The sequence below is a fragment of the Paraburkholderia sediminicola genome (genome assembly GCF_046026855.1).
In the GTDB taxonomy this organism is placed as follows: domain Bacteria; phylum Pseudomonadota; class Gammaproteobacteria; order Burkholderiales; family Burkholderiaceae; genus Paraburkholderia; species Paraburkholderia sediminicola_A.
Map to the genome: position 1 here is coordinate 1 of NZ_JAQQET010000026.1, position 57,671 is coordinate 57,671.

Consider the following 57,671-nt stretch of genomic DNA (forward strand, 5'->3'; position numbering starts at 1 on the left):
GGGTTCGTCGGATTCACTGGTTTGTATTTGGTTCATGACTGGTATACCAGCATGACAAAAAACATACCGCAAGAGTTTTCCACTCTCAGGCGACCCGGGTGGATCATGGCCGTGCCTAGGAAGGGAAAGAGATCCTTGCCATGCGGGCACTTGTATAGTGCAGCGACCAGGATCCCGGCAAAGCATCGGAACAAAAGTACGACCCGCCGCGATTCCGGCAGTAACTAGTGGAGTTGCAATACATTTTGCCCCTCTATCCGAAGCGGAACCGTTCACGTCGTATGAGTCAATGTTTCCTCTGTGACAACATCGTTGAGCTCTTGCGGAATGTGGTGCTGATCGATGAACTCTCTCGCATTCCGCCATTTGACCCAGGACCGACGGAGCGACCTCTGCGCGAGCTTCTTAAAGACGCTTGCGTGAGGGGGCCCTTTTCAGCCGTTGTAAACTCATTGGCCAACCCTCGCCCATCGGCCATCAAATCACCGACGATCGCAACCGGTTTGATCTTCAGACTTTGCGCTGCGCGTCGCGCCAGTGCGGGACTTTGTTGCGCGTCGATGGCAACCATCTCCAGTACGCTGTCGTGAATCCTCCTTCTGCGTACAAGCCGGATTGGGCGCAGGTGAGAGATCTCTACGATGGCACGCAATGACTTGAGGGCGCTATGTATGATACTGGCGCCCCGCGCCATACCTATCCGTGAACTGCCGCGCTCCCGACGGCGTAGCGTCGTGTAATCGCGCTGACAACGAACATCGCGATCACGTTGAGTAGCAGCGCCGCAATCCCCATGTTGACGTCAGCAAGCCAGGTGGTTCCAGGCACGAGCTTCGAAAGGTTAAAGCCCGTCAAGACTGAGTACGCGACCGTGCCAGCGCCTAGTAAGATGCCGACGAAGGCACCCCATTTGTTGACAGGGTTTTCGCGGCGGAAACTCATAAAGAGCGATGGGACGATCTGCACGACGAGCGTATAGCCCATCACCAGAAGCGCGAAGATGCTCTCTACGTTATGGACCGCGAGGAACACGGCGATAAGGGCGAATGCAACTGTCGCAATCTTCGCCACTTTTGCCTGTTCCCGACTCGAACTGCCTGGCCGGGCAAGGCCGTAGACATTCCGGCTGAAGACGCTCGACGCCGAGATCAGCATGATTGAGCTCGGGACCAGCGCCGTGAGCAGACCCGCAGCGCCGATTACTCCAATAAACCACGGCGAGAATGTCTTCAGGGACAGCTGGAGCAGCGCAAGGTCAGCGTGGCTACCCTTAAGCCCCGGAATCTGAAGAACGGCGGCTACCCCAACGAGCATTGGGAACAGTTGCATAAGCGTGTACAGAGGCATGACCACCGCGTTTCGCTTCAGATGGTTCGCAGATCTCGCCGTGTATGCCGAGCTGAACGTGTGCGGCCACATGAAGACAGCCAGGCTGCTCACGAAAACAGTAGAGAGATACCAGGTCAGGCTTTTTCCCGTGGTGGACAGTGCGAAGAAGCCGGGCCTGGCGATTGAAAGCTCCTTGAACATTGGCGCCAGACCGCCGTAATAATGAAACGGCAGGTATAGTCCAAGGAACACGCAGACAACAAGGATCATCACGTCCTTGATGATGGCTGTAGTCGCCGACCCGTGCATTCCCGATGCGACCACATACGCCGCCATTGCAATCGCACCGACGAGAATCGCCCATTCAGGCGCGATTCGTCCGTAAGAACACATCTGAACCAGGATACCGAGTCCTTTCAATTGCAGGACGAGGTATGGAAACAGAGCCAGTAGCGACATCACCGCGACCAACAGCGCGAGAGTGGGGCTGTTATATTTCGCAGCGAAGAAGTCCGGCTGGGTGATAAGCCCTTTCTTGCTTGCAAATTTCCACACTGCCGGCAGAAGCCAGTAGGAAAGCATGAAAGCCTGTGTCAGGAAGATAACGATCGAAAAGGCAGCGCCACCCGAGTTGTACGCGAGACCGCTTGCGCCAAGCAGCGCGGAAGTCGTGAAGACCTCACCCGCCATCAACACGAAAACCAGAAAAGGCGAGAATCCGCGTCCACCGATACTCCACTGCTCGAGATTCATGCTGACGCCTCGACGCGAGAGGATTGCCGACCCAAATGCGACGGCAAGGGCTGCCAGAATGATAATGAGCGGCACGTTCATTTTTCGACCTCCATCGACGGATGCGCGGCCCGGCTATCGACGACATGGATGACGTACAGTATCGCGGAGGTGAAGAGCACCCCAGCGATAACCCAGAGAAGCATGGCGGGTATACCGCCAACGAAAACTTCGACCTTCGTCGAAAACACTGCGCCAAGCACATTCAGCAAAATTGGAAGCAGTCCAAGCAGGTAGATTTTTTTCATGCCGCAGCTTTCCTGTGTCTCAAGATTGTTTTGTCGCGGCTCACGTTCAATCACACACACGTGGCCGTTGTGTGTTCTGTCATTCGATCGCGCGATAATTGCGCAAAACCTACGGCCGCAGACGGGTGGACGGCAGAATGTGCTTCCATCGGTAATCACCTGGATCGACCGCTTTGGGTCCAGGCGATTTCGCTATAAGGATGTCGGTCTCGACGTCACGCACAAGCCTGCTGAAATCTGCCCGAAAGTGATTTGCACTCTTGATCACAATCACTTTGAGTTCTTCGGGTACGAGCCCCATCATTCGGATCTGCGCGCGGTCGAGAACCTGCATCTTCCCGCTTGCAACGATGACGTAGACGCCATCGGTCTCGAGCAGCGCGCACTGGCCCAGTTGCGTGATGAAGCCGGTCATCATTGGGCCTTCCAGCGCTATCCGCCCGTCGCTAAGCGATACCACGCTGAACCGCGCCCTGACGGGCGGCTCACTTGGCTCTCCCGTAAAGGTTCGCACCGAGGCACCAACGTCCAGTTCAATCGTTGCGCCCACGCCGGCCCTGGCAGCAGCCTCTGCGGCTTTCGGATCGTAGATCATGCCGACCGCTACTTTTTTGGGATATCGCTCACCCGCTTTGTTGCGCAACAGCGCGTGCAGCATTCCCGTTGTGTTGCCGTCCGCACCACCGCTCGGATTGTCTTGAGTGTCCGCGACCACAACCGGCCGGCCAGATGTTTCTGCCAGCGTCAATGCCCGATCGACGGCATCATCGGGCAGATAGACGTGCTGTAGTCGCCATTGGTCGGGTTCAGAGACCGCCCGGTACAGCTCATCGAGTGCGAATTCCGCGCGATCGCCGTACGACATCACCATCGGCGCGCACTCGGGGAAATCGGCGGCTGCAAATCCCATGAGAAAGCTGGAAACCGTTCCGTACTTCCGGTCCAGTTCGACCAACAACTCGAAATGAGCTTTTGCCGGCGACATCAGCGTGCTCTGCGAGTTGGTGGAGATCAGGAATGGGAGACGTCGGTAAGCCATTTTCTCGCGAATGCCTTTCGCCCTGCGCCGTTCGAGCAGTTCCGCCGCCAAAGCGCCTGTCTTCGCCATATCCACATGGGGGTATGTGCGAAACCCGACCATCGCGTCGGCCTGCGTCAGCATCTCCGCGGTCACGTTCGCGTGAAGATCCAGACTGGCGACGATCGGTATGTCATAGCCGATTTCTCGCCGCAGCCGGACTAGGACCTCTCCTTCGACGTCGTTGATGTGCTCTGCGACACCGGCACCGTGGAAATCCATGTAGATCGCGTCGAATTCGCTTCGTTGTGCCCGCTCCACTATCGCGGCACTGATGCGCTCGAACGCATCCTCAGTGATGTGAGCAGACGGCGTCGCACCACACCAAAGGCTGGGCACCAGTTCCCAACCTTTCTGGCGCGCGGCGTCAATAAAACCTCCCACCGGGAGGTTGACGCCCTCCATGCTGTCCAGCATGGCCTGCCCCTCTATAAACGCGGGAAAACTGTCTCCTCTGTTAAACGCCGCCCAATCTGCTTTGCTGACCGCAAACGTATTGGTTTCATGCTCAAACCCGCAAACTAGAACGCGCATCATTTCCTTACCACCCCTCGTAATTCCGCGACGACAATCACGGTTGCCGAACCGATTCGAAACAGCCACTCCGGCCTTGTGAACTGCCCGCTATGCCGCTGCACGCCGGCAAAAGAAGCCTTTCCTTTGTCGCGGTCGCAAATTTCCGGCCACCTAGTGATTTATGCGAGTTCACTGTATCACTACAAATTTTTCGACCATGTTGATATTATCGCTAGAATGTAGTGTACTAGGACAGTTAGGCAAGTTGCCGCATACCAATCGGAGCGCAGTGAATGGCTGAGGGAAATCGGAAGGCGGGGCGGAAAGCTCTCGACCTCGGCGCTGACGAAGCCGATATGGCTGAAGGCTGGCGCCACGGCTTGGCCGAAGGACTCACGAAGTACGAGTCGATGGTCGAGGCCATTGCGCATGGGATCCAAACAGGTGAGCTGAAACCGGGCGCACGGTTGCCCCCGCAACGCGTCCTGGCCCGACAGTTCGGCGTGACGGTCGCTACGGTTACGAAGGCGATCGAACACGCGTCGCGTCGCGGTCTGATCGTGACGAAGACGGGCAGCGGAACATTCGTGTGCAACAAGTCAGATGCGGATGCCCCCGAACATGAAGACTTCGTAGACCTGTCGTTGAACACGTCGCCGACGATCATCGCCGCCTCAGTGCTGCAGCATAGCCTTCGCGCCCTCGCAACTTCGGGAGAGCCCCAGAAACTCTTCGGTCACTCGCCCATACAGGGAGCGCCACGGAACCGGCGGGCTGGAGCTGCATGGTTCGCGTTACGTGGACTCGCGATCCCGCCAGACCAAGTGTTGATTACCCAGGGCGCACACGAGGGCCTACTCTGCACACTGCTGGCTCTCGCATCCCCAGGGGACTCCATCCTTTGTGAACGACTCAATTACGTTGGCCTTAAGCGCATTGCGAAGCTGTTGCAACTCCGCTTGATTCCAGTTGAAGTGGACCATGAAGGTCTGGATAGCACGGCACTCGCGCGCTTTCGCCGCGACAAATCCGTCAAGGCCGTTGTCTGCACCCCCGTTACGCACAACCCCACAACGGCTAACCTCAGCCGCGCTAGGCGCGTGGCGCTGCTGCGCTTCGCGCGGGAAGCTGCAATTCCAGTCATTGAAGATGACGTTTACGGAATGCTCGCTGGCGCGGACGCTCCGCCGCTGGCAACCGAATGGCCCGAGGGTGTTGTAATCATCAGCAGTCTGTCTAAGTCCGTTTCCCCCGGGATCAGGGTGGGCTACATCGCCGCGCCCGCGCCGCTTGTTTCGCGCATAAGGGATGCCATGTTCATGCTCGGCTGGACGGAGCCTTCGACACAAGCTGCCATTGCCAGTCAACTGATTCATTCCGGCGACGCTTTCCAGAGCACACTCCTCCACAGGACGGAAGCCATTAGGCGAGTTGAGATTGCGGCGCGCGCGCTAGGGCCATGTATGGTGACGTCCGCCAGCACCATCTCATATCACGTCTGGGTAAGCACGGGCTCAATGCCACCTGACACTGCAGCCTCTGAACTGGCCAGAATGGGGGTTCTGGTGTCCACATCTACACAATTTCTGGTAGGCGATGGTCCGCCCGACCATGCCCTGAGAATCAGTCTCGGCGCGGTCCCGTCCATTAATGAACTCACACCGGCACTCGACGCCGTTGCGCGCGTTCTGTCAACTCGAAAGCCGCAGCATTCTGCCTGACTTGCGTTAGCGATCGCCGAAGCGTAAGACTCATCCGTTTCACCTGTACCAGTACACATCTTGATCGTGCCCTGTGGTTTTCCCGGATACGCGGGGTCCCACTGCCGATCATTTTCCACGCTGAATTGCCCCAAAATCAGCGTAAACACAGGCCTCTCAAGCTAGTCGCCACATAAAAGGCCGTATGGCCACACTGAAGCGACGGCACTAATTACTCCCCTTGCAATCAATTTTGAACTAGTCCACTATTCGATCGAATTCGATATGTACTGGTCTGGTTCGCACCTTACCGGACGCCCGGGCGTCGAGCCCCACTAACTTGGAGCAAGTCATGAAGCTGAGATTCAAGCATTGGGGCATGGCCCTCACATTTGCCGGGGCGGCGTCATGCCTAGGGACATCGGCCCGCGGTGAAGAATTGACGGGCACGCTTCAAAAAATCAAGGAATCGGGAACAGTCACACTTGGTGTTCGTGAATCTTCCGTGCCCTTCTCCTATCTTGACGACAAGCAGGCGTACCGAGGCTACTCCATCGACGCATGCATGAAGATCGTCGACGCGATCAAGTCCAAGGTCGGTCTGCCAAAGCTGTCCGTGAAGTATCAGGCGATCACATCGGCAACCCGAATCCCGTTGATGCTGAATCAGACGATTGACCTTACATGCGGCTCGGACGCGAACACGCTCGATCGTCAACGGCAGGTGGCTTTTTCCTACACCACCTATGTCGGAAACGAAGTGGCCGCCTCGCTGAAAAGCTCCAACATCAGAACACTTGATGATTTACGCGGAAAAACCGTCGTCACTTCTTCGGGCACAACGGACATCGCACACATCAACGAACTGAACCAGCAAGACCATCTTGGGATGAAGTTGACAGTCGCGGCCGATCACTCAGCTTCGTTCATGACGATGAGCAGCGGTCGTGCCAGCGTGTTCATCATCACAGACATTATTGCTGGGTCTCAGATCGCCAACGCAAAGAATCCCGACGAATTTTTGATGTGGAACATCGAAAAGATGCCCGTGGAACCCTGGGCGCTAATGATGCGGCGCGATGACCCGCAATTCACCGCCCTGGTCAACGGCGTGCTGGCGGGAATGTTCAAGTCCGGGGAAATGAATGCGCTCTATCGGAAATGGTTTGAGTCGCCCTTGCCGTCCCTCGGTATCAATCTGCGCATCCCGATGAGCGACAAGCTCCGCCGGGCCATGGCGGTCCCCACCGATTCGGGCGATCCGAAGGACTACAAATAAGCCCGCGCCGGGAGAGGTTTGCACATGAACTATCACTGGGACTGGCGGATTTTCAGCCAGCCATCGCCTGATGGAAGTGGCACGTACCTGGAAACCATTGCCAATGGGCTCTGCTGGACGCTGGCCACAGCTGGCGGTGCGTGGGCTGTCGCGCTCATCTTCGGCTCGCTTGTCGGCGCGCTCTGTACCTTGAAGGGCCGCTGGGTGTCGCGGCTAGCGCATGCGTACATCGAGATGTTTCGCAACATACCGCTGCTCGTTCAGATGTTTCTTTTCTACTTCGTGCTGCCAGAACTTCTTCCGCGCGCTGCCGGAGCGTGGCTGAAGGCGTATGAATACTCGTCGTACCTGACGGCAGTCGTCTCCCTCGGGTTCTACACGTCGGCGCGCGTAGCAGTTCAGGTCGCGGCAGGAATCAGAAGTCTTTCACGTGGCCAGGAGATGGCAGCGCTCGCAACTGGGATGACGTTATGGCAGTCCTACCGGTACGTGCTGTTGCCTCAGGCCGTCCGCGTAGTTATCTTGCCGCTCACAGGCGAGTTCGTTGGCGTGATGAAGAACAGCGCCGTTGCGCTGACCATCGGCCTCATGGAGTTGACGGCTCGCACGCGTGCTGTGACCGAACTCTCTTTTCAGACGTTTGAGCCATTCATCGTGGCAACGGCGCTGTACGCGTTGATCAACCTCACGGTTATTTACGTGATGCGGAGGGTCGACACCAGATTCTCCGCTCCCCGCGGGTAGAGGTGATTTTATGTTTGAGAGTTTTGACACAGGGGTAATCTCGCGCTCGCTGAACTATCTGTTCATCGACGGCATGACTTTCACGGTCAAGCTCACGTTCATGGCCATGATCGGCGGGCTTGTCATTGGCACCGGGCTCGCATTGATGCGATTGTCCGGCAATCCGGTTACGAGAAACATCGCAGCGGCCTACGTAAACCTTGTTCGCGCGGTGCCTCTCGTTCTGGTGATCTTCTGGTTCTATTTCCTTGTGCCATATATCGGCGCATGGCTCACGGGGTCTCCGAACCCGATCCGGGTGGGAGCGTTCGCGTCATCACTTACGACCTTCGTAATGTTCGAGGCGGCCTACTATTGCGAGATCATGCGCGCGGGAATTCTATCTGTACCGCGAGGCCAGTTCTACGCTGCCAGGGCGCTCGGAATGCGCGAGAGCCAGATGATGGGCCTGATTGTGATTCCCCAAGCCGTTCGAAACATGTTACCGGTCCTGCTCACCCAGACCATCATCCTGTTCCAGGATGTATCGCTCGTGTACGTGATCTCAATTACCGATTTCGTGGGTGCGGCGTCCAACGTGGCCCAGCGCGATGGGCGCCCTATCGAGATGTACGTCTTCGTCGCAGCGGTATATTTCATTATCAGCTTTGGTCTTTCACGCCTGGTGGGCCGGCTCCAGCGCCGCATCCAGATTGTCCGTTAATGACCGCGCACTGCCTGGATTGATTACCATGATCGAAATCAAAAACGTCTCCAAACACTATGGCGCCTTCAAAGTTCTGCATGACTGCTCCGCGACCGTCGATCGCGGCGACGTCGTCGTGGTGTGCGGACCTTCGGGCTCAGGGAAATCCACCCTCATCAAAACTGTCAATGGCCTGGAGCCAGTTCAGGCCGGCGAGATCCGTGTTGACGGCACGCTTGTCAGCGGCAAGCGTACGTCACTCCCCGCGCTGCGCGCGCGCATCGGCATGGTCTTCCAAGGGTTTGAACTGTTTCCACACCTATCAGTTCGCGACAACCTGACTCTTGCGCAGGTGAAGGTTTTGCGCCGCTCACCAGATGAAGCTATCGCCAAGGGCCTGCAGTATCTCGAAAGAGTGGGACTGCTCGCGCAACAACATAAGTTCCCGGCGCAACTTTCAGGTGGTCAACAGCAACGCGTCGCAATCGCACGTGCCCTTGCGATGGATCCGATCGTGATGTTGTTCGACGAGCCTACGTCCGCACTCGACCCCGAAATGGTCAACGAAGTACTGGATGTGATGAGCAGCCTTGCAAACGACGGAATGACGATGATGGTGGTCACGCACGAAATGGGTTTTGCACGACGCGTAGCCAACCGCGTGCTGTTTATGGACCAAGGCCGCATCGTCGAGGATCGCAGCAAGGAGGAGTTCTTTGGGGCTCCCGTGTCGGACCGTGCCAAAGATTTTCTTGGCAAAATTTTGCACTGAACTGTGCTACTGCCGCGTGTATACTAGTTCGCATGAGCGCCCTGCTATGCAGGCGCACCCGCCAACCTCGTGCACATGCGACTGTATGAACAACAAGTGGATTCCCGAGACGCGGGACCCGAACACACCGAAATATCAAGCGCTGGTTTCGTCCATCGAGGTCGCGATCACGACCGGGGGGTTGCGTCCGGGCGAAAAACTGCCATCGAATCGCGAGATCAGCGAGCAGTTTGGTGTCACCGTTGCCACAGTCTCACGTGCCATGGGAGAGGCGGTCCGCCGCGGGCTTGTTGAGACACGTGTTGGCAGTGGAACCTTCGTGTGCGATGCCGCCGACCCCGCGCCACAGTTCGACAACGTAGTAGCGGACCTTTCGCTTAATACGTTACCTACCGGCGTGGTGAACAGCATCCTGGCGAAAGCCATGAACAGGCTTCCGGCAAACGCATTGCAGGAAAGCCTGTTCTCTTACCACTCCTATGTCCCATCCCAGAACCATCGTCAACTTGCAGCCGGATGGCTAATGACGCCGTCGGGGACGGCATCGTCAAGTCGCCTCCTCTGCACTGCCGGCGTTCATCAAGGCCTGTTGGCGGCCTTCAAGACCCTCTTGCGGCCGGGTGACAGCGCCGTTTGCGAGGCGCTTACCTATACGGGAATCAAGCGGATTGCTGAGTATTCCAACGTCGATCTGACAGCTGCTCAATGCGATGAGGGCGGAGTTATACCCGAATCAGTCGACGAGGTGCTAAAACGCACGAAGGCGAAGGTGATTGTGCTCACTCCAACGATGCACAATCCAACGACGGCGACCCTCTCTCTATCTCGGCGCGAGGCGCTGGTGAAGGTCATCCGGTCAAACGAGGCGGTCCTCATCGAAGACGGTGTGAACGTTCCGCTCGCAAACGACGGGTTGCCCACGCTGACTTCGTTGATGCCAGACCGCTCCGTCTATCTGACAGGGCTCTCCAAGTGCGTGGCTTCGGGCTTCAGACTCGGTTATGCGCTTGTTCCGGAAATCTACTTTCACCCGTTCCACGAAGCACTCGTCAGCACACAGTGGATCGGACCTGGAGTGTATAGCGCGCTTGCCGAATCCATCCTTGGCGACGGCTCACTGACTGAGTGCATCGAGCTGCATCGGAAAGAGGCGCGGGAACGTGTAAGCCTTGCACGACGATTCATTTCCGGTGTCCGCGAGACAGAATCAACCGCTTATCACGTCTGGGTGCCGGTAGCGACCGTGGCGCAGGTGAACGACTTTTGCACGCGAGCCCAGCAGGCTGGCGTTCGCGTTTCTCCTGGTCCGCATTTCGCGGTCGCAGCTGATACTACGCAGGTCGGCTACCGGATCAGTCTGGGAACAGTCGGCGCGAGAGACGACATCGAACGAGCGCTTCGAGTGCTCGCTCGCGTAAACGACGTGCCCAATACCTCATTCGCCACGCTTATCTGAACGAATGGATTCGTCATTCGCAGAAATTCGCGAGGCTCACAACTTGTGCTGAGCTGGAAGCAGTGACATGCTCCCAGCTCAGTAGTTTGAAGCGAATGCCGGTTACCTAGGCGCTGTCGTCTCGCGCACTGCAATCGGCGCTCACAGCAGACTCGCAGTTGGAGGACTCGGATTTCCCTGTCTAGAAAACGGGTTGAAAGACGGGTCCCGGCAGCCAGCCGCCGCTCTGAAATTCGCACCGCGGACCCTGCGCCGAGGCGACATTTTGCTTTCCCACAGTCAGCTTTTTCATGCCGCCTGGCAAAACCTCTCCGTCAGCGTCAAGACGTCATTAACCTTCGCCTTTCGCGGTGCGGGCAATTCGCCACCGCAGGATCGCGCCCATATCGGCTCGGTTTTATAGAGCTGGGAACAGACGGCAGCGGCGCTCGCGAGTTCTGCCTTCCCCGACGGTAACGACGGCTGCGCTTCAACCGGCCGCACCACAACTATCCCCCTGCTCAACGGAAGCCGAAGCGACGCACTCCAAGCAAAGCTTGTAACGGCTGCATTTCCTATCTGCTCGCGCGTCCACTTCTTATCTCCTGAGAACCGCAAAGTTTGTCCTCTTTGTGCGGGCGATATGTACTTGCCTGGACCAGTCGTCATAGCCATCGCAGCCGCATATCAGCGAACGACGTTCGTTCATAGCCCACGCCTGCCGGAACGCAGATTGTGCGATTGAACTAGTACGATTAGAACACTTCTCGATTTTAAATCAAGTATTCTAGTACACACTAATCAATGTGGTGACCAATCAGGAGCGTAGTCATGTCAGTGCAAGCAAGTTCGTCCGCCCTCGTCAATGGCGAAATTTATGTGCCAGGCCTTTCCGCCGAGCACGTTTCGAAGCAGTACGGCGTTCCCCTCGAAGACGTCGCGAAACTGGCTAGCGCGGAGAATCCGCATGGCGCCTCGCCCGCGGCCGAAGCCGCCGTGAAAGATGCCTGGGGCCGCCTTTCGATCTACCCCGATTGGACCGCTAAGGCGCTGCGAGAAGCGATCGCCGAGAAGTATGGGTTTGCACCGGAATGCGTGGTTTGTGGCTCCGGCGAGACCGAGGTGATTTCGATGGTAATCCGCGCGTTCGCTGGAGTGGATCAGCCCGTGTTGATGCACAACCCGTGCTTCCCGCTGTACCGCATCTATTCGAACTGTGAAGGTCGACGCCCGGTCTTCACCCCGATGGGCGAAGACTTCGAGCCCTTGGTTGACGAGTACATCGCCAACATGAAGAAGTCGAAACCGCGCATCGCGTTCATGACGAACCCGCACAATCCCAGCGGGCGCCTCCTGAGCGAAGCAGAAGTTCGCCGTATCTGTGATGCCGCAGACAAGGACACGTTGCTGGTGCTCGACGAAGCGTACGTCCACTACAGTTCGGCAACCTTTGGCATGTCGCTGCTGCACGAATACGACAATTTGATCGTGCTGCGCACGTTCTCGAAAGCGTTTGGGCTGGCGGGCCTGCGCATCGGCTTCGGTATCGCGAAGAACCCAAATCTGATCACGCCTCTGCGCAACATCAAGCCAACGTGGAACATGGGGCAACTGCAGATCGCCGGCGGCATCGCCGGAATTAACGATGATGCGCACGTCGCACGTGCCGTCAAAACTGTCGGCGAGATGCGGCCGTATGTGATGAACGGCCTAAACAAGATCGAAGGATATCGCTCGGTTCCGGGTTCTGAAGCAAATTTCTTCCTGGCCGAAATTCTGAACAAGGACCAGGATTCGACGTTCGTGTTCAACGAACTGCTGAAACGCGGCGTGATCGTTAAGGACGGCACTGACATCCCCGGGCTCGGCGCGCGATACCTGCGCGTTGACGTGAACCTGCAACGCCACATGGACCGTTTCCTTTGGGCCATGGGCGACATCGGCACACAGGGAAAATCAAGGTAATTCGCTTCAGCCGTCTGGGCGGGCCGGTTCGGTGCGACCTGCCCGCTCAGGTTTTTCGATAGGCGAGATCAGAAGCCCGGCACAGGTAGGAAATCATTCGGGCCACGGGGATTCGCGACCTCGCTGGTTACGGCGCAAGAGCTCTCTCTGTCCATTACATACGAAGAGCATCATACGAGTTCTCACAGCGCTTGATTCGCTACTACTTTGTGTAACGCAAGATTGCTATAAATCGATCGACGCCCTTCGGGGAATATCCGACACCGTGCAGATTCTATTTTTCAAAGCGGTCATCACACCGCTGCTGCTGGTAGCCGCGTCGCTCGTCGTTCGTCGTTGGGGTGAAACTGTCGGCGGGCTGCTGTTGGGATTACCACTTACATCCGGGCCAATTTCGATTTTCCTGACACTGGACCATGGTGCCGCCTTTGCCACACAAGCGACAGCAGGCTCCCTTGCCGCGACCGTTGCGCAAGTCGTTTTTTCGGTTGCTTATTGTAGGCTCGCCTACAAGGGGTGGGGCATTTCTCTGGTGAGTGCCTGCGCCGCATTCATCGGGGTCGCGGCCATTTTGCAGTATTGCCGAATGAGTAACGGTTTGCTGTTTTTCCTGGTGATTGTGGGCGTGATGGTCGCGCTCAAGATCATTCCATCCAAGGCAGGCCGCACCAATTCACTTCCGCTGCCGTGGTGGGACTTGCCACTACGCGCCGTGATCATCGCCAGTCTTGTGGTTTGTGTGACGCTGTACGCGGGACAGTTGGGTCCAGCCATGAGTGGCGTGCTTGCTTCAATCCCATTTATGGCGATTATCATCACCGTTTTCGCACACAGGATGTCCGGCGATGTGGCGGTAACACAGTTGCTAAAGTCAATGGTTAAGGGGCTGTTGGGTTTCGGTACCTTTTTCTATGTGCTCAGCGCTACGTTGACGCGGTGGGAGCCGGTGTTGAGCTATGGCACTGCGATCGCCTGCCTCATCGTTACGCAGGCGCTTACCCTCTTCTTGCAGCATTCTTCCGCTGATTAGCAAGCAAATCTGCGGAGAACTGGTCGCTAATCCGGTCTGTCCCTTCTCCCCGATCACAACATCGAGAACGCCCTGCTTCTCCGGCATCATCCATAAATTTTGTATCATCTAGGACAACAGATTTATATTCATCGACATAACAATCTCAAAACTCCACGAGACTAGGGGCGCCTCTCGATCCACATGTAACCAGGATGTTCGTCGAGGTCGACCACCGTCGGATCTACCTCGAGGTAGTATCCACTGATCAAGCAGGGAATATTGGCGGAAAGTCAAACCAGAGTGATCAGAGATTCGCTTCGGTCTACAGTGGGTAGCGAACTCTTCGCCCGCCCCATTGTCAGAAAAAGCGACGCAAAGTTTGCGCAAATATTCGGATCAAAGCATTCACCTTAGCACCCACCTCGGGCCACTACCGCACCTTGCGCGGTATCCTTGGACGCTCTAACCCTGTTGGCGCACTTTTAGTTTTCTTTGCGGACACAATGGTAAGCCTGTGCGGGGCGCCGGTGAGTTTGACGGTGGCAACCTTGTTCTCAATTGCCTCTGAGATGTGCCGGCGTAGCATACTTGCTGCCTAGATTGTATCGCCCTGTTCAATGGCATCGAGGATCTTGAGGTGATCGTGCGTCATATGGACTTGTCGCGGCTGCGCTTGCTTCTCTTGACGGTACTCTGCTATTCGGCGCATCTGATACAAGTTTCTCAGTATCTCCAGAGCAAGCCGGTTGTGCGACCACGGCATGATGGTCTCATGGAATCGTGCACTTGACTCAAGCCGATCGGATGGGGAGAGCACACTGTGGCTGTGCTTCAAAACCGCCTCCTGCTCCTCTTACAGAGACATTCGACTGCGGTGAACACATTGAGAATGACCAGTTCCATCTCAGAAGGTTTTCGGGAACCCAATTCCTTGAAGGCGCGAAGCACTTATGTCTCGCAAGAGACGACACTGTGATCATCCAGTTCCGCAGAAAAAATGCGCGCAACCTTGAAGTTATTGCGAGCCTCGTCGAATGTGATGGAATGGCAGCTAGACGATTTGCATGCGCACTCGAGCGCCCGAGCCTGACGCATGTTCGTCGCTGCATCACTCGACCAGCGTAGCTGGGTCCGGTCCACTATGGTTGACGCGTTCACAGATGGTGCCTAAGGTCTGCGATCACTGATAACGTCAGCGGCGCCTTGCATCGCGCCGCAGATTCTCGACCGGTTCGACATCGGCATGGAGCTTCACGCCGTGCGCGTCGGCACTCTGCGTATACACATTTCGCCTACTCCATCGCCCCATTTTGATGGTGACGGCGGCGCTTCGAGCGGCTATTAAATCGCGTGCGCGGCAACCTATGGCATGGCCAAGACGACGTGGCAATCGCGATGCTGCGCACGCTCTTCCCTTCGCGTAACCTCGAAATCGGATCTATGGCGAAGTTCCACGATCTTTCCGCAGGAACGGCGTCTAGCGCAGACGCTAGATTGTTGACCTTCCTCGTCAACAATCGTTGCGACATATCGAAAATCAACGGGCCTTCACGACCGGTCATCGGGTATCGTCTGCTGCGGCTGAATCGGTCATGAATCATTTGATAAATCGACAATTCCCTGAACCTCAACAAATTCATTGATCAATTAGGAATACTATTTATCTTCCGAAAACGCAGGTAGAGCTAATTGACGAGTGACTAGGGACGTGCGTCGCCAAGCAACGCTCCCAGTTTAGATCGCCTGAGTTCGCTCGATAGTGAACGTCTATCCCCGTTTCTCATCCAAGCCCAGAATTAACGAGCATCAGCGGTTGACGTTGAATTACGGCTCATCTGAGGGCGCAGGATTTGGATGACCCGGCATCGCTGCGCGATCCCGGGTCATCGTCAATTCGCCAAGCGTCGCGTTTCCGCGTCGGCGTAGCCTGACGGAAGCGGCGGCAGTTCGAGATTCGAGCGCAGATCGTCACCGCGGTAGTCTGTATCTATCAGACCGCGCCGACGCAACTCAGGCAACAATCCGTTCAGCAGCAGATCCTCCTGGTCCGGCTGGCCGAGCCCGTGCAGCGACACGATATCGACGATCCCCGCGCGATACCGCTCCTCGATTGCATCGGCAAGCTGCCTCGGCGTACCGGCGACAGACCAGTGGCCAGTGTCCTGCGCGCGAATGATCAGCTCGCGCAAGGTGAGGCCCTGCAATGCATAACGGCGGAAAATCGCGACGCGCCCGCGCCGCCGGTTAACGCTGTCGACCGTTGGCAGCCGCGCCTCGGGCAGTGGCCGGTCGAGCGGCAGCTCGCTCAGGTCGATACCGCCACCCAACATATCTGCGAGCTTCAACCTCCCCTGTTCGTAGTCGATCCGCTCGTGCTTGTCGCGCAGCCGCCGCGCGACATCCGCGTCGGACTCGCCAATCATCGAGTGGAACGAGTTCATCACGAACGGTAATCGGTTCGCGCGGCCAAAGCCGACCGCCTGCCGGTGCAATTCGGTGACAAACGCGCGTGCCTCGTCGAGCGTAGGCTGCGACGTGTAGACGACTTCCGCGTAACGCGCGCCGAGAGTCACACCGCTCGCCGACTGCCCAGCCTGGAACAGCACCGGCCGCTTTTGCGGCGGCGGCGGCACGTTGAGTGGCCCCTGCACCTGGAAATGCTCGCCGCGATAGTCGATCGTGCCGAGCTTGCGCGGGTCCACGGACACCGAGCCTGACGACGCGCGCCGCGAGGCTGCGGGATCGTTCGCATCGAACAATGCGTTGACGATCTCGACGAATTCCGTCGCGCGCGCATACCGGCGCTCCGGATCGGGCAGCGTGCCGTCACCGAAGTTCTGCTCGCCGACCGACGACGTGACCGCGTTCCACGCGGCCCGGCCGCCGCTCACGTGATCGAGCGTACCGATCAGCCGTGCGATGTTGTAAGGATGGTGATAGGTCGTCGACACGGTCGCGACGAGCCCGATATGCGATGTGGCCTGACTCAGCGCGGCAAGCGCGACGATCGGCTCCTGACTGCCGGTGCTGCCCGCCAGTCCGGCAGGGTCCGCCTGCAGCAGATCGGCCGTAAAAAGGCCCGTGATCTTTTCCACCTCCGCAGTGCGCGCGAGCGCCGCCGCGCGGCGAATGCCCTGCGAGAGGTCCGCGTCTCCGTTCGCATAGAGGACGTTGCCTGCGCCAACGAGCGTCTTCAACCGTCTACGCACGACGCTCATGCTGCGCTCCTGTCGTTGAAACGGCACTGGGCAGCAAAGGTCGATATCACGATATGGGGGCTGCCGCGTCCCGGCCGCCGCTCGTTCCGGTCATACATAAGGATTCCTTGTCGATTCACGCGAGGTTGCCAACCATACCCCAACGCCCCCTATCGGCCGGAACAAATATTTTCCGCTTTCCATATTCCTCTTGATTGTTTGACCGGCGGGTACGCTGCACAAAATAATCACGGATACGGAATCCAATCACCAACTTCGATTTATTCGTTCTATTTTCGATATCGATGCAATGACATATCAAGACCGCCTTCCCGCTCGCGACTCCGCGACCCCCGCTTTCAGATTGAGCCTGCTTGACAAGAGTCCAATCGCGTTTGGCGAAAGTACCGCCGATGCGCTCGCGCGCAGCGTCGAACTTGCCCGCGCCGCTGAAACATGGGGCTATCACCGCTACTGGTTCGCCGAGCACCACAACTCAATCAGGCTCGCCTGTCCAACGCCGGAAATCCTGATCGCGCACGTGCTCGCGCACACGCACCGGATCCGGATAGGCTCAGGCGGTGTGATGCTTCAGCATTACAGTCCGTATAAGATCGCAGAAAATTTCAATCTGCTCGCCGCCCTGGCTCCTGGCCGCGTCGATATGGGCATCGGCAAGGCGCCTGGCGGATTGCCGCTGTCGACACGTGCGCTGCAAGGAACGAGCGACTCGTCACAGCCGCGCGATTTCGCGAAACTGGTATCCGCGTTAAACCAGTATATGCGTGCGAATGATCCACCCGCAGCCGACGGCGAAGACAATGAGGCGGTGCTGCGCGCGACACCGCTGCCGCCTGAATCAGCAAGTCCATTTCTGCTGGGCGCGAGCGTCGAGAGCGCGACGCTCGCCGCGCAGCTTGGCTGGGATTTCGTCTACGCCGCGCACATCAACGCGGCACCCGCGGACATCGAGCGCGCGTTCGACCGCTACCGGTCCACGTCCGGCGGACGCGCACCGTTGCTCGCGATTTCAGTCGTCGTTGCCGAGACACGCGCCGAAGCCGCCCGGCTCGCCGACGGCTTCCGGCGCTTTCGCGTGCAGGTGGGCGAGGCTCAGGCCGTCAACGTCGGGAGTCTCGAGCAGGCCCACGCATTTGTGCGCCAGTCGGGTGGCGGCGCGCATCGAATCGAAGAACGCGAGAGCCATATCGTCCACGGCACGCGCGACGACGCGCTGCGTGAGCTCGGCGAGCTGCAACGCCGCTATGGCATCGCCGAATTCATTATCGATACGCCGGTCGCCGAAGCCGCGCCGCGCATCGCATCGATCCGCCTGCTTGCCGGCACCCACGACCACACGCAAACCGCGACGCGCGCAAACCCGGTCCGCACCCATCATTCCCTGGCTGTGACCGGAAAATGACCGACACCATTCGCATTGCTGGCGAAGACGACGTGCCGGCCCTATACGACCTGCTTCAACAAGCCTATGCGCCGCTCGCTCGCGAGGGCGTCCACTTCACGATCACCCGCTCGCCGATCGAACGGGTTCAGCGCACGGTAGCGAGCCACACCACTTTCGTGCTCGAACGCGAGTCAGCGACCGACAGTGGCAAGACGCTTGCCGCGACGCTAACGGTCCGTTTCCCGTGGACATCGGAAGACCGGCATCTGACGCCGCATCCGTCCATCCACTGGTTCGCGGTTGCGCCGGACTACAAGCGACAAGGGCTCGGCAACACGCTGCTCGAACACGTCGAGGAAATGTTCCTGAAGGCGCAAGTCAAGGCGCCGGCGGCGTACCTCGGGACGGCCGTCGAGCACCCATGGCTGAGGCCGTACTACGAGCGGCACGGATACGTGCCGTTCCATCGATCGACGAACGCCCTCGGCACGCCGATTGTCTGGTTGCGCAAGATTCTGATCCCAACGCTCTATCAGGACACGTCGGCGGTGTAAGTCACAACGGTCCTCAACAAGCCGCAACAGCCGCCCGCGTCCACGGGACCGCGTCATCCCAGGGCCGCGACGCGACACCGTCTTTTATTCCCTGCTCCTCTCCTGAAGGTATTCGATCCATGACATTTCCGTTTCCGGCGCTGCAGTCTGCCCATCGGGCATCGCGACGCGCCGCATCGGCCGCCGTCCTGCTCGTGCTCGCGCTGGTCCATCTCACGGTCGCGCACGGCACGCCCGTGTCTGGCGGCACGCTAACCTGGGGCGTCGAAACCGAACCGCGCACGCTTAATCCGCAACTGAACGGCCAGGACAAGGTCGAGTTGCTGCTGCGTAATGCGTATGAGAGCCTGCTCGCCCGGAAACCCGACGGCAGCTTCGTCCCATGGCTCGCGACCGCCTACAAGGTGTCCGCCGACGACAAGACCTATATCTTCACGTTGCGCGACGGCGTCAAGTTCACCGACGGCGCACCGTTCGATGCGCAGGCTGTCGCCCGTAACTTTCTCAATGCGCAGAACCTCGCGTACTCGGCTGGCAGCAACCTGTCGCGGTTGATCTCACACGTGAGCGGCGTGAAAACACCGGACGCGCATACCGTCGAGATCACGCTCGACGCGCCCTACGCGCCGTTTCTCACGTTCGCCGCACGCCTGCCGTTGCTGTCGCCCAACGCATTCGACCGGCCTGGCCTCAAGTCGGGCGGCCCGGATATCGCCGGTACCGGACCGTTCATCCTGCGCAAGTATGTGAAAGGTCAGGATATCGAGTTCGTCAAGAATCCTGACTACCGTTGGGCGCCATCGACGGCCGGCCACCAGGGCCCTGCGTACCTGGACGGCGTCATCTACCGGTTCCTGCCCGAATCGTCGGTGCGCACCGGCGCACTGCTGTCTGGGCAGGTCGACGTGATCGAGGGCGTGTCGGGTAACGACGCCACGCTGATCCGCAGGAATCCGGAGGTCAGCTATCAACACGCGCTAAACACCGGCACGCCGTATTCGCTGTTCCTGAACGTCACGTACGGCCCGACGCAGGACGTGACGGTGCGCCGCGCGCTGCTCGAAGGGCTCGACGTGACGGGCATCGTCCAGTCGATCTACCGCGGCGAACGCACTCGCGCGTGGGGCATCACGTCGCCGATCGATCCGCTGTATGACGGCAGCGTCGAGCGCACCTACGGTAACAATCCGAAGCTCGCGAATGCGCTGCTCGACGAAGCCGGCTGGAGCGCACGCGATTCGGGCGGCTACCGGACAAAGCAAGGCGAACGGCTGACGATTACCGTGATCCAGGCTCAGGCTACCGTGCGCGACCAGCGCGACGTGCTGTTGCAGGCATTGCAGGCGCAGGCGCGTCAGCGGCTCGGCGTCGATCTGAAGATCCAGTACGTCGACGACGGCACCTATGTCGATAGCCGCAAGAGCGGCAAGTACGGAGCAATTGCGAACTCGAACACGCCGCCCGACGGAATCGACATCGAAGGCCACTACCTGCCGCTCGATCGCGGCGGCGCGCTCAACTACAGCCGCGCGCCGGCGCCTGAGTTGAGCCGTTGGCTGCAGGCAGCGGCGCAGACGCAGAACCTCGCGGAACGCAAGAAGCTGTACGGCGAACTGCAGCGCTTCGCGATCAACCAGCAGGCGTACGCGGTACCGCTGTACGAGCCGGAAGATCAGATCGCCGCCGCAAAGGCCGTGCAGGGCATCCGTTTCCGCTCGTTCGCGCAAATGCCCGAGAACCCCTACGACATCTGGCTGAAGAAATAAACCGTGACCCTGCCCGTCATCGAGAACCGAACCCCGGCCGCGCGCCTGTTGCGCCATGCGCTTGCAGCCGGCGTGCTCGCGGCAGCAACGGCAGCGGGCACCGGCGGTGCATTCGCCGCGCCGCCGTCCGGCGGCACGCTGACGTGGGGCGTCGAGACCGAGCCGACGACCTTCAATCCGCAACTGAACGGCCAGGCGAAGGCCGAGCTGATTCTGCGCGCAAGCTTCGAATCGCTGCTCGCGCGCAAGCCCGACGGCAGTTATGTGCCGTGGCTCGCGACCGGCTACCAGGTGTCCGCCGACGGCAAGACCTACACGTTCTCGTTGCGCGACGGCGTCAAATTCACGGACGGTAAAGCTTTCGACGCGGCTGCCGTCGTGAAGAACTTCGAGCAGGTCCGCGACCCGTCGTACTGCGCGGGATCGAGCATCTTCGGAATCGCAACCCGCCTCGCCGAGGCGCGCGCGATCGATCCACATACGGTGCAACTGACGCTAAGGGAGCCGTATGCGTCGTTCCTGTCGTTCGCGGCGGCGCTGAAGCTGATCTCACCGGCCGCGTATGCGTCGCCGCAGCTGAAAGCGGGCGGTCATGACGTCGCGGGCACCGGGCCGTTCATTCTCGAGTCCTACCGCAAGGGACAGGAAGCCGATTTCGTTCGCAATCCGGATTATCGCTGGGCGCCCGCGACGGCCGGTCATCAGGGTCCCGCCCATCTGGATCGCGTCGTCTACCGTTTCCTGCCCGAATCGTCGGTCCGTACGGGCGCGCTGCTGTCCGGGCAGGTCGACGTAATCGAAGGCATCTCGGGCAACGATGCCGGCCTGATTGAGAAGCAGCCGACCCTGCGCTACCTCCACTCGCTCAACACCGGTTCGCCGTATTCGCTCTATCTGAATGTCACGCAGCCGCCGACGAGCGATCCGCTCGTGCGCCGCGCACTACTACAGGCGCTCGACCTCGACGCGCTGGTCGCCGCGATCTATCGCGGCAAGCGCACGCGCGCGTGGGGCATCACGTCACCCGTCGATCCCTTGTATGACCGCGGCATCGAACACCGCCACGGCAACGATCCGGCGCTCGCGAACCGGCTGCTCGACCAGACCGGCTGGCAAACGCGCGACAGCGCCGGCTACCGGACGAAGAACGGACAGCGGCTGTCGATCGACGTCGTCCAGGCGCTCGCCACCGTGCGCGACCAGCGCGACGTGCTGCTGCAGGGCGTGCAGGCGCAGGCACGGCAGCGGCTCGGCGTCGAGTTGAAGATCCGCTACGTCGATGCCGGCACCTACGTGGATGTACGCAACAGCGGGCGCTTCGGCGCGATCCCGAATTCGAACACCGACACCGACGGCATCGACACCGAGAACCACTATCTGCCGGTCGAGCGCAGCGGCGCGATCAATTACAGCCGCACTGCCGATCCGCGCCTCACCGACTGGCTGCACGCGGCGGCACGCACGCGCGACGATGCCGCCCGCGCACGCCTGTACAGCCAGTTGCAGCAGACAGTGATCGTCGACGAAGCGTATGCGGTGCCGCTGTATCAGCCCGAGGACCAGATCGCGGCAAGCATGCGGGCACACGGGCTGTCGTTCCGAAGTTTCAAGCAGATGCCGGAAATACCGTACGACGTGTGGCTCGACCCGCACTGACGCCGGCCGCCTGGCATCGCAAGCACGAGGTAATCCGACCATGACGCATCCGACTACCCTTCCCGACCACGGCACCGGCACGCCGCCCGCGCCGCCCGCCTCGCTCATCGCCTCGCCAGTTGCCGCGCGTGCGTCACGCAGGACCTGGCTGCGCTCGCCCGTCGCGACGCGCCTCGTCACCGGAGTGCTGGTGTTGTGGGCGGCCGTCACGCTGTCCTTCGTCGCCGTGCAGATCGCGCCTGGCGACATCGTCAGTCTGTTGATCGGCGAGCAACTGAGCACGCCCGCGATCCAGGCGGCGATCCGCCAGGAGTGGGGGCTCGACGAGCCGCTCTACCTGCAGTATCTGCACTACCTGTGGCGCATCCTGCACGGCGATTTCGGCCGCTCGTACATCCTCAACACCGAGGTCGCGCCGCTCGTGATCGGCCAACTGTGGCCGACGCTGAAGCTGACGGGCGCCGCGCTCGTCGTGACGATCGTGTTCGCGGTCGGACTCGCGGTGCTGAGCGCCGGCCGCCGCTGGAGCAGCCGCGCTGCGTCCGGTCTCGAACTGCTGCTCGCGTCGACGCCGTCGTTCTGGCTCGGGATCATGCTGCTGTTCGTCTTCAGCTTCACGCTGAAGCTGTTCCCCGTGGCCGGCGATCGCGGCTTTGCGTCGATCGTACTGCCGGCGCTGTCGCTCGGACTCGCGCAGGGCGCCGTGATCGGCCGCGTGCTGCGCAAAGGCATCGAACGCGCGCTCGACGAACCGTTCGCGCTGACCGTGCGCTCGTGGGGCGTCGGCGAGTTCACGCTGCGCGTGCGGCATGCGCTGCGGCACGCGGCGCTGCCGGCCGTCACGCTCGCCGGCTGGCTGGTCGGTGGGCTCCTGAGCGGCGCCGTCATCACGGAGCAGGTGTTCGGCCGGCCGGGTCTCGGCAAGATCACCGTCGACGCCGTGCTCGCGAGGGACATGCCCGTGATCCTCGCGATTGCAATCCTGTCCGCGGCGATCTATGTCGTGCTCAGCACGGCGGTCGACCTCCTCTATTTACTGATTGATCCGCGCCTGCGCGAGCGGCGCACGCGCCGCTGAACCGGAGATCCATTATGTCCGTTCCTCTCGAATTGCCGTACCGGACGCGCGCGGGCTGGCGCGCCGCCGGCTGGATGTGGCGCCATCCCGGCCTCGCGCTGGCCGCGGTGTACCTGATCCTCAACGTCGTCGCGGTGTGCGCGCCCGAGTGGCTGACCCGCTACGATCCGCTCGCGGCGGACCCGGTGTCCGCGCAATTGGGCAGCAGCGCCGAGCACTGGCTCGGCACCGACCAGCTCGGCCGCGACATTTTTGCGCGAGTGGTCTATGGCGCGCGCTACTCGCTGTCGATCAGCGCAGCGGCGATTGCCGTCGCGACGTTCGCGGGCACCCTGCTCGGCCTGATTGCCGGGCTCGCGCGAGGCTGGCTCGACGAACTGACCACCCGTTTCCTCGACGTCGTATCGGCGTTCCCGGACCTGCTGCTCGCGCTCATGCTGATCTCGTTTACCGGTCCCGGTGCGGTCAACCTGCTGTTCGCGCTCGGTGTCGCGTCGGTGCCGCGTTTCGCGCGGGTCGTGCGCGCGCAGACCTTCGTGGTCGCCGACTCAGGCTACGTCGAGCAGGCGAAGACATTCGGCCTCGCATCATGGGTGCTCGTCTGTCGGCACGTGCTGCCGCATGCGATCGCCCAGGTACCGGTCCTCGCGACGATCGGACTCGGCACCGCGATCATCGGCACATCCGGGCTCAGCTTCCTCGGCATGGGACCGCAACCGCCGACCGCCGAATGGGGCTTGATGCTCGCCGAGGGCCGCAATTATCTATACAACGCGTGGTGGATCGCCGTATGGCCGGGTGTCGCGATCACGCTCGCGGTGGTCGCCGTGAACGTGCTAGGCGGCTACTGGCAAGCGCGCTTCGAACGCCGGGAGGCCGCATGAGCTCCGCCGTCATTTCCAAACTTCCCGCGGCTTCCGTGCGGGCAGCCGCCAAGGTCCACCCGCGCGGCGAGCCGGTCGTCCGCATCGAAAATCTGACCATCGGTTTCCGCGGCCGGCATGCAACGCAACCCGTTGTCGGCCCGCTCGACTTGAGCGTGCATGCGGGCGAATGCGTCGCTCTCGTCGGTGAATCCGGCTCCGGCAAGTCTGTTACCGCGCGCAGCTTGGTCGGCCTGAACGGTGCGAACGCCGAATGGCACGCCGAGCGCTTCGAGATCGCCGGCAAGGACACGCGCCGTTATCGCGAACGCGACTGGCGCGCCATCCGCGGCCGCCAGATCGGCTACGTGCTACAGGACGCGCTTGTGTCGCTTGATCCGCTTTGGCGGGTTCGCGATCTCGTGGCCGAAGCGCAACGCGGCGTACCGGCGCGCGACGTCCGCGAGCGCAGCGCCGATCTCCTGCGCTCGGTCGGTATCGACGATCCGACGCGCCGATTGCCGCAATATCCGCATCAACTGTCGGGCGGCTTGCGGCAACGCGTGCTGATCGGCACCGCCATCGCCGGCGGCGCATCGCTCCTGATCGCCGACGAACCGACGACGGCGCTCGACATGACAGTCCAGCGACAGATTCTGGCGCTGCTGCGCGCACGCCGCGATGCGGGTGACGCGCTACTGCTGATCAGTCACGACCTCGCGGTCGTCGCCGATATTGCTGACCGCGTGCTCGTGATGCGTGCGGGCCGCGTGGTCGAAGAGGGACCGACGCGCGAGATTCTGAGCGCGCCCAGGCATCCGTACACACGGCAGTTGCTGGCTGCGATTCCGGGACCCGCGTCGCGCGGTTTCCGGCTCGCCCCCGGCGCGCGCTCCACGGACAATCCGGCAGGCGCCGAGCGCATCCCGCTGCCGCACAAACGAATCGCCAGGGAGGCCTGGGTGCTCTCAGTCGACGCGGTGACGAAGCGCTACGGCGCGCAGCCCGACACCCCCGCCGCAGTCGACGAGGTGTCATTCACCCTCGCGAGGGGCGAGACGCTCGGCATCGTCGGTGAATCCGGTTCAGGTAAGTCGACCGTCGCGCGAATCGTGCTCGGTCTCATCCCACCGGACAGCGGACAGGTCACGCTCGACGGCCAACCGTGGAGCAGTTTGCCCGAGTCCGCGCGCCGGCGTCGCCGCGCCGGTCTCCAGTTGATCGCACAGGATCCCTACAGTTCATTCGATCCGCGCTACACGGTCGGCCAGATCATCGGCGAGAGTCTCGACGCCACCGGCGTGCGTGGCGACGCCCGCCGCCGCCGCGTGCTGCAACTGCTCGACGAGGTCCGCCTCGGCTCCGGCTGTTACGACCGCTATCCGCGCGAACTGTCTGGCGGCCAGCGGCAGCGCGTCGCGATCGCGCGCGCGTTCGCGCCGAATCCGGCGCTGCTGGTCGCCGACGAACCGGTCAGCGCGCTCGACGTGTCGATCCAGGCGCAGGTGCTCGATCTGCTGGCGGACCTACAGGCCGAACACGGCACCGCGATGCTGTTCATCTCGCACGATCTCGGCGTGGTCCACCATATCGCCGACCGGATCATCGTGATGCGGCACGGCCGCGTGGTCGAAACGGGGCCGGTCGAGCGCGTGTTCAACGCGCCCACGCATCCGTACACCGCAGCGCTGCTCGATGCGCTGCCTAGCCTTCCCGAGCGGGCGCCGCACGCGGCGCTCGCATGACGCCCACACCATTTTCCACATGAGTCCATCATGAGCCAGTTCTCCATCACCGCGTCGGCGCGCCGGATTCATCTCGGCGCGATCATCCAGGGGCCGTCGGGCAACATGTCGGCGTGGCGGCATCCAGACGCCGTCGCCGATGCAAGTATCAACGTGCGCTTCGTCCAGCAACTCGCGCGCGAGGCGGAAGCCGCGAAGTTCGATCTGCTGTTCGTCGCGGACGGACTGCACATCACTGCGAAATCGATCCCGCACTTTCTGAACCGCTTCGAACCGCTGACGCTACTGTCGGCGCTCGCGTCGATCACCGGACGGATCGGCCTCGTCGGCACACTGTCGACGTCGTACAGCGATCCGTTCACAGTCGCCCGCCAATTTTCGAGCCTCGATCATCTGAGCGACGGCCACGCGGGCTGGAACGTCGTCACGTCGCCACTCGGGGGATCCGCGAAGAATTTCTCGCGCGACAACCATCCGGAGCACACCTTGCGCTACCGGATCGCGTCGGAATTCCTGAGCGTAACGAAGGGGCTATGGGACTCGTGGGAGGATGACGCGTTCGTACGAGACAAGGCACGCGGCGTGTTCTTCGACCCTGACAAGCTCCACGCGCTGAACCACAGCGGCGAGTTCTTCTCGCTCGCGCGACCGCTCAATATCGGCCCTTCAGGGCATATGCTGCATCCAATTGTCAACGGGAGGCCAGCATGCAATTTCTGCAGTTCAAGTTAAACATTGACGAGCTTATCGCGATGCACGCGGATGTTGAAAAAGCGCTTGGCAAGCAGATAGGCCGGCCGGTGCAGCTAACGACCAACAATGATCCTTGGCATATCTACGGCTACGAGCTTCCAGAAGACTTCTTGGACAACCATCCGCGGTGGAAGCTCAAGCAAGAAAGGTGAAGGACGTCTTTGTGGCCCCGGCGGAGGCTTTCAGCTTCGGGGGTGCGCCGCTGGCTGCAGTGTCGATCGCAGCGAGCTGCTCGTTGCGGGACCGAGCAACCGCAGCTCATCTTTCAGAGCAAGCCAGCCCAACATTGATGCTTTGTGGTCAATCGAGGGCCGTTCGACCGTGCGGCGCGACCATGTCCAGTTTTCACGTTGCGCAACGGCGCAAGGGACTGTGGCCAAAGCTTCCTTTGAAAGCCTCACTGGCGAATCCGAGTATTCAAACATTCGTCAGGAATCTTTCACAGTGGCCCAAAGAGCCGCTCCAGCACGGAGTCCGATGATGCGACCCGCGCGAATGCGCGGCGAGGAATGTTTCTCTGTCCGGGGCGCTCCGTCTTGACACCAGTGGCATTGGCTTTCGTGTGACTTGCGGTTTTCATCTCTCGGATATCCGGCAATGATTCTCCCGGATCATTCCCGTACCAAAGGAAGGAGCGAAACTCCAAATCGTCGGCGACTAGGATCCAAACGATACAGCCGCTCGGCTTTTCCATCAGCTTCAGGCTTGCGGTTACGCTGGCTCTCTTTCCGCCTTCGACCGAAACCTTCAATTGAACGTGCCGCACGATCGCGCAATAACTCATGACAAGATCATAGCCGCCGGCGCCTCACGCCGGCCGAACCTCCACGAATTCGATGATTTGCCGCCCCGACAGCGTAATTGCGTGGCCATTGTCGGGAAGATCCAATGCCCAGGCGTAGAACGCATTAAAGATGTCACCGTTGCGACTATAAAGTCGTCAACTGGGGACTTCGGAGCGCCCCGATAGCGTGGTGAGCCACACTCAGCATGGGTTTGCTGGTCGCGAAATAAAGTAGTCACGTCGCTCTTGAGACGCGGCCTTCGACGCACAGCCGACGGCACTCGAGGAATATTGCGGCCGACGTATGGCGACCGCATCGGGCAGCACGAGGCCATCAAGGGACGATCGACATATGTCGAGCAATCGCCGACAATCCCTCGGCCCCTAAATTCTCAAGTAGGTTAGGCCCGCACACCGGTGACCGTTCGTTTCGCGTTTAAGGTCTACGTATGAATGCAAATGTGGACAACTATGACCGGGTGGAGGTTCATGAATGACCAGATCCTTTGGCGGCAGCGTATTAGATCCAAATTGTCAAAACGCGTTTTCTTCACAGCATGTTAGCTCGATATAAGAGTTCAAACCTGTGACCATCAGTGGATATCTATGGCAACAAGATTCGATGCTAAAAGGTTGCGTCCGTTCAGTATTGCCGTAGGTTGCGGAGGGTTACTGACGATTGCGCAATGGTCGCTACCGATCGTACCCATGCCGCCCGCTAGACTGAGTGACGTGTGCAATGTCAACACCTCTGGAAAAGCGGTGCCGAACCGAACGATAGTTGGTCACCTGTCTCAAATCGACGATTCGTGTTTTGCGCAAGATGATCGCGGCAACACCGTTCTGGTTTCCAGGCGCCTCAAGGGAAGTTGTGCGCCTTTTGCCCGGAACCTCGTCCAAGGGCACGTTGGTGAACCAGTACAAGCCGAATTTTGCGGCAGACATCCAGCTCGCTTACTGATTTCTGGTGTGGAAGCTTATCGGCTAACGCAGCAGGTAATTGACGAGAATATTGCCGGTATCCGGCACACTCAGTCGATAATGCGTCGCTTCGGGGCTATCTGGTTTGGTGCGTGACTACTATTTCAAGTCGGCATTGAATGGCTTGGACGGCGGAGAGCCGAAGCAAGCGTCAAGAACACATGACCTATGGTTTCAAGCACGGTGCACGCTCCAGTTAACCTGCTACGTTGATCTGTTTGGCAACTGCAGTGTCGTTTCGATCAGATTGAACGTCCGCTATCGCTTGAGCCGACTGTCGCCTTCGGGTCCAGAGTGTGTGGAAACTCCATTTTTGCAGCTGAGCGCGCGATTGCCGGTCAGGCCGATCGAGTTTGATACGGCGAGTTTGCACTAGTCAAACATCGCGAGCACAACAAAGCCCCTCGGGGCCTTAGCTTCTAACCATCTTCATGGCCTTCAACGTCCCCGCAACGCCAAGTATGTTCATGACCCGCTTCAGGTTGTAGGCCAACACCTGAAGGCTCATCTCCGTACTCACCCGCCCAAGCGTCCTGGTCAGGAAGTGTGCAGGACCCATCCAGTGCTTGAGCGTACCGAAGACATGCTCGACAGTACTTCGGCGGATGGTCATTGCATCGGGCTTCCGGTCGAGCCGGCGCTGCATGGCTTCCATGTGTGCTCTCGTGCTCCCACCGTCGGATGCGACGATAGTCGCTCGGTGAACATCGTTCCTTGAGATGGCAACGCGGGCAGGCGCTGGACCAGTAGACCCGCAGATTCATATCATGCTCAACGGTCGTGAATCGAAGGATGGCTCGCTCGCCAGCAGGGCATCGATACACATCGCTTTTTGCCACATAGACAAAGTCGGCCTTGGTGAACAGACCTTTCTTCCGCGATGCGGAGGTGAGCGGCTTGGGAACGTACGCGGTGATGTCGTTCAGATCGCATGCCCGTATCTCCGGGCCGCTGAAGTAACTCCGATCAGCAACCACCTTCAGCTTCGATCTGCCCATCGCGTCCTTCGCAGATACCGCCATTCTGCTGAGTTGGCCGTGATCGTTTCCAACGTTCGTTACTTCGTGCTCAACGATCAGGTGATGCTTCGTGTCTACGGCGGCCTGAACGTTGTAGCCCACTATGCCGGAGCCTCTTCCGCTTGTTGCCATGGAACGTGCGTCGGGATCCGTCATCGACAGCTGTTTGTCCGGTTGCTTATCTAACTGCTTCCTGACCTGTGCGAGCTCACGCATCTGCTGGCGCAAGCGGGCGATCTTCTCGTACAGGCGAACGGTCTTCACATCGAAACCCGTTGGACGGGTCCGGTCTGTGGTCTCAATCAGGTCAAGATATCGCTGCACACTTTCCTCAATCTGCTGCTGACGCTTGTCGATCTTGCTAGCCGTGTAGTTCCTGTCGCGGCTGTTTGACGCCTTGAACTTGCTACCGTCGATGGCCACCATGTCACTGGATAGCAGCTTCAGTCCGCGACACAGTTCGACGAAACGCCGGCATACATTGCGAATGGCTGCGCCGCTGTCGCGGCGAAAGTCGGCGATCGTCTTGAAGTCCGGAGCCAGACGTCCCGTTAGCCACATCAACTCGACGTTGCGCTGACATTCACGCTCGAGACGCCGGCTCGAAGGAATCCGGTTCAGGTAGCCGTAGATATAGATCTTGAGCATCACACCTGGATGGTAGGACGGGCGGCCCGTGATCGCTGGCGTGGTACCGTTGAAACCAAGATCTGCAAGGTCCAACTCGTCAACGAAGGCGTCTATGACCCTGACCGGGTTGTCCTGTCCGATGTAGTCATCGACACATTCGGGAAGTAGTGCGACCTGCTTGCGGTCATCGCCTTCAACGAATCGCTTCATGAGTCACCCAGTCTCAGTGCGTTGATTCAGTTTAGGCGATCAATGCGTTTTCACACACTCTGGACCCGCTACCGCCGCCCATCGTAAAGGATCAACGAGCCGGAGTCCGCGCAAAAGCTGACGCGTAGCTGCGTGGACGATTATGGCCAGGGTCCGAATGAATTGATCAATCCCGGCGCATTGTAAGGAGGTCTGCCACCCCGGCACGGGCGGCGATTTCCCAGATATATCCGCGAGAATAATTAACGCCTACCCGTTGATGAAGCACGGTGCGCAAACGCGCGTTCGTCCAGTGATCAGCCGCTATGCCATGTGCTCGAGGCGACTGCCTGAGCGCCGCGGCAATCCATGCCAGCGTTTCATCATTGATCGGGGAACGTCCCTCCTCTGTGCGCCGTTTCGGCGATCGCATCCGGTGGTCCATTCCAATCTTCCCGACGACGGTTCTCACGTGCCCACTGGAATGATAAATGCCGAATCTCTCCTGGATCAGCGTTTGAATATCCCCATTTCGCCAGAGTTCGGTTTCATGGCCGTGGGCCATTGGGCTGCCTTCCAACGTCGCTCGTAACCACTCAAGAGCTTCGGGGCCAAGCGTAGCCTTGCGCCCCGATGACTTGATCTGTTCAACAGCCTTAACCCCATCAGCAACTACCATTGATCTGTATTTTGTAATGGTGCGCACGCTGATGTTGAGCGCTTTCGAGACGCGCTCGACACTGTCCCCATCCAGCAACATTTTCGCAGCAATTTTTCGACGCGCGGCATAGACGTCGCTCTGCGATTTCTGCGCGGTAGTAGCCGACGCCTTTTCTGAAGTTGAATAGGTGAGTCGGTATGCGAGGCCGTAACCCCGAACAAGGTAGCCAACATGCGAGGCTGAAAACTGGACTCCGAAACGCCGAAAGATCAATTCGCGCAGTTGGCTTATCGTCCACGTCGGCCCTGGATAGCCGTGAAGGCCAGGTGAGTGCTTGATGGCGCTAACGAGCCAGCTTTCCGAAGCATCGTCCAGTCGGGGGGTACTCCCCTGGATGGGAAAGCGAGCAAGAGCGGTAGCTCCCCCCCTTTCTATCAGGTCCTTGTATTTGCTCACGGTCGGAAGACTGAGTCGAGCCTTCCTGGACACTTCGCTAATACCTTCGCCATTCAACAGAAGCCTGGCGGCAAGAGCCCTGCGTTGTGCGAGCGGAATATCGTCTATCTGTTTGCCCATCGTCCCGAGGGAAAATCAATTGGTTGCTATGTCGCACTGCGCGATCGGTATTTATACACGATTCAAGACAAATCTCGGGCCGAGGCGGCTCGAAAAGCCTCACGACCAGATATGTAATCGTAAGCTTCGGGAAAGGACGACATCGGCCCGATTGCACGGCAAAACCGCCTCATCATCGGACTTTTTGAATGGCTGTTATCGAATTAAATGGCGAGTCTCCGGCCTCACCAGCCGCGCGAGGCCGCAGCCGCCCAATCAGATATGCTTCTGGCGATCTGACGGGGGTTGTCTGTTGTTGATTTACCGCTCGTCTGGACCTCGATTACACCTCGCGTACAGCAGCCGTGCAACGTGGATTAGCGAGCTGGTTGAGCTGTATCGCCGTCAACGTGCCGGAAACTCTTGGACCTTGGGCCGCTGTCGATGGACGCAGAACGGGCGTCACGCGCGTCCTTGCTAATAGTCTCGAACTGGGTAGCAAAATCGGGATGCCGCTCACTGAGCCAGTGAGACACATGCTCATTGTTCACAAGCGTCGCCACATACGCAGCCGATACTGCGAGATGTAGGTGCTCAACACCATACCTCTCATCAGTTTGAGCCACTGTGGCCTGAAGCGTAGCCAGTTCCCGTTCGAGTATGGCGAGCTGAGTCATCACCTCGTTCTCCGACTTTTTGCGGGTGGCGGGACTCTCTTCGAGTTGCTCCGGTGGACTCGCAGCCACGATGGCGCGCGCGAAAGCTGACGTGAAGTTTCCCTGGCCGCACATTAGCTCCACCGCCTGCAACTGCCGGAGCGGCTTCATTCGCTTCAATGTATTGAAGGTCGTCGCCGGACAGGCTTTGTCTGCGAGCAGGGCCGCGGCCTCGCGGCATATCCCATCCAGCAGTTCCGCCCGGCGCTTCACCGTACCGATGTCGATTCCCAGTACCAGGGCAATCCGCTCCCGTGGAACGCCACGTTCGATTGCTTTGGCAATCATGCGTGCGTCCTGCGCCGATGTCAGCCGGCTTATGTGCTTGTTGTACGTGTACGCTTCATCGTCAGACGCGACAAGACACAAGACCTCTGTGGAATTCAGGCGACGAACAGCTTCCACTCGCAAACGACCATCGAGAATCCGGAACCTGCCTTCGTCATCTGCAATGCGCGCCACGATTACTGGTTCTACAAGACCAACGGTGGAGATGGAGGCCAGAATCTGCAGGAACTTCCTGCTCTTTATGACATTGTGAGGCAGGGGCCGCGATGAAACCAACGCATCCAGCTGTAGCATTATCGGCTGGCGCTCAAACGCGGCCCTGAGGGGCTGCACTATTAACTGGACCATGATTGTGCCTCCGCCCTGATACGCTGGTCGAGCACGCGAGGAAGTGTTGTGAGTCCCTCCCGTTCGAGAAGGCCGATGAAATCTTCTTCGCGCATCAGCTGACGCAGGGCATGAACAATGAACAGCAACTGCGCGTGAGTAACCTCGACTTTCTTTGCAAGCAGTCTTTGCCGGTCACTTTCCCGCATATACAGACGACGTAACTGCTCGGGAGCCAGTCCGCGGGGCCTGGGAGCGCTGGGTCCCTTAAAAACAGGCAGCAAATTTCCTCTCGACCTGCCGCGGCGGTCAAGCAGCTTACGAACTACCGCAATCTGTCGCCCTTTCAACGTCCCGTCTTCGTAAGCATCAACCAGTGCAGATTGCACCTCTGTGTCATCGGCGCGTACGATTTGCATGGCGATAGCTATGGGGATGTTTCCGGCCTCGACGGCCGTTATAAGCCGCTCTTCCCCGCGTTCGAGGAGAAACATCAGGCTTTCCAGATAAGCAACAGACAAGCCTACCTTCTCTGCAATGAGGTTGTCCGTGTACCCGAATGTCCTGAGGCTTTGAATGTCCCTGAGTAACTCCATCGTGGAGTGGTTCCGTCTCGCGATATTCTCGACGAGGCTTTTGACGAGGCACTCGTCTTCAGCGCTGTCGATGACGTGTGCGGGAATCGTGTCATGGCCGAGAGCCTGAACTGCTTCGAGTCGTCCCTGACCGCAAACCAGGTCAAACACGGCTGTATCGTCGGAGCACGCCCGATGGCTTACGGTTATCGGTTTCTTTAATCCCACCGCCGCAATGCTGTCGATAAGTGCCTGCCTTTGACGACTGCTGCGGGTCCGGGGATTAAGCACTCGAATCTGGTGAATCTGGATGTCTACGATTGGAATCAGGTGATTGGCTTCCATCGAATGCCTCCATGCGAGTCCGCGCTGTCAGTTCAAGCAGAATCCTCTCGTCGGGGAACCGGAACATTTCGAAAGGTTCGCTACTGCCGCTGCGGATGGACAGCGAAAAATCGTAACCGGGCACTAGACTGCCCCGAGGAAAAATATAAAAATCGATTGGAGTTTCAAACGCGGAGTCCAACCTCAATACGACGAGAAAGTCGGGCGACGAGTAGGTTGGCCAGCGTACTCTCCAGCGCGGGCCACGGCGGTCGTAATGAAGAATCGGACGAACGGCGAATCTGATGACCAGTTCATCGTCTACCCGAATGGTAGTTTCGTCCGCGGAAATGTCCACGCGATGGCCCAGAGCCGTCAGGGCTGCGGTGGTCTTTCCAATACACTCCTGCTGGGCGGCCCGCGACGCCCGAAAAACTTCAGGTCCTCCGATGTGATAGCGTGGTTCGTATCCGACTAGCGCATACGCGTTCTTGATGCAGCCGAATCGTACGGAATACGTCTTTCCTGCGGGCATTGCCCGGGCCCGGTCGATTTCCTTGGCGCTCACTACATCAGAGGAGCGCACGAAGTCGCTCAATCTTTTCAGAATCTCGTCGTCGCTGAGGTTCTGTGTTCGGTTCGTCCGAATTCTCTCAGCGGCATCGAACGTCGCGTGGTCAACGAGAGGTGGAAACGCGCCCTCTGAGCGAGCCCACTCGGAGGGGGGATTCCTATGCCAGTTGCCATTGAGTTTCCTGGATGTCCTGGCGTAGACATTAGTCCCGACATATTTTTCACTGCTCAGAATGTCCGTAACGTGCTGTGGATTCCACGGACGACCATGTGCGTTGCAGATTCCGAACGCGTTCAGTCGGTCTGCAATCCGTCTGCACCCAACTCCCTGACAAACGTACCAATCGTAGATGCGGCGAACCAGCGCCACTTCGCGTTCGTCACCGGGGGTCACGATAACTCGGTCTGTCTGGATACTTTTGTGCTCCCGATGGTGCAGAGGACCTTTGACACTCCCATCCGAGTCAACCAGTACGCGCTGCAGGCCGTATCCCGGAGCCGCACCTTGCCAAAAACCTCGCTCAGCAAGTCTGTATTGGCCGGTGAAAACCTTGCGGGACAGCTCACGACTGTACTCTCCGGCCATCGCGCGCTTGAGCGTTTTCATCAACGTCGCCACAGCGCCGCCGTCGTACGAGAAAGTTTCTGCGCAATACACAACCTGCACGCCAGCCTGCCGGCACAGGTATTCGTAGTGGGCACTCTCATCGGTGTCCTGAAAGCGACCCCAACGGCTGACGTCGTACACAAGTACCAGGCTGAAGGCATGAGTAGGAGCCTGTGCATCCTGAAGTAGCTGGAGCAGACCAGGTCTGCCTTTAAGTGTCACGCCGCTTTTCCCTGTGTCCTCGTAGGTGGCGACAATGGATACTCCCTGTATTGCGGCGAACTCAGCGATGGCCAGCTTCTGGTTTTCAGTTGAGTACTGCTGGTAGTCCGTAGACATCCGCACATACTGCGCTGCGAGCCTGCCAGCAAGGGAGGTCAATATTCCATCCGCTTGTGGCATTCTCGTCTCCTGTCTTGCGCGGTAATTAGTGATAGGTCCGTCGTAGCCCAAGTCAAGGAAGATAAATGTCAGCGCTGTAGTGTTTCACTTGGGGTCTCAACCGCGTGGCCCACCGGTGCGCCACGTGAACTCAAAAAGAAAATTCACTCGTCGGTCATGCCCCTAATGTGCCTGCCGCGTATGTGGTTACAGACATGAAGTTGAACTTGGCTGGACGATTGAGAGCTTGCGGAAGGAAAAAACGTGAACATGATTCTGCAACCCCGCGCGTCTCCGGGACCTGACATGCTGGTCTCGTGTCTTTGGTTGCGCTGGTCGGCACTGGGTGAACCGGATTCGTTGCTCTTCGCCGCCGTTACGAATCAGTCACTGCCAGAGGTGCCGCCGCTGGCGATGACGGCTGTATCATTCCCATTGAATCTACTGATTGCGTTAAAGCGTGAAGAATCCACTCAACCTCGACCTAAGGGCGCGAGCCGAACTGCTTGCCTATCTTGTTTCGTCGCACCTGCTCGCGAAACAATTGACGGGTGACTGGCTTTCGCACGGCCACGTCGTGGAGTCCACAACCTTGTGGTTAAAGACCAATGGTGGCGGCGCTGATGTCATGCAGCGGGTGATGCTGTCGAGTCGCGCCCTGGAACTGGCCCGACAATTGGAGACGGCACCATTGCCCGTCTTTTTTTCAAGACAGACGTTTACCACGCTGTTTTGTGAGAACTTGAGGCTGGACTTTCGTTCGGAAGCAGCGCGAACCATCTACCAGCACTGCTTGACCTACCTTGTTGGTACGCGGTGGTCTTAACGGGTCTCGATGTTTGCCGGTGGACGTCTACCTGATTTACCTTTGCGTGGCACTGCGTGACTCGCAGCCGGCGAGTAAGGAAGCCTCATCGGACGCCTTGGCTCAATTGCAAAGTCCGCCGCCTTCGCCAGGCGGTCAAGCACGACAGCAAACCCCGGAGGGTGCGAGTAGAGCCAGGTTGTGACCACTTCGTTCCGCATCCAGCCCCGCACGTAACTGGCTGCGAGCGCCAGATGAAACAGGTCATCGTCGTAATGCGAGCGTAGCTCTGCCGCTTCGAGTTGCATCTGGACGAGCCCCCGTTCCATCACGGCCAATCGAGCTGCGAAATCGGCGTGAGACTGTCGCCCCCGTGCATCATCGACCCTCCCACTTGATGGCGTCGCTGCCAGTAGGGCCCGAGCGAAATCTCCGCTGAGGTTGTCCACTGCGACCATCGTCCGGGCAGCTGCAACCTGATGCGCCGGAGTCATCCTCGCGAGCGCTGCGACTGTCCGCTTCGGAAGCGTTTGCCCGACGACCAGCGCGAACGCTGCCGCACAAATTTCTGGCGGTCTTTCGCACTCGGCCCGAGCAGCGCTTGAACGACGTATGAACCTCGCAGGTCGAGCTTGCGTCATAAGCGTTGCTCTACGAGCCTTTGATGAATGAGCTTCGGCATCGAGGTGAACCCCTCGGCACGTAACAGCGCCACGAAGGCTGGGTCCGACAACAGCTCCAGTAGGACCTTTGTCGTCAGAGCCATCTCGCTGCGCGTCGCCTGCATATGTCGGATTGCAGTTCGCTGGCGCGCACGCTCCAGCTTGAGAACGTCTTTGGCCTTTGTCTCCGGTGTCGTCCTTCCACTGGTACGACGACGTTCAGGTTGGAGCTCTGCTGGTTCTGATTCGCCATCCTCCCGGCGCGGGTTTGGCTCAATTCCAGAGGAGCTGGTGCCTGGTCGACGCGGGCGCATCAAGAGAATCTCCGACAGGATGTCTTGCTCACCAATACTTCAAGGGGGACGCTCTCAACGATGTCAAGCAAGGGTGCCAGATTGGGGTGCAGATAGGCTTTGAAATGTGCCTGGCCGTGCCGGTGGATTACCGTGTATGCCCCCGGAACGAGGCTTCCACGCGGGAAAATGTGAAAGTCGAGCAGTTCCGAACTAGCACGCTCTATGCGGCCGTACATAAGGAAATCTATAGGGAAGCAGTCAGGCCAACGCGCGACCCAGTAAGGCTCGTGACCGCCGATAAGCCAAGGGCTGCGAACAACAAGCTTCAATCTCAACGCGCCGTCGATACACATCGCATCCGTGTGCTTTTCGTACCGCACCTCGTGGCCCAGACTTTGCAAAACATCGATGGTTACATCAGCGACCCGCTTTTCCATGCGGCGTTCGACATAGCGGTTTTCCGAGCGGGCCGGGTCCAGATTCGGTGCATAGCCTATTGCCCTGTATGCATCGTTCAGGCTTCCAAACTCATGCATTACCTGCTCAACGGACGGCGCGCTACGGTAATGCCTTAGCGTCGCCTGACTGAGCTTACCGGCTCGTTTGATAACTTTGTGAAGACCGTCGGCAATCTCGTCCCTCGTGGGTCTACGCCGCGCTCGTTCCATTTTCTGCTGAACGGCGGTGAAGATGCGCTTGTCGACGACCGGCTCAAACGCTCCCGGGACACGAATCCAGTCCTGTTCTGGAACCCGCTTCCATGGGTTGGCCAATTTTGAAGTGGTCCGGCTGTACACGTTGGTGCCAATGTACGCTTCGTTGCGGAGGATGTTCAGGATGTTTTGGCCTTGCCATGGTCGCCCGAAACCATTGGCAATCCCGAAGTCGTTGAGGCGCCGTGCTATTGCGGTCGCGGAGATTGGCTGCGTTGCGTACCACTCGAAAACTTTTCTAACTAATGCTGCTTCGCCTCCGGGCGCCGGCGCGATGATGACACGGTCAGTTTGAACACTCTTGTATTCGTACCTGTCGAGGGCGTGCCGAATGTGGCGGTCTGAGTCGAGAAGAACGCGGTGTAATCCGTAGCCGGGAGGGCCGCCCGTATGAAAGCCGCGCTCAACATTGAGGCAGTGCCCCAGGAAAACCTTGCGGGACATTTCCCGACTGAACTCTGCGGCCATCGCCCGCTTCAGCGCCTTTAAAACCGACGTCGCCGGGCTTCCGTCGTTTTCGAAAGGCTCTGCGACGTAGATGACATTGACTCCAGCACGCCGGCAGGCAAATTCATAGAATGCGGCTTCGTCAACGTCCTGAAATCGGCCCCAACGACTGACGTCGTACACAAGCACAGTGGTGAACTTGCGTTTCGGGCTATCAACGTCCAATAGCAACTGAATGAGCGCCGGACGCTCTCGCAAGGTCAAGCCACTTATGCCAGCGTCTTCGTACATACTGACGATGCGGATGTGATGGGCAAGCGCATAGTCTGCGATAGCCTGTCTCTGGAATACGGGGGAATATTCTTGATGGTCCGTCGACATGCGGATGTACTGCGCGGCACGGACAGGCACAGATGGACTTGCTCGTGGACCCCTTGCAAAAGGCATCTGACGTGTCCGGTTACAGCACAGCTCAGTGATAGTGTTTTTGTGGAGGAAGTCAAGGAGAGTCGCGTCGCGGAGTCACGAGACCTAATCTGCACGGAAGCAGTTGTCCCAGCAGCAAGTCGTTAGACCGAATCTATGTTGCGCGCGAGCCGGAGGATGGGGAAGTTGGCTTTTCGCAGCTCTGCGAATCACCGCCGCGAACGTCGTTGGGCACAGGTCGAGCCGTTATTATCAGGGTACACAATCGGGACGGACACATCCGTCGCTGGTCACCGCAGTTGCATTCGTGTCATGATGTCCACTCGGAAAAGAGCCTGGCGGTTACACGGCCCATCGGACGAAGGAGGTCAAAATGTCACATGAAAAGCGATTGGAGGAAGCTCATCCTGAGCGCGTACCGGAACCACTGCTAACACTCGCCAAATATCTGGAGAGGTCGCTCGATAAGGCTACGAGCATAGTGATGACACGACATACGACAAGTGCCTGTACCGTGCATCTAGGGGACCCTTCAGGCCCACTTGAAGACCTGATGCAGATTGACACGATTACAACTTTGTTCGAAAACGACATTCTTGAGTCGACGTCTTCTGGTGCGAATCAGATGCATATCGGCGGTCAACTCTATCGCTTTGTCCGAAGCTTTACGCGAGTCGGTGATGCGGCGGCAGTTGTGTTTTCCGCGGATTAGTCGCAGGCCATCGCTAGAAAGTTGAGGCAATCACACTGGCGAGCTCCAGGCGATGCGACGTACTGTGGGCACTTAAGCTGCCGTGACGGCAACTTGGGCGGTGTGTTCGGTCCAAGACTGGTGGCCCGTTGGTCTGCGGACGCGTAGCGTGGTCTTGCCGCTGCTACACGCTAAGCTGCCTTAAAGGAGGACTGGTGCATCCGAAGTATTACTTTGCATTGCTGCTGTTTATGGCAGCGCTTGACTCAACCGGAGCGAGGGCGAGCGATATTCGATGTGCGACCACGCGACAACCGGCGGAGCGCGTTATATGCGACCACGCCATCCTGAACAATGAATACGACGATGTCTTCGCGCAGCAGCAGGCTCTGCTGAGCAGTGGAAAGCTCTCACCTGAACAACTCGCTCAGTGGCGCCAATCGCGCAACACCTGCGGTGACGTCCACTGCATTGACACCGTATTCGCGCAGTGGAAGGCGATGACCAGGTCGGCCGAAACCAGCTCCCGCGCTGCAGTTTCTCCGGTTATATCCTCGGCTACTGCTATGGCTCCCGTCGGACCTGCTTCGGAAGCAATCGTCCTTCCCACATCCCAGGCGTTGCCGACATCGGAAGCATCTCTGGTGCGCCAAGGAAGTGCCGCCGGCGTGGCGCTTCCGAAACCCGTGGAGGCACAAGCCTCTTCGCCTACGGTCGCGTCTGCTCCTTCTAGCGCAAGTGAATCTCGTAGTACGACCGGCGTGAGCGCCGTCCTGATGGCGGCATTGCTTGTCGCCGTTGGTTTCGGCGCTCTGCTCCAACGCCGCAAGAGGAACGGTGGAAACACCGAAGAATCGCCAAGTAATGTTCGCGACAAGGACAAGCCCTGAGCGGACCACATTGAAAAGCATGAAGCGCGGCGACGCATTATTGTGATTTTCGGTGATGCGTCACTCCAGTCAATACACTAGCCTTTTCTTGCGCGACCGTGGCATATTGCGGCCACAATCATTAGGAGGTCATTTGATGGCAACAACTTTGGAAGCAGTCCAGGCGAAGATGAAAAAACTCCAAGCGCAGGCGGATGCGCTGATTGCAAAGCAATCGTCGGGCGTCATCGACAAGATTCGCGAGTTGATGGCGAAGCACGGCCTGACCACTGCCGACATTGACGCGCACTCTGACGGCAAGCGGCGCGCCGCGAAGGCGGTTATTAAGACTATGAGCAAAGGTAGCGCTGCTGCGGTCAAGTATCGCGACCCGAAAAGCGGTGCAACCTGGACCGGACACGGCCGGGCACCAAGTTGGATTGCCGCTGCGAAGAACCGAGACAAATTCCTGGTTGACGGAAGTACGGCGACGGCGAAGCCGGTTCCTCCCAGCAAGGCGAAGGCTGCTGGCAACTATGTCCGCGGTCCGCAGCCGGTGATGTACCAGGACCCAAAGTCGGGCGCGACGTGGAGTGGACGCGGTCGCGCTCCGGCGTGGATTGCCGAAGCCAAAGACAGGAGTAAGTTCCTGATTGCAGATGGTGTTGAAGCAACTGTTGCGACGAACGCAGGTGTTGTGAGCAAGACGAAGGCTGCGGTGAAGAATACCTCGAAGGCAGTTGGTGCGACCTCTACCAAGGCTCAGCCGAAAGGTCCGCAGCCGGCTAGGTATCGCGACCCAAAGTCCGGTGCGACCTGGAGCGGACGCGGTCCGGCTCCGGCCTGGCTAGCCGGTGCGAAAGACCGGACGAAGTTTTTGATTGATGGCGTTAGCGGAGTTGTGGATTCTGCCGCTGCGAGCAGGCCGAAGGCAGTCGCGAAGAAGCCCTCGACAAAGACGGCGGTAGCGACGAGGGCCGCGGTGCAAAAATCGGATGTCGCCAAGAAGGTCAGCGCGACGACGAATGTCGCGGCCGCGCCGGAAGCTGCGGCTGCTTAGTTGACCGTGTAAGCGAGTTCACAGAACTCGCTTTTCTTTGCGCCGGCACGCGGGATTGCCGTGGTTTACCTCGAGTGGGTCCGCAATGCGTCCACACGGTTGGCGCATTTTGCTTGCCAGTCACCACGCTTGCAGGCGTGTGCCGCCTTTGTGCTGTCGGGGACGGCGTCGCCGAGGGGCACTGCACGTCGCCGACACGGTCGTCTAGGTTGACGAAGCGGCATTCATCAGTTGGCTTGGTGAGCGAACCCTGCCTCGAGACAAGTTGAAGACGAGGTTACGCAGTCGTAACAACGAGCATGAGACAGCTATTACGTGCCGCTTACGACGGCCGAACTGTCGCCAGTCGCATGCCAGCGAACGGGTCCCGACTCCAGTCAATTGCCGGACGTCCACCGCCATTCGATGTTGACGATTTCTCAACAGCAAAGTGCGCCAGTGACTGCCCAGCGCTCGTGGCTTGCCTTAGCCATTGAGGCATATCGCCCTTGCCATCCCACGTGTGGCCGAAAGCACTGCGGTATCGCTGGCGGGCACAGCCGGAGTGAGCCGTCAGTTTAGGATGCAGAGGCGAGGAAGAGCAACAACAGGAGGGGATGAAACTTGGTTGGAGGTCTGGTACGCCCGCTCGATGAATTCATCCCGTGACAGTTTTTTCGGAGTTTTCCATCGAAGGTGGGCAATTTTGGTTAGCAGGATTAGAAGCGTTTACGTCGCGGAATCAAGCGCTTGCAGGCGGGTACACCACACGCGCGCGCCGCTTCCGCCACCGAAAGGCCTAGTTCCTCGCGCAGCCGCCTGGCGCGCGGGCCGATTTCCCTGCACCGGGCCGGGGGAATTCGCGCCTGGAAGTTCCCTCCTCCTTCCCGGGCCACTGCACTTCCGGCATCGAACACCGGATCCAGCAACGGCTCCACGTCATGACTGAGCAGCCATCCTTGCGGCAGCTGCAGGGCTGCTTCCAGCGCGTTCACCGTAGCTGTAGCAATGGCGTTGGGCCATCTCCCTGTCTCCCAGTGCACCAGGGTCGATTGCGCCACGCCCGCCCTGGCCGCGAGTTCAGCCTGGGTCCATCCAAACGCCCTGCGACGCTCACGCAGGCGCTGTGCGATCCGCCATGCGTCGGATCGTGGAATCCACTCCCAGCCTCCGGTCATCCTGGTCTCCTGCCTGGCACCTGCAATTTTTCATCGAAATGATGTTTTCGTCCGACCCGGAAGCCTGGTCTTCCAGCGGCCGGCTCACGTCCGTTGTATTCAGCCCGCAAAAGAGTACGCATTGGCCCGCGCGTCATGCAGCGCGTGGTGCTCGCCGCCATGCCGGGCGAAGTATTCAGCGCGCCGCTCCCGGTCGCGACGGCCCGCGATATTCTCGACCCGCCAGCCGCGCGGCAGGGGGCCACCCAGCAGGAACCGGAACAGGTTCAGGTCCGTCTCGTAGTCGTAGCAGAGTACCGGGCCGGAGTCGCCGGGTACGCTGCCGAGCCATGCGCGCAGTGCCTCCCGCAGCCGGTCAAACGGCATCGCTCGCCCCTCAAACTGGCCGAGCTGCGGCAGCACCACCTTGCGGACAAAGTCACTACACCGTGCCAGATCGAAGTCAGTACGCTCGCCGTAGAACTCGTCCGCGTTCTCACCCACAATCGCGAGACTGACCAGCTGGCAGTGCCGGAAATCGGTGAATTCCGTGTCGATGAAATAGCGGTTAATCGAACCATCTTGCAGTTCGGCCGGCAGCGGCCAGAGCAGCGCGCCGTGAAAGGATGTATCCGTCATGTCCTGTTCTTCTTTCTTTTGCGGGCCCGCAGCGTGCAGCCCCGACGCATCCCGTCCCGAAGCGGCATTCCTGGGTCCTGGCCCGGAGATGCGGCCGGGTGCTCCGTGTGCATCCAGATCACCCCTCGCACCCGTGCCAGCAAAACCCGGCCGCCCGATGCTGCTCAGGGTGCACTCCCTTCTTTCGTCGGACCGTCTGCGGTTGCAGGCGCTTCCGGCTGCCCGCCGATCCCGTCCCGGCGCAAGCGGCGGCTCCGCCGCAGCGGCCCGGCGAGTACGCTCACGTGCTCCGGAAATGGAATCGTGGCGGCTCCGGTGGCATCGTCGCGGGTAGCAAGCGCGAAGCGCCGCAGGCGGGCGCGTAGTAGCGCGGACGTCTCGTCGGGCGGCAATGCCGGCGGTTTCCTGTGCCTGTTCATGTCATCTCCAGAGGATGCGCCCAGGATGAGGGCGAACTCACGTTGGCCGTGATAAGGCGGATTATCACGGCCAGCCTTCGTCCAGACGGTGCATTGCTGCGAGTCGCGTCTGCAACTCCATGAGGACCGCCGGCGCGCTGATGCCCAGCACCGGATCAGTGCGTACCAGGTGACCCCGGCACACCGCCGGCCAGCCCGCATCATCATCGTCGAGCGCAAGCCACGCTTCGGGCTGACGCCGGCACACATCGCCCCAGACCTGGACACCACGCGGGATGGACCGGAACCACACCGGGTCCATCCGGCCATGGAAAGTCGCGCCGATCACGCGCCGGCGCAGCGCCAGCGGCAGACGGCGCGCAACTTTGCGGACGCTGCGGAACACCAGAACCCAGCTCGTTGACAGCACGATGCGCAAATCGGGATAGGGCTCGAGGCAGCGCTCGAGTAGCGCGGCGTGTTCAAACAAAACATGCCCTGGCGGGCTCGCGACATACGGTCCGGTGCCAGGACGACGCCACACGTCTTCCGGGTGAAGGACGCCATCGAAATCGAGATACAGCACGGGACCACCTCGCCAGCGCGGCAGCACGTCCATCGACTGCCAGGGCAGGCGCGGTCCCACGCCCCCAAGCGCGTCCATTGCCAGCGCCGTTCAACGACTGGCCGGCTTCCCCGACGTTTTTGCGCGCCAGAGCCGCCTCCCTCGCGCAGGGCGTGTCGCAAGGGCACACGGCACCGAGAACGTTCGCCCCGCCGCCGTCGTGAACCGGGTCACCGTCACCAGCCGTTCGCCCTGGCTGTACTGTTCGGGCTCGGTTACCCCCACCCGGATCTCACTCACCGGATCGAGCGTCCACCGGTCGACCTCGTGTGCCAGTTGTGTGCTCAGCACAGCGGCGCCCCGGAGAACGACATCCCCGCCGACGAACCGCTCAAGATGCGGCGCAGTTTCGGACAGGTCGAGCATCACGATTGTCGGGACGACCCGCGAGCGTGCCGGTGACACCCGGAGGATCAGCACGTCCCGCGGAATCAGTTGCTCGATCGCCGACCACGCGCTGGCGCCCGGTAGCTCGTTGAAAAAAGGCATTGCATACGGAGGCATCCGGTTCTTTTCACTCGTTACAAACATAAGACACCAACCAATATCATTAACTCGTCGACACGAGCGAAATTTCGAAATTCTTCAGCATTGCGCTTTAGGTGGAGCAACAGCCGAGAGGCGTTAGTGCTCGTCGTTCAGCACGAACAATAAACATCTAATGCCTAGTTACTAAACATCCTGTGATGTTACCAGAACCGTCGGTTGAGGACACGATCCATGTTGGCATGCAACATGAGGTAACAAGAGGGTGGCAGCGACTAACGAAGCGAAATTTGCGAGAATGCTGGGGCGGGCTTTGGCGAAGGCGAGGATTGAATCAGGCTTGACGCAGGAAGAGGTTGCCAACCGGCTGGGCGTGGACCCTCAGACAATCAGCCGGCAGGAACGTGGTGCCAATTGGCCAACGCTCCCCCGCCTCATCGCTTATTCGGATCTCTATGCTATACCTGTCGCCACACTACTGACGCCGCCGTCGTCGTATGCGCAGGAATTAACAAGCACACTGAACGACCAGTTAAACAAGCTCGATGCAGAAGATCGCACATTGGCGCTGCATCTCATGTCGGATGTCTGCGCCCGACTTGCCAAGCCTCGTGCTCGGCGCAAGCATTAAACCGCCTCCTCGACGAGCGCACACCGATGGCCGGCCGATGGCTTGGGAGCCTCCTGCAGGGAAAAAAAGCGGTTTCTTGGCGACAGACGTGCGCGTAATCTGGACTGGAATCTCTCGCCGACGCTGCGCACTTGTGTCTTAAGGCACCACCGCCCGGCTCGCTCTAGCCCCCCGCGCCGCCATCAACTGTGCCCATATCTTCACTATCGTTCTCGCAATCTTCTCCCAGACGGGCGGCCCCAAACCAGTGGACCGAACGCCCTTGCGTAAGGTGGTTTCCGGACGCTAACTGCGCACAAGCCAGCCGCGACAGACCTGTGCGTAGGGTCGACCTTGGTGTGACTGTAGAGTGAGATAATTGCAGGGATGGCGAGGCGCTTATGGTCGATGTGATCCGTGGCACCTTGGAGAAGCACTAAGCCAACCTAGGAGCAGCCAATAAAGTTGTTCGGCAGCGCGACACGCGCGATGGAAACATCCTTCTTTGCTGGGAAAGCAGGTTGAATAATGGCAATGCAATCAGGCATCCCGCGAAGGTGCCGATATTCGGTCTCTGAACCGGAGAAGCAGCTTCGCTAATATGCTGAAAGGAGCATGAACGCTGGGTCGTCTCAGCAATCTCGAGTCCGTTGCAGGCGCCCAAAACCTTGCGCATGCCAACGGAGACGAATTTGCACGTATCGACGTAAGGTACGCTTGTCGCTGTGACCTAAAACCTGCGCAAGGGCGTCCAGCAGAAACTCAATATGGACATTGTGTATGCCGACCCGCTCAACCTCTGCATCGACGTTTTCGTTGATGAAGTCGGTTGCAAACTTCGCCCGAACCCGGTGCGTATGCACCCTTGAGGCAGAATCGACGAAAGCATCCTTGAAAATTCGATTGATCTGGCGGTCACTGATTGGTCGCCCGGATGTATGACTTATGAAGACTGCGTCCGGCGCCTTTAGAAGAGTTGTCAACTTAAGCACCGCACTGCGTTCGTTGCCCCAGTATGAGAGCGTCTCATCGAGAAGTTGACCCGTTGCGTAGACTGTTCTCTCCTTGCCGCCTTTGCCTGTTATCTCAATTGGCAACCGTCCATCCTCCCGCGAAAGCGCACGCGAGGCTAAGAGAAGTGTATAACTGAGCACAAGAAGCTCGGAACGGCGAATACCAGTTGTAAGCACCCAATTCAACATCAGAACGTTCCTGATTCTGATACCTTCATCTGCATTATTGGCCAGTCTGACGAACGCGTCATCCACCTCTTTATTGTTCGGAATTGGCAACTGCGCACGCTCCGCGTCACCTAGTAGAAGGCCACTTTCGATATACCACCGCCCTCGAACCTGATATCTCGTGATTTGGATTGGATAAAGCTTGCCACATTGCATGGTGCCGTTTCCAATTCTGTTTTCAACATACCGATGCTCCTGTGCCCACCAAAAAAATCTGTAGACCACAGACAATTTGGCGTTTACTGTCCTGTTGATGTTGCCTCTTGCTAGGCAAGCCGAACGATACAAGATCAATATGTCGTCAGTCACACTGTCCCAACGGACAGACTTGGTTGCCGCCATATTCGTACCCGATTTACTAACAGGCACCTGCAGCCATCTCCAGAACAAGACGAGATTTCGAGCGGTCTGTCTGATTCCAATGCGTCGATGTCCCGTTTTTGCCAAATGTCGGAACCAGGCGCATGGCACGGCAACCGGCTTACCGTGCGCCGTCACCAGCAGCGGAACATCTCGATGGAGTTCGTCATTCAAACGACATGTGTCGTCAGAGAATATTAATTCCAAGCCGTGCTTCGGCCTCTTCATCAATCGTCCTTCTTCTTTTTGACCAGCCGTAGACCTGACGGTTGGTTGAGCGACCTTCGTAATCTGTCCATTTCACGCTTTAAATTTGCAAAGTCTGACGACATTTGGTCCCGTCCAGATATGGCCATTTCTAGGTCGTTAGAGAGCTGCTGTATAGTCGAAGCCATCCCACGGACAAGCCTATTTAGTCGCCGTATTTCGGCTTGATCTCGATCGTACAACTCAACGTGCGGTTTCCTTTTCGGCGAGGGACGCTTTTCAGCGGCACGGAGTTCGACTATAAGAGAAGATGCTTCCCGTATGAGCTTCGCGCGGGAGGGTTCGCTGTCCTTGACGTTAATGGAATTTGGACTGCCCAGCCGCACGATGCCGAGACTCTCATTCTCCCAAAGACGGTATTGCGTCATGCTTCGCGGCACATACGCACCTTCCGGCACGCCCGTTTCCCTGTACTGCCTAAGCACACTGTTTTTTGCTTCGAGCGTGCTATCGACAAAGTTCACGCGCGCGGCATTTCCGAGTTTCGATTCGCCAGTCATTGCGCGGCCCTCCTCCTAAGCGAATGCGTTCGACGAGAAGGTGTTCATCTTGTTTAGATGCTTCTGCATGCGTTCGCGAAGTAGCGGCGCCAGTTTGATAGGCTTCCTCAGACTTTCTTGCAGTTCTTTTTCCGCGCTGTGCCAATGGGCGCGGCGTGTCTCGTCTGTGAAGAAGAATAGGCACCCGGAACACCGGACTTCATCGGAACCCGTGTGGTCAGGCCGACCATCGACGCCCAGCCGTCCGGTCCGGCAATCCTTTTGCTGGCATGCCGCTCGGCGAAGGTTAGACGGTACGGCTTTGCAGGCGCAGTAACCCCACGGATTGGCCTTGACTGCAATATCGGCATCTCGCAACAATTCTGTCAGTTGACGCTCGACATCGGCATCAGATGCTAGACGGATAGATGGTCGTAGTCGCTCCACCATCCGCAATAGTTTCTTGCCGAAGATTCCGGCCGGGTGCAGTGTGCCATCCAGCATAGCCTGCGTTTTTCGGGCAGCGAGTCGGTACATCTCTCCTCCGAGAAGCCTAATCATTTCCCGGTCTCTGACGTAGGTTAACGTCATCTCAATGGAGAAATGTCGGAGGTGGTAACTAAGGGAGCTTAGGTCTCCAGCGTCATATCTCCAAACATATAGAATCGCGAAGAGTTTCCGCAACTGGTGAGCAGTATAGTGCCAAGGCTGCCAACCTTTTGATCCAGACACGTACGGGTTCCCTGTTATTTTTGCAAAGTCATCCATGCATTGGTCTAATTTTCCAACTCGATCATCACGGAAAGTACCGTGTATAACTGTTCGAACGGCGAAGATAAATTTGTTTGGGCTCTTCCGAACGTAGGTTCCGAACCGTCTCATCAATCTTATTGCCGAGACAACGACTTCTGGAACAGGCACAAGCTCCCGCTTCCGTTTTGTTTTTGCTATGTAACACTCCATCCAGAATCCGCTCTGCCTGCTACCTCGGATAGCGTCCGTGCGTAGCGTGAGAAGTTCAATGCGGCGGCGCGCGCTGAGAATTCCGGCCACAATAAAGCACGCGTTGGGCAGGTACCGTTTAATCGCGTCCACGCAATAGATGTGCCCGGCTTCGGAAGTTCGATCACGAGAAAGACGGAATCCAATCTTGCTTGAGTACTTGGCATTAAAATCCTCGATTATCCTCCGCTTATTTTCAGGTTGCCCTTGAAACTTTGATTCTTTTGTCATCACTCTGTATAGCGCGATGAGCTTGGGCCCAATTTCAACAACCCAATGAATAGCGCTTTGCAGCAGATGCAGTCCGGCGACCTCAGGGATGGTCGGCGTATGACCGGGACGGCCGTTCGTTTTGACATTTGCCGGAAGCCCATCCGGGAATGGGTCAAAAGTCAAACAGCTGCTAAGGTGGTCCCGGAGAATGTAAAGTAGATGCACAGCGCGAACAGTCGAATAATGAGCAGCCTCGCCCCTATCGAGGGGCGGCTGCTTGAATTCATATTCCGAGATTGGCCGGATCTTGCAGTGCTCCTTCACTTCGTCGAAGATGGATTTCGCTCGCGGCATAGCAAGCCTATTCCCGAAAACGGACTTTCTTACATCGGGGAATGTCATACCATCAAGGCTTTTGTTGGCTTCGGACATTGCCTTGAGATACTCAAACACGCGCCTCGGAGAATTGATGAGCGACTCGTATCCTTTCGCTGCATCATCCAGAAATTTCGTAATGTGCGTCATACTCAGGTCGCCGAAATCGTAGAGACCTCTTTCGACCATCCAGCTAGCAAGATTGACAAGCCTTTGTGCCATTTTCCGTTGAACGACACCGCTATCCACCCTGCAATCTGAAGAACGGTAACGGGAGTAGTAGACGACCTCGCGTATCACCATATGTACTCTTGCGTTGACCCTATCCGTTAAGAGGGTTCCATCTGCGAGTTTTGACTTCAGGCAAATAGGCACCCGTATTCCGCTCTTCTCGCGGACGACCATATTTTCGGGAGTGTCAAGCTCTAGCCAATCAACAGATGGGAAGCCTTGATGCGAAATATCCTTCGACTGTAGATGAACTGGCATCACTCGCTCCTCAGAGAATGAAAGTCGGTTGCTGGTTGTTCCTATACAGCTCGTTCACGTGAAATTCCGCCTTCCGGAAAATTGAAGCGTGGATACTTCGTTTCGCCTTCTCGACCACCACTTCGGCATATGCCAAGAGCGGGAGATACTCGATCTCCCACTTCGCAGTTGCTTGACTTTGCAACAGATCCTTCCGCGCAAGCAGGTCTCGGCGGATACAAAGGACGTCTACGAGATTCTCGAAATCAACGAAGAAAACGCTTCCTGCACAGTCGAGGCACGGCGAACCGACGTCAGGGCAACGTTCGTCCCGCTCTGCGACCTGCTTGGAGTTCGAAAACGGGGACTTGCACGAGAATCCCATCCCCGTATGCTCGGCCTTCTCGAGTATCTCTTTAGCTTGTCGCTTCGTGATTCCGAATGCGCTGGCCAACTCGAGATGACTAAATACAATCTTATTTTGTAGATACTCTGTAAACCCTCTTACTTTGGCCGTGTACAAGAGTATGACCGGATAGGTTCGAGCATATCCTTCACTCACTCCGGTCCCGGGCTGGTGATGCGCGTGTAATCGAGTAGCCACGACGCTGCCGCCATCGGTCAACGTTTGATACATGAGACCGGAAACCCGAATGGAACCGGGTGTCAAAACATACTTTTCCCTGTCCTTACCTCCCAGCAATAGATGGAGCCAGTGACACAAAGACTTAGCGGTTAACACGTAGCCTCTTGTGGTTCCGTCGTTGCTACGCTTCGCGCAGATCAAAAGGTTTGAGGCGGTGAATCCCAAAGCCTTTCGGACGATCTTCGTTTGCTGTTGGACATATCGAATTGCTTGCGGTACAGAGACGCTAACACCCTTGTCTTCGACCAAAAAGTCGGAAACGATTGATTCAAAGCCTGCTCGGGGCTTTACAGATACGACTCGCTGAATACGCGCATCGTTCGTTTCTTGAAGGCAATCTTCACCCAACTCGAGTGCCGTACATACGTTGCCGTAGGCGTCAATCATGTACAAAAGGCAACATGCGACCAGCGTTGGTACACTTACGGAGGTGAGTTCATCCGCTCCCATGAGGCCGCCGACTGACGGCAAAAACTCTTTCTCGTATCGTTTCGGAACACCCCGCAACTTTGGGAACGGAGCAAGACCTGAGAACCGATCCCTTATTACCACTAGCCAGTTAGCATTACTGACATTCATATTGTTTTCAGGAAATAACTCTTCCAGTACTTCGTGACGCTCAATGTTTTTTATTCCGATTCCTTTTATGGACGACCACTTGTCGAAAAGTTCGACGGCCCTCGGGTTCGCCCATTTTTCCACGGCTTCGTCTGCCGCCGCCTTACGCGTCATGACTCTTGCAAGGTAGTACTCTGCGACGCTGCGAACGCCGTTCAATAGTTCGAGCGTTCCGCGCGAAATGGAATTGACAATGGCATCTTCCGACTGCTCAAGTCCCCTCGCCAAATTCGTCCCAATATGCTTGAGATCTTCTAGCTCACTGGCGTCCAGCCCCCTATGTTGCGCCCCCAGCAATGCGCGGATTTTCTCTAGAACTTTGTCGATATTTTCGAGACCACCTACTTGTTCGAGCAGACCCTTCTTCGGCGCGGTGTTTTGCCGCCAGCCTGCAGGCTGTGCTGGAAGCGTCACTTTCGGCGCGATCCCAGCATCTACGAGGAAGCGGACAATTACGCATGTCTGTTTTATCGCGGTCCCAATAGACGCTTCAGTAATGTCCTGACGGCTCTTCACCGAAGATGCCCATGCCTCAAGGAAATTTTGCCAGACTTTCGCCGGGCCAATTTTCGTATGAGTGCAACCTCTTAGCAACGCTGCGCGATAACGGTTTTGACCTGCACCGTATTCCATTAGGGTACGCAGGTAGAACAGATATCCTCTGCTAGTTGCCGTCCTACGACGGGCAAAAGTTCGCGCGAGCGTTAGCGCGATGTAGCGAGCGAGCGCGGGCGGGAAAAGGGAAGTTAGCCAACTGAAATCAAAGCCCCCTTTCCCAACAACTTCGAAGGCGAGACCGCCCTTCAGCGCTCGTATCAGAGGCTCGGCCTCTTCATCCTTCTTGAATTTTCTTCGCTTCGTTGGCATGTGACCCTCACGTTGCCGCCTAAGACACACGCTACTTTTATGCGCCTTATAGCTTATATATAGTGCTTACGAAATGTATACGTATCTCTTGTTACAAATTAGGACTTTGGCGGTGTTAGACAGCCGCAAGCAGCACGGTCAGTCAGCGCCAATTATTTTGGCCGATCGAGGGCGTATCTGTCGCTGCTTAAGAGGCCATAGTTGTCGGTCCTTTGTAGTGGTCTAATTTCCTCGGACAGGTCGATAGGAGGACAATCCTGAATCGACGAGGAAAAACAATAGATGACAAGAAGGCGCCGACAATTTGACGCCAGCTTCAAGCTGGAAGTGGTACGGATGGTTCGGGACCAGGGCTTATCGGTCGGTGAAGTCAGCCGGTCGATGGACCTTGTTGAGACAGCCGTGCGGCGTTGGGTCGCGCAGTACGACGCGGAGCGTGCTGGCGGCCCCGGCGAGGGCAAGCCGCTGACGGCGGAACAGCAGCGCATCCGGCAACTTGAAGCGGAGAACCGGCAATTGCGCGAGGACAATGCGCTGCTAAAAAACTTCCAAAAGGCCATGCCCTTCCCAAGGAGCAGAAACTCCGGGGCGGCAGACTACACTGGCATAGCCGAAGGGAGCGGCCGTCTGCTTATTGGTGACCAATCCCGTTAAAAAACATGGCCCGGGACTGATGCGGCCCCGGCATTGGTGACGCCGCAAGGCGATCCCGTTCAGGAAAGTGATCTACCCCGCTGTCCCGCCCTTTGGCACTTCCATTGATCTGGAGGGCTGTCATGGCACAGAGCAAGGCAAGACAAACGACCGATCGCCACGCGGATATGTCCGTTATCAATCCGCATGCCGCCGGCATTGATGTTGGTGCACAGTTTCATGTTGTCGCCGTTGGGCCCGAATGGACCTCCGAGCCAGTGCGTTCATTTCGCAGTTTCACCACCGATCTTCACGAACTTGCCAGGTGGCTCAGGCAGGTCAAGGTCACGACTGTCGTGATGGAGTCGGTGCCGTTCGATGCGTCTTTTGGCTCGCTTAGCCGGTTCGCGCTCGAGTAGCGCTTTGAGCAGTCGCGCAGCCTCCAGACCTCCTTGCCTGAACGCTCCGCGAACTCGGGCCACAACCTGCCGATGGTCGGTAGACGTAGCTCGTTGAACATCGGAGCCGGACGGTCGTTATCATGGACGGGGCGTCCACACTGCTACCTAGTGGAGTAGCTCGTCATACATTTCCACGGGCGGCATCTCGACCATCATTTTGAAAAATAAGGCCCGACGCGGCGCGAACTCGTCGCGCCGGTCGACCGCTTCCTTCAGATACCGCGATGCATTGTTGCGCGTGCCCCGCGTGCCGCAATGGTCAAGCGGCGTTGCGTAACGTACCTTGAAGTCTTCCTGCTCCGTCAGACTGTCAACGTCATCCGACAGGCTGTCAGAGCGTGTTTTGCTACCCGGCCGCGCGGGCTTCGAAACTCTTTCCATCCGCATCCACGTTCGCGCATTTCCACCGTGAGAACGCCAGCACAAAATGACAGACTGGGTGGCCGGACGGAGCGCCGCCGATCGCCTTCCACAGCTTGCTCATATCAGTGAAGTCCGACAGTCCGAGCACGCCGGGCTGATGCGTCTGTGAGAAGAAACCTCTTGAGGGGCCCTCGGGAGACCGGTGCTGGCGAAAACGCCGCACGCTATCGGGATAACGACCGAAGTGATCATCCTGCAGCTTGCGCTGGACCGAGATGCCCATAGGCGGGGCGCGCTACGCAGCAACGGTACGACTTCGCTGTGCCATACGTCGACGAAAGGATCAGGACTGGTTCGCCACGGCTAACGCGGCTTCCGGGAGCGCAACGTAGCATCGACCCGACGCTGCGTGCCGTACGCACACCAAGGTCGTTCTAGGCGGTCGCCAATTCCTGCGAATGGTGTTTGTGCTTGTTCATATAAAGACAAACCAGTTGGGCGGTAATGCTGGCTCCAGACGTCAGCCGAGCGCTTCTTCTTTAAGTCTCGCCTATCCTAAAGGTCACCGACACAGCGACGCCCGTCGTCTCCGACGACTACGCCGCCTGCGAGTCCTAGCCACCGGCCAAAACAATCTTCAACGGTGGCCCAAGGTTATTGTCGCCGACTGCGGCATGTTTTTTGGTCCACTTATTGGCGTGTGGCTACGTAGTGAGTGGTAAATTTGCATATTTGACGACCGGTACACCCGAAAACATTCCGCTTTCCTCTTGGATTGAGACAATGACCGCGCACCCGCAACGGTTTCTAATCGCGACGAACGGTCGGTTGGCTCGCGCCTACTTGAATTTTCAACAAGACGATCCACATATTGGTGTGTGGCTACGCGGTGAGTGGTAAATTTGCGTATTCGATGAGTGGTACACCTGAAAACATTCCTCCTTCCTCTTGGATTGGGACAATGACCGCGCAACCCCTACGGTGTCTAATCGCGACGAACGGTCGGTTGGCTCGCGCCTACTTGAATTTTCAACAAGACGATCCACATATTGGTGCGTGGCTACGCGGTGAGTGGTAAATTTGCGTATTCGATGAGTGGTACACCTGAAAACATCCGCCTTCCTCTTGGATTGAGACAATGACCGCGCAACCGCTACGGTCTCTAATCGCGACAAACGTTCGGTTGGCTCGCGCCTATTTGGATTTGCAACAAGACGAACTAGCGAATCGCGCCGGGCTGCATAGGACCTACATCGGCGGCCTCGAACGCGGCGAGCGAAACATAACCGTTGATAACCTTGAGCGCGTCGCGGTGGCGCTCGGTATTCCTGCGTGGCATCTATTGAATCCCGACTTCAATCCAAAGACGCTCTTTTTGGGATATAGACTCCGGGACCCGGCAACACCGGGGCCGGCTTAGCTCCCGGCGCGGCGGAGATTGCGGCTAACGGTATCCGCGGTCGAAAGTGCTTCACGCCTTGTCCGCAGGGCCTTTTCGGTGCGCATATAGCCTTGGCACGGCGCAGAAGTCTGGGAAATCGCCTCGGGCTACTTCGGCTGCCGTAACGATGACGGCACCTTCAGCGCGGAGAAGTTCGCGAAGCAGGCCACCGAGCCGCAAGTGAAGATGATCGAAGTGAAGCTCTCGCAAGGCGCGAAGCCCGGTCACGGCGGCGTGCTGCCGGCCGCGAAGATCACGCCCGAGATTGCGGAAACGCGCGGCGTGCCGATGGGTCGCGATTGCATCTCGCCCGCCACGCACTCCGAATTCTCGTCGCCGCGCGGCCTGCTCGAATTCGTCGACCGTTTGCGCACGCTGTCCGGCGGCAAGCCGACCGGGTTCAAGCTGTGCATCGGGCATCCGTGGGAATTTTTCGGCATTGCAAAGGCGATGCTGGAGACGGGGATTCTGCCGGACTTCATCGTGGTCGACGGTGCGGAAGGCGGCACGGGCGCAGCGCCACTGGAGTTCACCGATCACGTCGGCGTGCCGCTGCAGGAAGGCCTGCTGCTGGTGCACAACACGCTGGTCGGCATCGGCTTGCGTCAGCGCATCCGCATCGGCGCGAGCGGCAAGATGATTACCGCATTCGACATCACGAAGACACTTGCGATCGGCGCGGATTGGGTCAACGCGGCGCGCGGTTTCATGTTCGCGGTCGGTTGCATCCAGGCGCAGACCTGCCATACCGGCCGCTGCCCGACGGGCGTCGCGACGCAGGATCCGGTGCGCCAGCGTGCTTTGGTGGTGCCGGACAAGGCCGACCGTGTATTCAACTTCCATCACAACACGCTGCATGCGCTGAAGGAAATCATTCAGGCCGCGGGACTCAAGCATCCGGCGGAACTGCGCGCGCATCACATCGTGCGGCGCGTGTCGTCGCATGAGGTGCGGTTGATGTCGGAACTGTTGAAGTATCTTGATCCGAACGATCTGCTGAACGGCAACTATCGCTACTCGTTGTACGAGAAATATTGGCCCATGGCGCAAAGCGATTCGTTTGCACCGAAAATCGAACTGGCCGCGACGTAATCCGGCTACCGCGATGATCGGCTTATGAGTCGATCATCGCGGAGTCTTAGGTTTTGACGGCGAATTCTTGCAGAAAAATAAGAATCCTTGAGAGCTCGTCTCATATACAAGGACAGCGGCGAACCGTACATTTGCGTGATCTCTTTTCCCGCTCAATGTCCATGGTTACACCCTCCTTTGTTCCACTGCCGCTCGGCGAACACACGCAACTCGTCCAGACTCGCCATGGCTGGATGCTCGCCAATCCGAACGACTTCTATCTCGGCCGCGCACTCATCGAATACGGTGAATGCAGCGAACTCGAATCTGCCGTGTTGCGGCAGTTGCTGGTGCAGCCCGGCATCGTCGTGGAAGTCGGCGCGAATATCGGCGTACATACGATCATGCTGGCTCGCGAGGCGCAGGCACGCCGTCAGGTGCTGGTCGCATTCGAGCCGCAGCCCGTGATCTTTCAGAACCTGTGCGCGAATCTCGCGGCCAATGGCGTGCGTAACGTGCTGGCCTGGCCGTATGCGTGCGGGGCGACTGCGGGGACGCTGCATTTTGCACAGCCGGACTATGATGCCCCGGGCAATTTTGGTGGCGTGTCGATGCAGACGGAAGCTGCGGCGAATACGCTTCCGGTTCCGTGCGTGCGGCTAGACGATGTGCTGCGATCGCATGTAGTGGGGCTGCTGAAGCTGGACGTCGAAGGGTTCGAGTTGAACGCGCTGCTAGGTGCGGAGGAAACGATTGCCCGCTCTCGGCCCGTGATTTACGTGGAGAACGACCGGCTCGATCGGTCGCAGGCTTTGATCGAGTGGTTGTGGTCGAAGGAATACCGGATGTGGTGGCATTTGCCGCCGTTATTCAACTCCGGAAATTTCTTTGGGCGGACGGAGAATATTTACGGTCGCGTGGTGTCATGCAATATGCTCGCGCTGCCCCGGGAGTTGGAGATGGAGATTGACGGGTTTGTCGAGGTGACGGATTCGGAGGCGCATGCGTTGATGGGGTTGGCGGGATAGCGCATAGAAGTGCGGTGTCGTGACACTAGGCGGCGTGCAGTCTTTCGTTGGCTCGCAGTCACTCAATCATCTCGGAAAAGTGAGTTGTCCTCGAGAAAAATTATTTTAGTTTGACGGATTGATGTCGACCCGTCACCTCGACATCCAATTCGAAACCCGTGGAATTTTACCCCATAGTTTTCACTGACGACCAACACATGCGACGCCCAGACTTTAATAAGAAACTGGCTACTTCAATCATCGGTAAGAGGCTGCTGGTCGGTCTCACCTATATAAACCACAACAATGAGACGACCGCCAACAAGCAATTCCACGGCGAGGTTATCAGGGCAGACCAAGAAGCCGGCATCGTGTTGCGCTTGCATGGTAGTGAAACGGAGTTCTATCTACCGGCGGATACGTCACCCATCGAGCCTGCGCCGCCGGGAGACTATCGACTACAGTCCTCGGGAGAAGTGGTCGTCAATCCCGACTTCCTCTGCACCTATGAAATTCATTCGGGCCGCCGATAAACGAGCTTGCTGCGTAAGGCCGGCATCACTGTATTTAGATGGAACGAGCGCCTGCATCGGGAAAGTCGAGTACCCGTCCTCGCCGACGATTTCGATCGATATGTCGGTGAGAAAGCGGCCTAACAGATCGGGCAACAATCTTGCATCGTCGATATCCTGACGCGTGACCACCGCCGCGCGTATCTGACCGGAACACACCCTCCGGCACGACCTCCCCGTCCTCGTGCATCTACGAGCCTAGAGATCGCGAATCAATGCAGATCCACCCGAAGTTACCAGGCAGCGCATCGGCTTTGCGCGCAAAAGTCGGTCCGCACCTCAGCCTGATTTACGCAGCAATGCCCCGATATTGGAAAGCTATATAAGAAATTCGACAGTAGTTTATTTCAAACAGTAGATAAGAGGGTTCATGACCGAGCGACGACTACTCAATGTTTCCCGACTTCGTCAGCAAGAGTTGAGGAGCCAGTTTTCATGGTTGAGGGGTGTTCACGTAGATGAGAAGAACCAAGACGTTCAAGTGAACTCCGTTTCCACATTTGATCACTGGCTTTCGTGGGAAGAGGCATGCAAAATTCTCG

At 58.4% G+C, this 57,671-nt stretch carries 49 protein-coding genes and 3 pseudogenes (1 of these 52 running past the window's edge); 29 read left to right on the forward strand and 23 right to left on the reverse strand.

The features are described from left to right. Window positions 1-696: 696 nt before the first annotated feature. From PQR40_RS25900 to PQR40_RS25910, 3 genes are all read right to left on the reverse strand, one after another. On the reverse strand, window positions 697-2,163 hold the full coding sequence (locus PQR40_RS25900; protein WP_408394456.1) for a sodium:solute symporter family protein: 1,467 nt from the start codon (window positions 2,161-2,163) through the stop codon (window positions 697-699). After that, window positions 2,160-2,369, reverse strand: coding sequence for a hypothetical protein (locus PQR40_RS25905; RefSeq protein WP_408394454.1), 210 nt, complete (start codon window positions 2,367-2,369; stop codon window positions 2,160-2,162). The genes PQR40_RS25900 and PQR40_RS25905 overlap by 4 nt, the downstream gene beginning before the upstream one ends. A 109-nt stretch (window positions 2,370-2,478) precedes the next feature. After that, the gene (locus PQR40_RS25910; protein WP_408394453.1) at window positions 2,479-3,984 is read right to left on the reverse strand and encodes a M81 family metallopeptidase; all 1,506 of its coding nucleotides are present in this window, start codon (window positions 3,982-3,984) and stop codon (window positions 2,479-2,481) included. Window positions 3,985-4,256: 272 nt separating this feature from the next. On the opposite strand from PQR40_RS25910, the gene PQR40_RS25915 reads away from it, so the two are divergent. From PQR40_RS25915 to PQR40_RS25950, 8 genes are all read left to right on the forward strand, one after another. Continuing rightward, on the forward strand, window positions 4,257-5,684 hold the full coding sequence (locus tag PQR40_RS25915; protein ID WP_408394451.1) for an aminotransferase-like domain-containing protein: 1,428 nt from the start codon (window positions 4,257-4,259) through the stop codon (window positions 5,682-5,684). A 331-nt stretch (window positions 5,685-6,015) separates the two neighbouring features. Next, complete coding sequence (locus tag PQR40_RS25920; RefSeq protein WP_408394449.1) at window positions 6,016-6,942, forward strand: amino acid ABC transporter substrate-binding protein; 927 nt, start codon at window positions 6,016-6,018, stop codon at window positions 6,940-6,942. 24 nt (window positions 6,943-6,966) lie between these two features. Next, on the forward strand, window positions 6,967-7,686 hold the full coding sequence (locus tag PQR40_RS25925; protein ID WP_408394447.1) for an amino acid ABC transporter permease: 720 nt from the start codon (window positions 6,967-6,969) through the stop codon (window positions 7,684-7,686). A gap of 10 nt (window positions 7,687-7,696) precedes the next feature. Further along, window positions 7,697-8,389, forward strand: coding sequence for an amino acid ABC transporter permease (locus tag PQR40_RS25930; RefSeq protein WP_408394445.1), 693 nt, complete (start codon window positions 7,697-7,699; stop codon window positions 8,387-8,389). 28 nt (window positions 8,390-8,417) lie between these two features. Next, entirely contained in the window at window positions 8,418-9,143 is a 726-nt protein-coding gene (locus PQR40_RS25935; RefSeq protein WP_408394443.1) for an amino acid ABC transporter ATP-binding protein, read from the forward strand. 85 nt (window positions 9,144-9,228) lie between these two features. After that, the gene (locus tag PQR40_RS25940) at window positions 9,229-10,599 is read left to right on the forward strand and encodes an aminotransferase-like domain-containing protein (RefSeq protein ID WP_408394442.1); all 1,371 of its coding nucleotides are present in this window, start codon (window positions 9,229-9,231) and stop codon (window positions 10,597-10,599) included. A gap of 810 nt (window positions 10,600-11,409) precedes the next feature. Further along, window positions 11,410-12,543: a pyridoxal phosphate-dependent aminotransferase gene (locus PQR40_RS25945; RefSeq protein ID WP_408394441.1), complete on the forward strand. Its 1,134-nt coding sequence runs from the start codon at window positions 11,410-11,412 to the stop codon at window positions 12,541-12,543. A gap of 265 nt (window positions 12,544-12,808) precedes the next feature. Continuing rightward, a complete protein-coding gene (locus tag PQR40_RS25950) occupies window positions 12,809-13,573 on the forward strand; it encodes a hypothetical protein (protein ID WP_408394440.1) in 765 nt (254 codons plus the stop codon). A gap of 577 nt (window positions 13,574-14,150) precedes the next feature. On the opposite strand, the gene PQR40_RS25955 is transcribed toward PQR40_RS25950, so the two are convergent. After that, entirely contained in the window at window positions 14,151-14,372 is a 222-nt protein-coding gene (locus tag PQR40_RS25955; RefSeq protein WP_408394460.1) for an FCD domain-containing protein, read from the reverse strand. Between the two features lie 1,072 nt (window positions 14,373-15,444). Then, entirely contained in the window at window positions 15,445-16,773 is a 1,329-nt protein-coding gene (locus PQR40_RS25960; RefSeq protein ID WP_408394439.1) for an NtaA/DmoA family FMN-dependent monooxygenase, read from the reverse strand. Between the two features lie 289 nt (window positions 16,774-17,062). On the opposite strand from PQR40_RS25960, the gene PQR40_RS25965 reads away from it, so the two are divergent. The 9 genes from PQR40_RS25965 to PQR40_RS26005 all read left to right on the forward strand — a co-directional run bounded on the left by PQR40_RS25965 (window position 17,063) and on the right by PQR40_RS26005 (window position 26,724). Next, window positions 17,063-18,175 carry an MsnO8 family LLM class oxidoreductase gene (locus PQR40_RS25965; RefSeq protein WP_408394437.1) on the forward strand — a complete coding sequence of 371 codons (1,113 nt, stop codon included), beginning with the start codon at window positions 17,063-17,065 and terminating at the stop codon, window positions 18,173-18,175. Next, window positions 18,172-18,711, forward strand: coding sequence for a GNAT family N-acetyltransferase (locus PQR40_RS25970; RefSeq protein WP_408394436.1), 540 nt, complete (start codon window positions 18,172-18,174; stop codon window positions 18,709-18,711). The genes PQR40_RS25965 and PQR40_RS25970 overlap by 4 nt, the downstream gene beginning before the upstream one ends. A gap of 119 nt (window positions 18,712-18,830) precedes the next feature. After that, on the forward strand, window positions 18,831-20,477 hold the full coding sequence (locus PQR40_RS25975; RefSeq protein ID WP_408394435.1) for an ABC transporter substrate-binding protein: 1,647 nt from the start codon (window positions 18,831-18,833) through the stop codon (window positions 20,475-20,477). Window positions 20,478-20,480: 3 nt separating this feature from the next. Beyond that, window positions 20,481-22,133, forward strand: a complete 1,653-nt coding sequence (locus PQR40_RS25980) for an ABC transporter substrate-binding protein (protein WP_408394434.1) — start codon at window positions 20,481-20,483, stop codon at window positions 22,131-22,133. A gap of 40 nt (window positions 22,134-22,173) precedes the next feature. Further along, window positions 22,174-23,211 carry an ABC transporter permease gene (locus PQR40_RS25985; RefSeq protein WP_408394433.1) on the forward strand — a complete coding sequence of 346 codons (1,038 nt, stop codon included), beginning with the start codon at window positions 22,174-22,176 and terminating at the stop codon, window positions 23,209-23,211. 14 nt (window positions 23,212-23,225) lie between these two features. Further along, window positions 23,226-24,095 carry an ABC transporter permease gene (locus PQR40_RS25990; RefSeq protein ID WP_408394432.1) on the forward strand — a complete coding sequence of 290 codons (870 nt, stop codon included), beginning with the start codon at window positions 23,226-23,228 and terminating at the stop codon, window positions 24,093-24,095. Next, window positions 24,092-25,819, forward strand: coding sequence for a dipeptide ABC transporter ATP-binding protein (locus PQR40_RS25995; protein ID WP_408394431.1), 1,728 nt, complete (start codon window positions 24,092-24,094; stop codon window positions 25,817-25,819). The genes PQR40_RS25990 and PQR40_RS25995 overlap by 4 nt, the downstream gene beginning before the upstream one ends. A gap of 105 nt (window positions 25,820-25,924) precedes the next feature. Then, on the forward strand, window positions 25,925-26,551 hold the full coding sequence (locus PQR40_RS26000) for an LLM class flavin-dependent oxidoreductase (protein WP_408510157.1): 627 nt from the start codon (window positions 25,925-25,927) through the stop codon (window positions 26,549-26,551). Next, window positions 26,527-26,724 carry a hypothetical protein gene (locus PQR40_RS26005; protein ID WP_408394430.1) on the forward strand — a complete coding sequence of 66 codons (198 nt, stop codon included), beginning with the start codon at window positions 26,527-26,529 and terminating at the stop codon, window positions 26,722-26,724. Before PQR40_RS26000 ends, PQR40_RS26005 begins: the two co-directional genes overlap by 25 nt. A gap of 287 nt (window positions 26,725-27,011) precedes the next feature. Here PQR40_RS26005 and PQR40_RS26010 read toward each other — a convergent pair whose 3' ends face one another. The 6 genes and pseudogenes from PQR40_RS26010 to PQR40_RS26035 form a co-directional block, all read right to left on the reverse strand. Beyond that, window positions 27,012-27,356 carry a hypothetical protein gene (locus PQR40_RS26010; RefSeq protein ID WP_408510111.1) on the reverse strand — a complete coding sequence of 115 codons (345 nt, stop codon included), beginning with the start codon at window positions 27,354-27,356 and terminating at the stop codon, window positions 27,012-27,014. 1,393 nt (window positions 27,357-28,749) lie between these two features. Beyond that, window positions 28,750-30,196 (reverse strand): annotated as a pseudogene (locus PQR40_RS26015) (IS1182 family transposase). A gap of 166 nt (window positions 30,197-30,362) precedes the next feature. Then, a complete protein-coding gene (locus PQR40_RS26020; protein WP_408510112.1) occupies window positions 30,363-31,412 on the reverse strand; it encodes a winged helix-turn-helix domain-containing protein in 1,050 nt (349 codons plus the stop codon). A 356-nt stretch (window positions 31,413-31,768) separates the two neighbouring features. After that, the gene (locus PQR40_RS26025; protein WP_408510113.1) at window positions 31,769-32,689 is read right to left on the reverse strand and encodes a plasmid partitioning protein RepB C-terminal domain-containing protein; all 921 of its coding nucleotides are present in this window, start codon (window positions 32,687-32,689) and stop codon (window positions 31,769-31,771) included. A 41-nt stretch (window positions 32,690-32,730) separates the two neighbouring features. Further along, window positions 32,731-33,642, reverse strand: coding sequence for a ParB/RepB/Spo0J family partition protein (locus PQR40_RS26030; RefSeq protein WP_408394645.1), 912 nt, complete (start codon window positions 33,640-33,642; stop codon window positions 32,731-32,733). Next, window positions 33,581-35,203: a recombinase family protein gene (locus PQR40_RS26035; RefSeq protein ID WP_408510114.1), complete on the reverse strand. Its 1,623-nt coding sequence runs from the start codon at window positions 35,201-35,203 to the stop codon at window positions 33,581-33,583. Before PQR40_RS26035 ends, PQR40_RS26030 begins: the two co-directional genes overlap by 62 nt. Window positions 35,204-35,642: 439 nt before the next feature. Here PQR40_RS26035 and PQR40_RS26040 point away from each other — a divergent pair, with 439 nt between their 5' ends. Then, window positions 35,643-36,008: a hypothetical protein gene (locus PQR40_RS26040; protein WP_408241266.1), complete on the forward strand. Its 366-nt coding sequence runs from the start codon at window positions 35,643-35,645 to the stop codon at window positions 36,006-36,008. A 954-nt stretch (window positions 36,009-36,962) separates the two neighbouring features. Here PQR40_RS26040 and PQR40_RS26045 read toward each other — a convergent pair. Then, the gene (locus PQR40_RS26045; protein ID WP_408510115.1) at window positions 36,963-38,552 is read right to left on the reverse strand and encodes a recombinase family protein; all 1,590 of its coding nucleotides are present in this window, start codon (window positions 38,550-38,552) and stop codon (window positions 36,963-36,965) included. A 352-nt stretch (window positions 38,553-38,904) separates the two neighbouring features. On the opposite strand from PQR40_RS26045, the gene PQR40_RS26050 reads away from it, so the two are divergent. The 3 genes from PQR40_RS26050 to PQR40_RS26060 all read left to right on the forward strand — a co-directional run bounded on the left by PQR40_RS26050 (window position 38,905) and on the right by PQR40_RS26060 (window position 41,151). Then, window positions 38,905-39,243: a hypothetical protein gene (locus tag PQR40_RS26050; RefSeq protein WP_408340259.1), complete on the forward strand. Its 339-nt coding sequence runs from the start codon at window positions 38,905-38,907 to the stop codon at window positions 39,241-39,243. A gap of 194 nt (window positions 39,244-39,437) precedes the next feature. Further along, window positions 39,438-40,112: a hypothetical protein gene (locus tag PQR40_RS26055; RefSeq protein ID WP_408241272.1), complete on the forward strand. Its 675-nt coding sequence runs from the start codon at window positions 39,438-39,440 to the stop codon at window positions 40,110-40,112. Window positions 40,113-40,248: 136 nt separating this feature from the next. Beyond that, window positions 40,249-41,151, forward strand: a complete 903-nt coding sequence (locus PQR40_RS26060) for an H-NS family nucleoid-associated regulatory protein (protein ID WP_408510116.1) — start codon at window positions 40,249-40,251, stop codon at window positions 41,149-41,151. 322 nt (window positions 41,152-41,473) lie between these two features. Here PQR40_RS26060 and PQR40_RS26065 read toward each other — a convergent pair whose 3' ends face one another. From PQR40_RS26065 to PQR40_RS26090, 6 genes are all read right to left on the reverse strand, one after another. After that, window positions 41,474-41,788 carry an H-NS family nucleoid-associated regulatory protein gene (locus PQR40_RS26065; protein WP_408510158.1) on the reverse strand — a complete coding sequence of 105 codons (315 nt, stop codon included), beginning with the start codon at window positions 41,786-41,788 and terminating at the stop codon, window positions 41,474-41,476. Between the two features lie 61 nt (window positions 41,789-41,849). Next, window positions 41,850-42,308, reverse strand: a complete 459-nt coding sequence (locus PQR40_RS26070) for a helix-turn-helix domain-containing protein (RefSeq protein WP_408510117.1) — start codon at window positions 42,306-42,308, stop codon at window positions 41,850-41,852. Between the two features lie 99 nt (window positions 42,309-42,407). Beyond that, window positions 42,408-42,926 (reverse strand): 3'-5' exonuclease family protein, encoded by a 519-nt coding sequence (locus tag PQR40_RS26075; protein WP_408510118.1) that lies wholly within the window; start codon window positions 42,924-42,926, stop codon window positions 42,408-42,410. A 164-nt stretch (window positions 42,927-43,090) separates the two neighbouring features. Beyond that, complete coding sequence (locus PQR40_RS26080) at window positions 43,091-43,345, reverse strand: hypothetical protein (RefSeq protein WP_408510119.1); 255 nt, start codon at window positions 43,343-43,345, stop codon at window positions 43,091-43,093. Window positions 43,346-43,409: 64 nt separating this feature from the next. Beyond that, window positions 43,410-43,988: an HAD domain-containing protein gene (locus PQR40_RS26085; protein WP_408510120.1), complete on the reverse strand. Its 579-nt coding sequence runs from the start codon at window positions 43,986-43,988 to the stop codon at window positions 43,410-43,412. Window positions 43,989-44,000: 12 nt separating this feature from the next. Beyond that, on the reverse strand, window positions 44,001-44,438 hold the full coding sequence (locus PQR40_RS26090; protein WP_408510121.1) for a hypothetical protein: 438 nt from the start codon (window positions 44,436-44,438) through the stop codon (window positions 44,001-44,003). 262 nt (window positions 44,439-44,700) lie between these two features. On the opposite strand from PQR40_RS26090, the gene relB reads away from it, so the two are divergent. Beyond that, entirely contained in the window at window positions 44,701-45,066 is a 366-nt protein-coding gene (relB, locus tag PQR40_RS26095) for a type II toxin-antitoxin system RelB family anti-toxin (RefSeq protein ID WP_408510122.1), read from the forward strand. A gap of 611 nt (window positions 45,067-45,677) precedes the next feature. Here the strand turns inward: relB and PQR40_RS26100 are convergent. Genes PQR40_RS26100 through PQR40_RS26115 form a run of 4 tightly spaced genes read right to left on the reverse strand, consistent with a single transcriptional unit; the run spans window position 45,678 to window position 51,581 of the window. Next, entirely contained in the window at window positions 45,678-46,820 is a 1,143-nt protein-coding gene (locus tag PQR40_RS26100) for a tyrosine-type recombinase/integrase (RefSeq protein ID WP_408510123.1), read from the reverse strand. A 53-nt stretch (window positions 46,821-46,873) separates the two neighbouring features. Then, complete coding sequence (locus PQR40_RS26105; RefSeq protein ID WP_408510124.1) at window positions 46,874-47,413, reverse strand: hypothetical protein; 540 nt, start codon at window positions 47,411-47,413, stop codon at window positions 46,874-46,876. Between the two features lie 15 nt (window positions 47,414-47,428). After that, entirely contained in the window at window positions 47,429-49,471 is a 2,043-nt protein-coding gene (locus tag PQR40_RS26110; RefSeq protein ID WP_408510125.1) for a hypothetical protein, read from the reverse strand. A gap of 10 nt (window positions 49,472-49,481) precedes the next feature. After that, complete coding sequence (locus PQR40_RS26115; protein ID WP_408510126.1) at window positions 49,482-51,581, reverse strand: hypothetical protein; 2,100 nt, start codon at window positions 51,579-51,581, stop codon at window positions 49,482-49,484. Between the two features lie 282 nt (window positions 51,582-51,863). On the opposite strand from PQR40_RS26115, the pseudogene PQR40_RS26120 reads away from it, so the two are divergent. After that, window positions 51,864-52,124 (forward strand): annotated as a pseudogene (locus PQR40_RS26120) (transposase); the annotation flags it as partial. 233 nt (window positions 52,125-52,357) lie between these two features. Then, entirely contained in the window at window positions 52,358-52,633 is a 276-nt protein-coding gene (locus tag PQR40_RS26125) for a hypothetical protein (protein ID WP_408510127.1), read from the forward strand. Window positions 52,634-52,780: 147 nt separating this feature from the next. Here the strand turns inward: PQR40_RS26125 and PQR40_RS26130 are convergent, their stop codons facing one another. Continuing rightward, window positions 52,781-53,056 (reverse strand): hypothetical protein, encoded by a 276-nt coding sequence (locus PQR40_RS26130; protein ID WP_408510128.1) that lies wholly within the window; start codon window positions 53,054-53,056, stop codon window positions 52,781-52,783. 1,120 nt (window positions 53,057-54,176) lie between these two features. Here PQR40_RS26130 and PQR40_RS26135 point away from each other — a divergent pair. The 5 genes and pseudogenes from PQR40_RS26135 to PQR40_RS26155 form a co-directional block, all read left to right on the forward strand. Next, window positions 54,177-54,458 carry a helix-turn-helix domain-containing protein gene (locus PQR40_RS26135; RefSeq protein ID WP_408510129.1) on the forward strand — a complete coding sequence of 94 codons (282 nt, stop codon included), beginning with the start codon at window positions 54,177-54,179 and terminating at the stop codon, window positions 54,456-54,458. A 96-nt stretch (window positions 54,459-54,554) separates the two neighbouring features. Further along, a pseudogene (locus PQR40_RS26140) lies at window positions 54,555-55,571 on the forward strand (FMN-binding glutamate synthase family protein); the annotation flags it as partial. A gap of 161 nt (window positions 55,572-55,732) precedes the next feature. Further along, a complete protein-coding gene (locus PQR40_RS26145; RefSeq protein WP_408510130.1) occupies window positions 55,733-56,578 on the forward strand; it encodes an FkbM family methyltransferase in 846 nt (281 codons plus the stop codon). 197 nt (window positions 56,579-56,775) lie between these two features. After that, window positions 56,776-57,090: a hypothetical protein gene (locus PQR40_RS26150; protein ID WP_408238881.1), complete on the forward strand. Its 315-nt coding sequence runs from the start codon at window positions 56,776-56,778 to the stop codon at window positions 57,088-57,090. A 409-nt stretch (window positions 57,091-57,499) separates the two neighbouring features. Next, a protein-coding gene (locus PQR40_RS26155; RefSeq protein ID WP_408510131.1) for a hypothetical protein crosses the window boundary here: on the forward strand, window positions 57,500-57,671 show its start. It continues 350 nt past the right edge of the window; only the first 172 of its 522 coding nucleotides appear in the window; the start codon lies at window positions 57,500-57,502; its stop codon lies beyond the right edge, outside the window.

What these genes read in the sequence shown, in the direction of transcription:
- PQR40_RS26150 (WP_408238881.1), top strand. Translation starts at nt 56,776, where the DNA reads ATGCGACGCCCAGACTTTAATAAGAAACTGGCTACTTCAATCATCGGT.
- PQR40_RS26045 (WP_408510115.1), bottom strand. Translation starts at nt 38,552, where the DNA reads ATGCCTTTTGCAAGGGGTCCACGAGCAAGTCCATCTGTGCCTGTCCGT.
- PQR40_RS26105 (WP_408510124.1), bottom strand. Translation starts at nt 47,413, where the DNA reads ATGACTGGCGAATCGAAACTCGGAAATGCCGCGCGCGTGAACTTTGTC.
- PQR40_RS25915 (WP_408394451.1), top strand. Translation starts at nt 4,257, where the DNA reads ATGGCTGAGGGAAATCGGAAGGCGGGGCGGAAAGCTCTCGACCTCGGC.
- PQR40_RS26035 (WP_408510114.1), bottom strand. Translation starts at nt 35,203, where the DNA reads ATGCCACAAGCGGATGGAATATTGACCTCCCTTGCTGGCAGGCTCGCA.
- PQR40_RS26075 (WP_408510118.1), bottom strand. Translation starts at nt 42,926, where the DNA reads ATGACGGATACATCCTTTCACGGCGCGCTGCTCTGGCCGCTGCCGGCC.
- PQR40_RS25960 (WP_408394439.1), bottom strand. Translation starts at nt 16,773, where the DNA reads ATGAGCGTCGTGCGTAGACGGTTGAAGACGCTCGTTGGCGCAGGCAAC.
- PQR40_RS25900 (WP_408394456.1), bottom strand. Translation starts at nt 2,163, where the DNA reads ATGAACGTGCCGCTCATTATCATTCTGGCAGCCCTTGCCGTCGCATTT.
- PQR40_RS26090 (WP_408510121.1), bottom strand. Translation starts at nt 44,438, where the DNA reads ATGCCTTTTTTCAACGAGCTACCGGGCGCCAGCGCGTGGTCGGCGATC.
- PQR40_RS25910 (WP_408394453.1), bottom strand. Translation starts at nt 3,984, where the DNA reads ATGATGCGCGTTCTAGTTTGCGGGTTTGAGCATGAAACCAATACGTTT.
- PQR40_RS26005 (WP_408394430.1), top strand. Translation starts at nt 26,527, where the DNA reads ATGCAATTTCTGCAGTTCAAGTTAAACATTGACGAGCTTATCGCGATG.
- PQR40_RS26130 (WP_408510128.1), bottom strand. Translation starts at nt 53,056, where the DNA reads ATGGAAAGAGTTTCGAAGCCCGCGCGGCCGGGTAGCAAAACACGCTCT.
- PQR40_RS25935 (WP_408394443.1), top strand. Translation starts at nt 8,418, where the DNA reads ATGATCGAAATCAAAAACGTCTCCAAACACTATGGCGCCTTCAAAGTT.
- PQR40_RS25975 (WP_408394435.1), top strand. Translation starts at nt 18,831, where the DNA reads ATGACATTTCCGTTTCCGGCGCTGCAGTCTGCCCATCGGGCATCGCGA.
- PQR40_RS25990 (WP_408394432.1), top strand. Translation starts at nt 23,226, where the DNA reads ATGTCCGTTCCTCTCGAATTGCCGTACCGGACGCGCGCGGGCTGGCGC.
- PQR40_RS26125 (WP_408510127.1), top strand. Translation starts at nt 52,358, where the DNA reads ATGGCACAGAGCAAGGCAAGACAAACGACCGATCGCCACGCGGATATG.
- PQR40_RS26030 (WP_408394645.1), bottom strand. Translation starts at nt 33,642, where the DNA reads ATGGAAGCCAATCACCTGATTCCAATCGTAGACATCCAGATTCACCAG.
- PQR40_RS25925 (WP_408394447.1), top strand. Translation starts at nt 6,967, where the DNA reads ATGAACTATCACTGGGACTGGCGGATTTTCAGCCAGCCATCGCCTGAT.
- PQR40_RS26050 (WP_408340259.1), top strand. Translation starts at nt 38,905, where the DNA reads ATGTCACATGAAAAGCGATTGGAGGAAGCTCATCCTGAGCGCGTACCG.
- PQR40_RS26020 (WP_408510112.1), bottom strand. Translation starts at nt 31,412, where the DNA reads ATGGGCAAACAGATAGACGATATTCCGCTCGCACAACGCAGGGCTCTT.
- PQR40_RS26115 (WP_408510126.1), bottom strand. Translation starts at nt 51,581, where the DNA reads ATGCCAACGAAGCGAAGAAAATTCAAGAAGGATGAAGAGGCCGAGCCT.
- PQR40_RS26060 (WP_408510116.1), top strand. Translation starts at nt 40,249, where the DNA reads ATGGCAACAACTTTGGAAGCAGTCCAGGCGAAGATGAAAAAACTCCAA.
- PQR40_RS26070 (WP_408510117.1), bottom strand. Translation starts at nt 42,308, where the DNA reads ATGACCGGAGGCTGGGAGTGGATTCCACGATCCGACGCATGGCGGATC.
- PQR40_RS25930 (WP_408394445.1), top strand. Translation starts at nt 7,697, where the DNA reads ATGTTTGAGAGTTTTGACACAGGGGTAATCTCGCGCTCGCTGAACTAT.
- PQR40_RS25970 (WP_408394436.1), top strand. Translation starts at nt 18,172, where the DNA reads ATGACCGACACCATTCGCATTGCTGGCGAAGACGACGTGCCGGCCCTA.
- PQR40_RS25920 (WP_408394449.1), top strand. Translation starts at nt 6,016, where the DNA reads ATGAAGCTGAGATTCAAGCATTGGGGCATGGCCCTCACATTTGCCGGG.
- PQR40_RS26010 (WP_408510111.1), bottom strand. Translation starts at nt 27,356, where the DNA reads ATGAGTTATTGCGCGATCGTGCGGCACGTTCAATTGAAGGTTTCGGTC.
- PQR40_RS25995 (WP_408394431.1), top strand. Translation starts at nt 24,092, where the DNA reads ATGAGCTCCGCCGTCATTTCCAAACTTCCCGCGGCTTCCGTGCGGGCA.
- PQR40_RS26085 (WP_408510120.1), bottom strand. Translation starts at nt 43,988, where the DNA reads ATGGACGCGCTTGGGGGCGTGGGACCGCGCCTGCCCTGGCAGTCGATG.
- PQR40_RS26025 (WP_408510113.1), bottom strand. Translation starts at nt 32,689, where the DNA reads ATGCTACAGCTGGATGCGTTGGTTTCATCGCGGCCCCTGCCTCACAAT.
- PQR40_RS26000 (WP_408510157.1), top strand. Translation starts at nt 25,925, where the DNA reads ATGTCGGCGTGGCGGCATCCAGACGCCGTCGCCGATGCAAGTATCAAC.
- PQR40_RS25940 (WP_408394442.1), top strand. Translation starts at nt 9,229, where the DNA reads ATGAACAACAAGTGGATTCCCGAGACGCGGGACCCGAACACACCGAAA.
- PQR40_RS25965 (WP_408394437.1), top strand. Translation starts at nt 17,063, where the DNA reads ATGACATATCAAGACCGCCTTCCCGCTCGCGACTCCGCGACCCCCGCT.
- PQR40_RS26135 (WP_408510129.1), top strand. Translation starts at nt 54,177, where the DNA reads ATGACCGCGCAACCGCTACGGTCTCTAATCGCGACAAACGTTCGGTTG.
- PQR40_RS26145 (WP_408510130.1), top strand. Translation starts at nt 55,733, where the DNA reads ATGGTTACACCCTCCTTTGTTCCACTGCCGCTCGGCGAACACACGCAA.
- PQR40_RS25905 (WP_408394454.1), bottom strand. Translation starts at nt 2,369, where the DNA reads ATGAAAAAAATCTACCTGCTTGGACTGCTTCCAATTTTGCTGAATGTG.
- PQR40_RS26110 (WP_408510125.1), bottom strand. Translation starts at nt 49,471, where the DNA reads ATGCCAGTTCATCTACAGTCGAAGGATATTTCGCATCAAGGCTTCCCA.
- PQR40_RS26080 (WP_408510119.1), bottom strand. Translation starts at nt 43,345, where the DNA reads ATGAACAGGCACAGGAAACCGCCGGCATTGCCGCCCGACGAGACGTCC.
- PQR40_RS25945 (WP_408394441.1), top strand. Translation starts at nt 11,410, where the DNA reads ATGTCAGTGCAAGCAAGTTCGTCCGCCCTCGTCAATGGCGAAATTTAT.
- PQR40_RS25985 (WP_408394433.1), top strand. Translation starts at nt 22,174, where the DNA reads ATGACGCATCCGACTACCCTTCCCGACCACGGCACCGGCACGCCGCCC.